Source organism: Flavobacterium terrae, from assembly GCF_900142035.1.
GTDB lineage: Bacteria > Bacteroidota > Bacteroidia > Flavobacteriales > Flavobacteriaceae > Flavobacterium > Flavobacterium terrae.
In genome coordinates this window covers 230057-278676 of record NZ_FQZI01000004.1, presented here as the reverse complement: position 1 = coordinate 278676, position 48620 = coordinate 230057, and the positions used below count along the sequence as shown (strand labels likewise).

The window sequence follows — 48620 nt, the reverse complement described above, 5'->3', positions numbered from 1 at the left end:
CCCGCCTGCGCAGATGGTACTGCAATCCTGTGGGAGAGTATGTCGCCGCCTTTCTTTTAAAAAACCCTATCAAATCTGATAGGGTTTTTTGTTTTTATGTTAATTTGTGTGAAATGATGTACTTCTTTGGTGTTTTGTTAAATGAGTTGGTAGCGTGAGGGATGGAAGTGGTATCCTTTTGCAAATTATATGCAAAAGATATAACGTACAGCCCGACCCTTAAGGGGCACGCCATAAAAAGGAAACTCGTAAAATACTGATTTTATCATTTTGAATATTGTAAAGGTTTTTAATTTTTAAGTGTATTGAAGTAATTACAATGAGCATTAATTGGACACTGGTTACATTTAGGGTTGGTAGGTCGGCAAATTTCGCGACCTAAAAAGGAAATTGCCATACCAATTTCACCCCAGATTTCTTCGGATAGAACTTGCATAAGTTGTTTTTCGACTTTGTTTCCATCTTTTGTTTCGTTGACTAATCCTATTCTTGGTGCGACTCTTATTACATGTAAATCTGCTATAATACCTTCTGCAGGTGATTTCATTTCACGCATGATAACATTTGCTGATTTTCTTCCTATGCCTTTAAGACTCGTTAATTCTTCCATTGTAAGTGGAATATTTTTATCTTCTTTTAGTGTTTGGGCAATTTCAATAATCCAACTAGCTTTAGTTCCAAAATTTCTTACTTTTGAAATATATGGAACCAATGCATCGATGCTTGATACTGACAGAGTTTCTAAATTTGGATACATTTCAAAAAGAGCTGGAGCAACCTTATTTATATTGGCATCTGAATCTTGTGCGGAAAGAATTACCATTATCATTAATTGATAAAGATTTTGATAATCTAATGGATGCTTTTTGTGTTTATATTTTAATAAGAGAGGTGCAAGTTTTTCTTCCCAAGTGTTGCTTGTGTTCATTATTAACTTATTTTAAATAAATTTAATAAAAAAATCCAGCATTAGCTGGATTCGTATTATAGTAAATCTAATGTTTTTTCTAGTGCCATTCCTCTTGATCCTTTAATCAGGATTGTTTTATTCTCAATTTTATCTTTCTTTAAATAGTTTTCAAAATCTGAAAAATTTTTCATGAAATGAATATGATTTGACTCAATTTTAGTGCTATAAAAGTCTTTGCCAATGAAATATGTTCTTATATGAGGCTGTTTTTCTAGTATTTCCACTATTTTTTTATGTTCTGCAATACTTTCTTTGCCAAGTTCAAACATATCACCTAAAATCGCTATTTTTTCTTTTGAATCTAGTTGAATAAAATTTGTTATTGCGGCCTGCATACTACTCGGATTTGCATTATAAGCATCCAATATTATTTTGTTTTTATTTTTTTCAATCAGTTGTGAGCGATTATTATTTGGTAGATAATTTTCAATTGCTTTTTTAATCTCAATATCTGTGATGTTAAAATATTTACCAATTGTAATTGCTGCATTTATATTATTAGCATTGTATATGCCAATCAAGTTAGAATTGATTTGTTCTTCGTTAAAATCAATTTTTACCATTGGATTAGCTTCAATTGATTTTATATTGATATCTCCAATGTTGTTTATTCCAAAAGTAAAAGAATTAATTTTAGTACTCTTTTCCACTTGTATTGGATCATCATTATTTACAAAAGCAATTTTATTGTTGTTTCTTAAATAATTATACAGTTCGCTTTTCCCCTTTATAACTCCTTCTACACCTCCAAAACCCTCTAAATGTGCTTTCCCAAAGTTTGTTATATAACCATAATCAGGTTGAGCAATTTCGCAAAGCATTTCAATTTCTTTTTGGTGATTTGCCCCCATTTCTACTATTCCAATATCTGTATCTTCATTGAAAGAAAGTAATGTTAATGGGACACCAATATGATTGTTAAGATTTCCTATGGTTGCTTTTGTGTTGTATTTTGTTGAAAGTACCGAATTAATTAACTCTTTAGTGGTTGTTTTTCCGTTACTGCCAGTTAATGCTATAATTGGTAATCCTAACTGATTTCTATGATAATTTGCTAATTCTTGTAAAGTTTTTAAACTATCCTTTACAAGAATCATTTTATTCTCATCAGTAAATACTTTTTTATCGTCTATAATAACAAATAAAGCGCCTTTCTTCAAGGCTTCTTCTGCAAATGTGTTAGCATCAAAATTTTCTCCTTTTAAAGCTATAAAAAGAGAATTAGCTTCAATTTTACGTGTATCAGTTGAGACTGAGTCACATTGTAAAAAACACTGGTAGATATCTTCTATTCTCATAATGCGAATGTAAGAAAAAAATAAAAGCCCCAAAAAGGGGCTTTTAATATATGTAAACAAAATTTTTAGTTTCTTGCTCTCTTCTTGAAGTCTGATTTAGGACCTACTCTAGACATCGCACATCTAAATCCGATGTAGTCTGAAGCAATTTCTTGTTGGCAGTATCTTCTTTGAGCTGGATCTAACCAGTAAGCTCTGTCTCTCCAAGAACCTCCTTTGTAAACTCTTACATCGTCTCCAATTAAAGTTGTTCTTTTACCAGTTTTGTCAAACTTACGGCTTAGTTTAGCAGTACTATCAATTTTTCCTGTACTATCTCTAACAACTTCTACTTTGTGTATAGGAGAATCATACATTCTCTTTTTCTCGCTGATTTTTTCACCTTCTTCAGAACTTCCAAAGTCAAAATAACGAGTTGATTGTTTGTCACCATCTCTATATCCTATATTGTCACTTGTTGAGAAGTTTTGTCTTAAATAAGTTTCGTTTTCATCAACAGGAACTTGAGCAATTTCTCCTGGTTTGTTTCTTGCAACAACTTTACCATTACTTAATGTATCGTATTTAATTGTTTCAGAAGTAACAAATACTAATTTTCCGTCTTTATCTATTTTATTTTTAGTATAAACGTTTCCACGGAAATAGTTGAAATCATTTGCTTCATCATCAACCATTGGTCTATAAACGTCTTGTACCCATTCTGCAACGTTACCAGCCATGTCATAAAGACCAAAGTCGTTAGGTTTGTAAGATTTTACAGGAGCTGTAATATCTGCACCGTCATCTGACCATCCAGCAATTCCTCCGTAATCACCTTTACCTTGTTTGAAGTTAGCCAATTGATCACCTCTTGTTTGTCTTTTACCAGATCTAGTGTATTGACCTTTCCAAGGGTATTTCTTTTGACCTCTATAAATATTGTATTCTCTTTGTCCTACGTCTGCAGCTGCTGCATACTCCCATTCAGCCTCAGTTGGTAGTCTATATTCTGGTAATAAAACACCAGAAGTTTTTTGAGCGTATACATTAGTTGGTCCATCTGCTCCAGCTGAAGCATCATCATCACCTTTAGATTTCTTAACTTTTTTGCCTCCGCGACCTGTTTTTTGTAAAATAATTTCCTCATTACCGCCAAATGAAGTAGAAGGAGAAACTAAATATGCTTCAGTATCAAAAGTATTGTTAGCGTCAACGTCAACAACCTTCGCTCCTTTTTTCATATAACCTTCTCTTTCAAGAATTGCTTCATTAACACGATTTGTTCTCCATTTAGCAAATTCAGTTGCTTGTAACCAGTTAACACCTACTACAGGATAATCTTTATAAGCTGGATGTCTTAAATAGTTATTAGTCATAGTTTCATTATAACCTAATCTATTTCTCCAAACTAAAGTATCTGGTAAAGCACCTTCATATATATGTTTGTAATTTTCATCTGCTGGAGGGAACACTCTCTTAACCCAGTCAAGATATTCCATATACATCATGTTTGTAACTTCAGTTTCATCCATGTAGAATGATTGAACGTGTTGTTGTGATGGAGTGTTATTCCAATCATGCATTGGGTCGTCTTGAACTTTACCCATTGTAAACGTACCACCTTCAACTAATACTAAACCAGGGGCAGTTTCTTGTTTAGTAAAGCTTGAATTGTACTGGAAACCTCCATTTGGATCATTAATTTTCCATCCAGTAGCTGCCGAAGTGTTTTTCGAGCTTGACTTTTTGCTACAGCTAGCAAAACCAAGCAATACTATCATTGAGAATAGTATTCTTACAGTCATAATTTTGTTTACTTTCATACTTTCAGTAGGTAATTATTTTGTGGCGCAATATAATAATTAACCATTAAACTGCAACACCTTTTTGATAAATATTTAAAAAAATCTTAAAATTTGATTTTTCCCCCAACTTTCTTAACGAATATTCTTTTTTATTATTGTGTTAAATAGCATATTTTTACAAGCTAAAATAAAATTTAGTTTTAGGCGTTATTACTCTAATATATATGAAAAAATACTTTTTAATAACAGCAATTTTTTTTTGTTTGTTTTCCTATGCGCAAGAGAGGAAAACTATATCTATTGATTGGGTGACTGATGGGGTTTATAAGCACAATCAAGCTTTTGAGTTTAGAATTCCAAATTTTAAATCTGAATTTTTTAATTTCTCAGATCAAAATAAAACGATTTTATTCTCACAAAAATTCAAGTCAGATAATGAAATTGATGAAAATAGTTTAGCAGTTTCAAATATTGTTTTTGAGAGTATTTCATCAGAATCGCTAGGTGAGCTTGATAAAAAACTAATCAAATCAAGTATATCTCCCATAATCTACAATAGTAAAGCAAGAGATGATAATTATGTTGTTTTTAGTTTTCAGCCAATAATTAAGCAAAATGGAATTTATAAAAGAGTTAAAAGTCTAGAGTATTCTTTTCAGTATTCAAGTAGCTCTAATTTTGCTTCAAAGAACATTGCTGCATTGTCAAGTTCTGTTTTTAAGACTGGTGAATGGAAACGTTTTTTTGTAGAAAAATCAGGAGTTTATAAAATAACGAAGTCTTTTTTGGCGAGCCTCGGTTTTAATGTAAATGTCGATCCTAGAACTATAAAGATTTATGGGAATGGTGGTAGGATGGTGCCGCTTTTAAATTCTGAACCCTATCCTATTGATATAGCAGAAAACGCTATACAGTTTATTGGGGAAGAAGATGGCTCTTTTAATGATGGCGATTATATACTCTTTTATGCAGAAGGAATTGATAATTGGAATAATGATAGTCAAACTCATGTGAATTTATACGGTGATAAATCTTATTATTATGTTACTTCATCATCTGGAAATGGAAAAAGAATACAAAGCATAAATGAACCTACTCAGGCGCCAAATGCAACTTACAATTCATATGATGAATATCAGTTTCATGAAGTTGACAAAGTTAATGTTGCTCGATTAGGAAGAACTTGGTATGGGGAGCAATTTAATTTTGAATCTCAGCAAACTTTTCAGTTTAATTTTCCGAATTTACAAATTTCTAATCCTATTTCTTTAAAAGTAAGGGCGGCAGGAGCATCTGCATCAAACACAAGCATGGATGTTTCTGTTAACGGTCAGCCTGCTGGAACAATTTTATTTGCTGCAATCAATCCTCAAGGTCCTGTGTACGGTTCGCCTAACTTGCTAACAGCTACAGTAACTACAAATTCTCAAAATATATCTGTAGGGTTGAAGTATAATAATAATGGAGTTCCAAGTAGTAATGCTTTTCTTGATTACATTTCGATAACAACAAAATCCGATCTTAAAGGTTTTGGTAAACAATTTCGTTTTAAAGTTGATGAAGTAGATTCGCAAGTTGGAGTTTGTGAATATCAAATAAATAATGCTTCAAGTGTTAGTCAGGTATGGGATATCACAGATATTTACAATGTTACCTCTAAAGTGAATTCTGGACAAGCTTTGTTTACTCTTAAATCAAATATGGGACAAGCTAAAAGGTACATTGCTTTGGATAATAATGACTTTTATGCACCAGGCAAGGAAGCAGATTCTTCTGTGTCAAATCAAGATTTAAAGGGTACTATTTTTTATGATAATCAAGGACAACTAAAGGATGTTGATTATGTTATTGTTACTCCTTCTTTTTTAGCTAGTCAAGCAGAAAGATTGGCAAATTTTCACAGAACTTATTCTTCTTTAAATGTTAAAGTCGTTACTCTTGATATGTTGTATAAAGAATTCTCTTCGGGGAAACAAGATATAGGGGCGATTAGAAATTTTGTAAAATATATTTATGATAATGATCCTTTTGTTCCGGGTGATCGAATAAAATATGTCTGTTTATTTGGAGACGCTTCCTTTGATTTTAAGGATAGGATAAAAAACAATACTAATATTGTTCCAATATTTCATTCTTTAGAGAGTTTTTCACTCGTTTCGTCTTTTGTCTCGGATGATTATTTTGGGTTAATGAATTCTAATGAAGGAAATATGTTAAGTAATCAAAGTCTTGATGTAGCTGTAGGGAGAATTTTAGCAAGTAATCTTTCACAAGCAGAACAAATGGTGACTAAAATTATTGACTATCATGACCTTAAATCATATGGAAGATGGAGAAATAATATCGTATTTATTTCTGATGATGTGGATAAAGTTAGTGATGCAACTTTAGAACATAACATGGATGATTTAGGTGACGCAATAGTTAGTCAGAAGAAGTTCATAAATCTAAAAAAAATACATATGGATGCTTATGTACAAGAGACTACATCAGGTGGGCAAAAGTATCCAAAAGCAAGAGAGGAAATGTTTAATGCGTTTGGTCAAGGTGCCTTAGTGTTTAATTATCTTGGACACGGAGGCGAAGATGGGCTCTCAGGAGAAAGAATTTTTGAGATATCAGATGCAAAAACTTTAGCTAATAAGTATAAATATCCTTTGTTTATTACTGTTACTTGTGAGTTTACTCGATTCGATAATCCTTTAAGGCCTACTGGAGGAAAGTTGGTGTATCAAAACCCTTCAGGGGGTTCTGTGGCAATGGTTACTACTACTAGACAAATTGGTCAGGGTACTGGCGAGACATTTAATACTTCCTTTGGAAATTATTTGTTTCCTGTTGGAGATGTTTATACTTCAATTGCCGAAGCTGTTAGACTTACTAAGGTGGCTTCCTCGAATATGGGTAATAATGTTATTTCTTATATAGGTGATCCAGCTTTGATGTTAGCTATTCCTAAACCAAAAGTTAGACTTACAAAAATAAATGATATTCCAGTAGTATCTTCAACTGAAAGCCTTCAGGCGTTAAGTTACGTCAAGTTGTCAGGAGAAGTGACGGATGAATTTAATAACATTTTGACTTCTTATAATGGAGATGTTGCAGTTCAAATTTTTGATAAAGATATAAATCGTACAACATTGGTTAATGATGGAATTGGTTCTCCAATGAATTTTGTGACCTTAGGGGAAACAATTTTTAGAGGTAATGCTTCGGTTGCAAATGGTTTGTTTGAATTTGGTTTTGTAGTGCCGCGAGATATAAAAATACCTGTTGGTAACGGGAAAGTAAGTTTTTACGCCAGACGTAGTTCGGTTTTACAAGATAAAACAGGATATGATACAGACATAAGAATAGGTGGCATAAACACAAATGCTGAAGTAGATATTACGGGGCCTCGTGTTAGAATCTATATGAATGATGAGTCTTTTGTTTCGGGAGGAATTACTGATCAATCACCTCTTTTCTTGGCTTTTCTTGAGGATGAGCACGGTATAAATACTGCTAGTGGTATTGGTCATGACATTATAGCATACCTTGATGGTGATGAGACTAAACCTTATATTCTTAATGATTATTATGAAACAGAACTTAATGATTATACTAAAGGTAAATTAAAATATCCTTTTAGAAATTTAACACCAGGATTACATACTTTAACATTTAAGGCATGGGATGTCTACAATAATTTAATAACTGCAGAGTTACAATTTATAGTTGTTGGTGATGAAACTTTAACAATAACAAATGTTTTGAACTATCCAAACCCTTTTGTGAATCATACAGAATTTTGGTTTACACATAATAAACCATCAGAACCGCTTGAGGTACAAGTTCAAGTCATGACTATAACAGGAAAAATAGTTTGGTCAAAAAACGAGGTAGTAACCACAGAAGGTTTTACTTCAAGAAATATAACTTGGGATGGGCGAGATGATTTTGGTGATAAAATTGGTAAAGGGGTTTATGTGTATAAATTAACAGTTAAGTCAACTTTAACTAATAAAAAAACTGAAAAGTTCGAGAAACTAGTAATACTTTAATAAAAGATATATATTTGTCAAATTATTTATAAAAGCTGAAATGAAAAAAATTGGTTTTCTAATTACCGGATTATTATTTGCCCTTAATATAAAAGCCCAAAACGAAAGACCTATTACTACCGGAGTACCGTTCTTGTTAATTGCTGCTGATGCACGTTCTGCAGGTATGGGAGATAATGGAGTTGCAACATCTCCAGATGCGTTTTCTCAACAATTTAATCCTGCAAAATATGCGTTTTCATTAAAAAAACAAGGATTTACAGCGAGTTATACTCCGTATTTGACTGATTTAGTAAATGATATTTCATTAGGTCAAATCAATTATTTTAATAGATATAATGAAAGAAGTGCTTTTGCTGCTAGTTTGCGTTATTTTAGTTTAGGTGAAATTGAGCTAACAGATAGAGAAAGTAATTCGTTAGGAAATGTAAAACCAAATGAATTAGCTTTTGATTTGTCTTATGCACTTCAGTTAAGTGATAGATTTTCTATGGCTGTAGCAGGTAGATATATTCGATCAAACCTTAGATTTGCTACTACAAATACTGATGCTTCATCAGCAAATACTTTTGCAGTTGATGTGGCTGGGTTTTATCAATCTGAAGAAATTGCATTCAATGATTTTAATGGAAGATATCGTTTAGGTTTTAATATTCAAAACTTAGGTCCTAAGATTTCATACGAAGGTGATATTGAAAGAAGTTCTAACTTTTTGCCAGCAAATTTAAGATTAGGAGGAGGATTTGATTTTATATTTGATGAATATAATAAAGTAGCAGCTAATTTAGAATTTACTAAATTATTAGTTCCAACGCCAAAAGTCGTAACAGATAAAGATGGTAATGGAATAGTTGATGGTAGTGAGTATCAAGCTGCTGCAGATGAATATAATAATATAAGCTGGGCTTCTGGAGTTTTTAAATCTTTTGGAGATGCTCCAGATGGTTTTAAAGAAGAAGTAAAAGAGATTACTTATTCGGCAGGATTAGAGTATTGGTATCAAGATTCATTTGCTTTAAGAGCAGGTTATTTTAATGAAAGTAAAGACAAAGGAGCTAGAAAGTTTGCAACAATAGGGGCTGGTTTTAGATATACTGCTATAACATTAGATGTTTCTTATTTGTTTTCAGCATCAAAAGTCAAAAATCCTCTAGAAAATACTTTACGTTTTTCATTAACGTTTAATTTTGGCGATGACTATGATCAATATTAGAAAAAGAAAATAATTAATAAATAATCCAAATTTCATTTTTTTGAAGTTTGGATTTTTTTTCCCTTATAAAGTATGAAAGAAATTAAAATTGACACAAAAATCTTAGTCTTTAATTCGGTTCAAGAACTTTTTAAAGAAGATCAAGATTTAATGATGAGAGCGGTCGAAGTAAGGAAAAATGCTTATGCGCCCTATTCTAAGTTTAAAGTGGGTGCTGCATTGTTGCTGGACAATGGAGAGATTGTGGTTGGGTCAAATCAAGAAAATGCTGCTTATCCTTCGGGATTGTGTGCTGAGCGTGTTGCAATTTTTCACGCAGGAGCGATTTTTCCTAATGCTAAAATTATTAAGATGGCAATTACTGCTGGAGCAACCGAAAATGTAACCACTAAGCCTATTCCACCATGTGGTGCTTGTCGTCAATCTATATTTGAATATGAATTTAGACAAGACCTTCCTATAGAGATATTTTTCATGGGAGAAACTGGTGAAGTGTATAAATCAGATTCAATTCAAAATCTATTACCATTAACATTTGATAAAAACTATTTATAATTATCAAAAATTATGCTGTAAATTTTATCAATTATTAGGAATGTCTTACTTTTGCTCTTCGCAAATTTGTGTGAGGTCAATTTTTTGCGATTTATAAAATAATTACACACAATACTTTACAAAATCACATGAAAGAAGTAACAAAAGAAGTTTTATTAAAGTGGTACGAAGACATGCTTTTCTGGAGAAAATTCGAAGACAAGCTTGCAGCACTTTATATTCAACAAAAGGTTAGAGGTTTTTTACATTTATATAATGGGCAGGAAGCTGTTTTAGCTGGTGCATTGCATGCGATGGACTTGTCTAAAGACAAAATGATTACAGCTTATCGTAATCACGTGCAGCCTATTGGTATGGGAACAGATCCAAAACGTGTAATGGCAGAGTTGCTTGGAAAAGTAACAGGAACGTCTAAAGGTATGGGTGGTTCTATGCATATTTTTGACAAAGAGCATGGTTTTTATGGAGGTCACGGTATTGTGGGAGCTCAAATTCCAGTAGGAGCAGGTATTGCTTTTGCAGACAAATACTTTGGAAGAGACGGTGTTACTTTAACTTATTTTGGTGACGGTGCTGCTCGTCAAGGTTCATTACATGAAGCTTTTAACATGGCAATGAATTGGAAGTTGCCAGTTGTATTTATTGTTGAAAATAATGGTTATGCGATGGGAACTTCAGTAGAGAGAACAGCTAACCATACAGATATCTGGAAATTAGGTTTAGGGTATGAAATGCCATGTGGACCTGTAGACGGTATGAATCCTATTAAAGTTGCTGAAGCTATGCATGAAGCAATTGATAGAGCTCGTCGTGGTGATGGACCTACTTTCCTTGAAATGAAAACGTATCGTTACAGAGGACATTCAATGTCTGATGCGCAATTATATAGAACTAAAGAAGAAGTGGAAGAGTATAAAAAAATCGACCCAATTACTCAGGTTCTAGATATGATTAAAGAAAATAAGTATGCTACTGATGCTGAAGTTGAAACTATCGATCAAAGAGTTACAGATTTAGTTGCAGAATGTGAAAAATTCGCAGATGAATCTCCTTTCCCTACAGTAGAACAATTATACGATGTAGTATACGAACAAGAAAACTATCCATTTATTCCTCATAAATTATAATCAGTATGGCAACAGTAATTACAATGCCGCGTTTGAGCGATACTATGACGGAAGGAACCGTGGCAACATGGCTTAAAAAAGTGGGTGACAAAATTAAAGAAGGAGATATCCTTGCAGAGATTGAAACTGATAAAGCTACTATGGAGTTTGAGTCTTTCAATGCAGGTACTTTACTTCATATTGGGATTGAAGCAGGTCAATCAGCGCCTGTAGATTCTTTATTAGCAATCATTGGTAATGAAGGAGAAGATATTTCTTCTTTGTTGGCAGGAGGTTCATCTCCTAAAGCTGAAACTACTTCGCCAGTGGCTGAAGAAAAACCAGCTGTAGTAACTACACCAACTGCAGATTTGCCTGCAGGAGTAAAAGTGGTTACAATGCCTCGTTTAAGTGATACTATGACTACAGGTACTGTGGCTACATGGTTAAAAAAAGTAGGTGACGTTGTTAAAGAAGGAGACATTCTTGCTGAAATAGAGACAGATAAAGCAACTATGGAATTCGAATCATTCAATGCAGGTACTTTATTGTACATTGGTATTGAAGAAGGTGGTTCGGCTCCAGTTGATAGTATATTAGCAATTTTAGGTCCTGCAGGAACAGATGTTTCAGGCGTTGTGGCTAATTTTAAAGTTGGAAGTGCTGTTGAAGCACCTAAAACAGAAGAAGTAAAAGCTGAAGTTTCTACTCCAGCAGCAACAACTCCTGTTGCAAATGCATCAGGTAGAATTTTTGCTTCTCCTTTAGCTAAAAAAATTGCGCAAGAAAAAGGAATAAACCTTTCTCAAGTTGCTGGTTCAGGTGAAAATGGAAGAATTACTAAAGCAGATGTTGAGAACTTTGTGCCAGGAACAGCTTCTGTAAGTGAAGTTGCTCAAGCTGTAACTCAAGCGACTGCTGCAGTAGCTGCGGTGAAACCATTTGTTCCGGCTGGAGAAGTATTCCAAGAAGAAATCAAAAATTCGCAAATGCGTAAAGTTATTGCTAAGCGTTTGTCGGAATCTAAATTCACAGCACCGCATTACTATTTAACTATTGAGTTAGATATGGACAATGCAATTGCTTCACGCAATATGATTAATGGTTTGCCAGAAACTAAAGTTTCTTTTAATGACATGGTGATCAAAGCATCAGCGATGGCATTGAAAAAACATCCTCAGGTAAATTCTCAATGGAAAGATGAAGCTACTATCATTAATCATCATGTAAATATTGGTGTTGCAGTAGCTGTTGAAGACGGATTAGTAGTTCCTGTTTTGAAATTTACTGACCAAATGAGTTTAACTCAAATTGGAGCTTCAGTAAAAGATATGGCTGGACGAGCAAAATCTAAAAAAATACAACCAGCAGAGATGGAAGGAAGTACATTCACAATTTCTAATTTAGGAATGTTTGGAATCCAATCATTTACATCTATCATTAATCAACCAAATTCAGCTATTTTATCTGTTGGAGCTATTGTAGAAAAACCAGTAGTTAAAAATGGTCAAATAGTTGTAGGTAATACAATGACAGTAACTTTGGCATGTGATCATAGAACTGTTGACGGTGCTACTGGAGCACAATTCCTTCAAACGTTCAAAGCGTTTATGGAGAATCCCGTGACTATGTTAGCCTAGACTTCGACAGGTTCAGCCTGACAATATAGAAAAGTCCCGATTTTTATACTGAGCTTGTCGAAGTATAGTCGGGATTTTTTATTTTTACAAAAAACAATATTTTGAAGAATATAATTATTACAGGAACTTCTAGAGGAATTGGTTACGAGTTAGCATTGCAGTTTGCAAATGCAGGTCATCAAGTATTAGCGATTTCTAGAAAAACACCTCAAGAATTAATCGATAATAAAAATATCACGTGTCTATCAATTGATTTGTCTGTAGAAGAAGATTTACAACAAGTTGAAAAATTCATTGAAACTACATGGAAAAAAGTAGATATAATTATTCATAATGCAGGAAGCTTGCTTCATAAACCTTTTGAATTTATTTCTACGAAAGAATTTGAAGATATTTATAAAGTGAATGTTTTTGGAGTTGCAGCTCTAACTCGCATTTGTATTCCGCATCTGCATAATGGAAGTCATGTAGTAACTATAAGTTCGATGGGTGGAATTCAAGGCAGCATGAAATTTGCAGGACTAGCAGCTTATAGTTCGAGTAAAGGTGCAGTAATTACTTTATCAGAATTATTGGCAGAAGAATATAAGGAGAGAGGGATTGCTTTTAATGTTTTGGCTCTTGGTGCTGTGAATACCGAAATGCTACAAGAAGCTTTTCCGGGTTATCAAGCGCCTATTTCGGCTAAGGAAATGGCCGATTATATTTTTAATTTTGCTTTGACAGGAAATAAATACTACAACGGAAAAGTACTTCAGGTTTCTTCAACGACACCTTAGTTAATTATGAATTATGAATGTTTAATTATGAATGAATAATTAAAAAAAATGAGTAATATAGTTAAAGATAAAAGTTTTTTATTAGCGATTAAAGGAGTGAAAATCTATAAAAAAATCACTGAATCTAAACATGAATATATTTTGTCTAAGCAATTTGTTCGTTCTATTACATCTGTTGGTGCAAATATACGTGAAGCAGTAAATGGTCAAACAAAGCCTGATTTTATATATAAACTATCCATTGCTCAGAAGGAATGTGATGAATCAATGTATTGGTTAGAGCTTTTACAAGCTACAGATTATATTTCAAAAGATGAATTTTTAGAAATTTATAATGATTGTGAGGAAGTTTTGAAAATCACTAAAAGTATTATCATTACTTCAAAAAACAATATTAAAAATTCATAATTATGAATTCATAATTAAATGGACGTTTTATACAAATATATTCCTGAACACGCTGTTCCCTTGTGCTTTGAATTAATCAAAGCGAATCGTGTGCATCTTAAAATTGTGAATGAAAGAATCACAAGGCATGGTGATTATCGCAGAGATACCGATGGTTCTCATATTATTACGGTAAATTTTTCCCAAAATCAATATCGTTTTTTGATTACATTAATTCATGAAATTGCACACTTGGTTGCCTTTGAAAAGTACGGGAGAAGAATTAAACCTCATGGAGATGAGTGGAAAATGACTTTTCAGCGGTTGATGGTGCCTTTTATTAGACCCGAAATTTTCCCTAGTAATTTGTTACCTCTTGTAGCTAGGCATTTTAGAAATCCAAAAGCAAGCAGCGATACAGATACAACTTTGGCTTTGGCACTAAAACAATTTGATCCAGTAAATGATAAGAATTATGTTTTTGAAATTCCTTATGGAAGCACATTTAGAATTCACAATGGGAAAATTTTCAAGAAAGTAGCCCTGCGAACTAAACGCATAGAATGTTTGGAACTTGCTACAGGAAAAGTATATTTGTTTAATCCAAATGCAGAGGTTGAGCTGTTGAGTTAATATTTATCTTTGTAACTTTGCAAGCTTGTTACTTTGTAACTCAAATATTATGAATAAAAATTATTATGCAATATTAATGGCCGGTGGAGTTGGTTCTCGTTTCTGGCCAGTGAGTACTACAGAATTTCCTAAACAGTTCCATGATATGTTGGGATCTGGGGAAACACTTATTCAAAAAACATTTTCTAGATTATCTAAGCTTATTCCAGTTGAAAATATTTTAATATTAACGAACGAGAAATACAATAACTTGGTTCTTGAGCAATTACCTCAGGTAAAACAAGAACAAGTTTTATTAGAGCCAGCAATGCGTAATACTGCTCCGTGTATTTTATACGCTTCGTTAAAAATTAAAAAACAAAATCCAGATGCTGTAATGGTGGTGGCGCCTAGTGATCATTGGATTGAAGATGAGAATGCTTTTACAAAAGATTTACAGCAATGTTTTGATTTTTGCCAAAGTGAAAACGCTTTGATGACATTGGGTATTCAACCCACTTTTCCTAATACAGGATTTGGATATATAGAATATGATAAAACAGATGCTAACGCAGTTAAAAAAGTAAAGCAGTTTAGGGAAAAACCTGATTATGAAACTGCAAAATCTTTTTTGGAGAGTGGTAACTTTCTTTGGAATGGAGGAATCTTTATTTGGAGTGTAAAATCAATTGTTGAGGCTTTTGAAAAATTTCAACCTCAAATGAACTCTTTGTTCTTAAACGGATGGAATGATTTCAATACAAGTTCTGAAAAACAATTTATTGAAGATAATTATTCATCTGCAGAAAATATTTCTATTGATTATGCTGTGATGGAAAACGCAAGCAATGTATATGTTCTTCCAGCAACTTTCGACTGGAACGATTTAGGAACTTGGGGTTCTTTACATGAAAAGTTAGATAAGGATCATAATAATAATGCAGTGGTTAATGCTAAAGTAGTTCTTGAAAATGCTTCTAATAACATTGTACGTTCAGATGCTGATAAACTAATTATTATTGACGGGTTACATGATTATATTATTGTGGATAGAGAAGGAGTGCTTCTAATTTATCCGAAAAGTAAGGAGCAAGATATAAAAGCTGTAGTAGCCAAATTAAATAATTAAAAGTTAGTTTATAAATAATATATCCTTAAAGCAACCAAAATCGGGTTGCTTTTTTTATAGAAATCATTTTTCAATTTAATATTTACATTTATTTGTGCTTAAATTAAATTAAGATTCAAACCTTAATATTACTTAGTCTTTTTCTTAATTTTTATCTAAACTTTTGGTAATCAAGCTAAGTTAGTTTTGCCATAAAAATTAAAAAATGAAAAAGTTATTTGCCTTATTTATCTTTATTACACTATACTCATGTAGTGAAGATTCTTTCTTTTCTTCTTCGGAAAATTTAAGTTCAAAAACAAATCGATTATCTGGCACTACAGAAACATTATCGGTTATGAGCTACAATGTTTATCAAATGCCTTCTATTGCTCCACAGTATAAAAGCAAAGAACGAGCTGCTGAATTGTATAAATACATCATTAATTTAGGGGTTAATTCTCCAGACGTGCTGGTAATTGAAGAAGGATTTAATGCTAGATTTGGAGACGAGTTTTTGGCAAAAATCAAAACACTATATCCTTATGCAACACCTTTGTTAGGTTTATATTGTTCTTCAGGCGGAGGCACTAATTTATATCCTAACAATTGGGATGGTTATTTTGGGAGTTGTGGCAATACTATCTTTCATGTGAATGGTGGTACAATTATTTTGAGTAAATACCCTATAGAGAAAAAGTATCAATTGGTTTTTCAAAATAAAATCAATTCAATAGAAGGAATGTCAAATAGAGGAGTAGCGTATGCAGTTGTAGTAAAGAATAATAAAAGGTATCATATATTTGGAACTCATACAGCATCAGAACAACCTGGATATCCTGGAAGGACAACCCGAGAAAAGCAATTTACAGAAATGCGTAACTTTAAAAATTATTTCAATATACCAGTTACAGAACCTGTTATTTATGCGGGAGATATGAATGTAGAATATACCTTAACTTCAGAATATCAAAATATGTTATCAATATTGTTTGGAGGTATTAATTATAGCTTTAATCCGATTATGCAAAGAGGAACATATTCGAACCAAAATACAGTCGTTCAATATCAAGGTTACAACAATTATAATGATACGTTAGATTATATTTTTTATAGTAAGGAACATAAACTACCAGCTTTTGAACCAGTAATGCAGCAGTTTTTAGCTAAGTACTGGGGAGGCGATGTGTCGGATCACGATCCAGTTTACATTCAGTATACCTTTAATTATTAGCATTGTGCAAAAATAAACACCCCAAAGAATTTACTTTGGGGTGTTTATTTTTTAAATCTCGAATATTTACAAACCTTCCTTCAATACCGCTTCTCTAACTTTTTTAAATAAGTCAGATGAATATACAAAATCAGTTACTGCTTCGTTATCGGTTTTGAAAATTTGAGTTTTATCTCCTTCCCAAGCTTTTAAGCCATTTTTCAAGAAAACAATTTTATCTCCAATCTCCATAACCGAGTTCATGTCGTGGGTATTGATAACTGTTGTTATATTGTATTCTTTTGTGATTTCCTGAATGAGGTTGTCTATAACAATCGCAGTTTTAGGATCAAGCCCCGAGTTAGGTTCGTCACAAAATAAATATTTCGGATTGTTCACAATTGCACGAGCAATCGCTACACGCTTTTGCATACCTCCAGAAATTTCAGAAGGCTTTTTATGATGTGCATCAATTAAGTTTACTCTTTCTATAACAAAATCAACACGTTCTTTAATTTCGCTTTTTGTTTTGTTTGAAAACATTTTTAGAGGAAATCCTATATTTTCTTCTACTGTCATAGAATCAAACAATGCACTTCCTTGAAATACCATTCCGATTTCGGTTCTCAACTCTCTTTTTTCATCGTCTGTCATTTCAGAATATACTCGACCATCAAAAGAAATAGTTCCACTATCTACTTGGTGTATACCAAGTAACGATTTTAAAAAAACCGTTTTACCTGAACCCGATTGACCAATGATCAAGTTAGTTTTTCCAGCCTCTAAACTAGTTGAGATTCCTTTAAGTACCATTTGGTCACCAAAGGATTTTTTTATGTCTTTAACTTCAATCATAATTAACTGGTTAAAAGAAGTTGGGTTAAAATATAATTGCATAAGATGATAACCACCGAAGTCCAAACGAATGAAACGGTACTGGCTTTACCAACTTCTAAAGCTCCTCCTTTCATGTAGTATCCATGAAATGAAGGAATTGTAGCTAATAAAAACGCAAAAACAATTGTTTTTATAAAGGCATAAGTAACATGGAAAGGAATAAACTCTGTTTGAATACCATTTATAAATTCTTCAGAAGAAGCAAAACCACCATACACTGCTGCTAACCATCCTCCAAGTACGCCTAAAAACATACTTAATCCAATAACAAATGGGTAAAGCATTAAAGCAACTAGTTTAGGAAAAACCAAATAGTTTAAAGAGTTAACACCCATAACTTCTAATGCATCAATTTGTTCTGTAACACGCATCGTTCCTATACTCGATGTAATAAAAGAGCCCATTTTACCTGCCATAATGATGGAGATAAATGTTGGTGCAAACTCTAAAATTACGGATTGACGTGTCGCAAATCCAATTAAATATTTAGGAATTAAAGGATTCGTTAGGTTTAGCGCCGTTTGGATAGAAACTACTCCTCCTACGAAGAATGATATAAATGACACAATTCCAAGTGAGTCAATTACTAAATCATCTATTTCTTTAAATATTAGGTTTCGCATTACCGACCATTTGGTTGGTTTTTTGAAGATTTCTTGAAGCATTAAGAAATATCTTCCTATTTGCGATAAATAACGGATTAACATCATTGGCTTAAAAATATTAGCGAAAATACGAAAATGTTATGAGTTAGGACTGACTTTACTATAAAATTGAATGGTTTATATCTTTTAAAAAGCTTTTAAAATTTTAACAATTTCAAAAGTTGTTTTTTTTGGTTTTATTATATCTTTTTGATTTATAAGTAGTTAACTTTGTGTTGTTCAATGTTTTATAATTTCCAAATCTACACTTAGCCCATTTCTTGTTTTAATAAGTAATTAAAAAATGAATGATATGGAAATTAATAAACCCACTTATATTGATCTTAAAAATAGGGTAGCAGATCTAAATCAAAAAGTAAATGATTTGTCTAAGCTTTTAGATGAGTTGCGTGTTGAAAATAACAATGTCTCAACTTCAGAGAAATTAAACGATTATAAAACTTTAGATACAGATGTTTTACATTCTGTTTTGCTTAAAATTAAGACCCCTTTAGACACTTTAGTAGGATTAGCTAAGTTGTTAAGTACATCCAAATTGGATTTTGAAGAACGAAGCAATTTTGCCGAAATCATAAATAACTGTTCTGGCGAGTTACAAGGATTTTTCTCAGAGTTCATGAGTTTTAATTCAATAGAAAAAAATGAAATTAAAGTTGAAAAAGAACAAGTTTCACTCAACGAGTTGTTTGATGATTTAAAAATAAGATTTATAGACCAAGTATTCTTTAAAGGGTTAACATTGAAGTCTGTAAAAGGTTTGTCAGATGATGACGATACTGTACTTATAGATAGAAATATAATTACCCAAATTTTTACAAGCTTGTTAAGTAATTCTTTGAAATTTACCCACAAAGGCTTTATTGAAATGGGATATCAGATAGTAGATAGTCAAATTAAGTTTTATGTTAAAGATAGCGGAGTTGGACTAGCAACTGATTTAAAAGAAAAATTGCTTTCGTCAAAAAGTGAAGAAGAACTTGGCTTAGGATTATCGACTGTAAAACAATATGTCAGTTTATTAGAAGGAGTTTTACAGGTAGAATCAAAACCTGATGCTGGAACTCTATTCTATTTTAAAGTGCCATATATTCCTTCATTAGTAGATGTTGAGGTTAAAGAAGTTAAAAAGACAATAAAAGTTTTAATTGCAGATGATGAGGAAATTAGTTTTATGCTCCTTAAAAAATTAATGGAAAAAGGAAATGTAGAAATAATAAGAGCAAAAAATGGGGAAGAAGCTTATGAGATATACAAAAACAATCCAGATATAAGTCTTGTGTTGATGGATCTTAGAATGCCTCAAGTAGATGGTTATGTAGCAGCGCAACTTATTAAAAACGAATCACCAGATGTTCCTATCATTGCTCAGTCTGCGTATACGTTTAAAGGTGAAAAAGAAAATGTGAGTCAATCATTTGATGGTTATCTTTCAAAACCAGTAAACAAAAAAGAGTTTGAAGCAGTTGTTAATAAGTATCTAGGACTTTCTACTTTAAACTAAAATAATTTCTCTTTCATTTTCTTCCAGCGGTAAGCCCTTACAAACTTTGCTTGTTCTGGAGTGACCAACATGGTTTTATTTTCTGCTTTGGCTTTCCAAAACCCTTTAATGTAGTCAATGAATAATAAGGGTTTTCCTTTACGCATGGCTAATTTTAACGATGCTATAGCGGTGATAAAAAATCCATAACCAAGAGTATAAAAAGCTTCACCTTGTTTGTAGCGTGAGGCTTTATTGTAATTGGTTCCAGTAGGTTTTAAGTGTTTTACGTGTAAGGATGCATCGGTTATGACTTTCCAATCGTAAAATTTGCAAAGCAATTCATCAACGGTGTCCCAACCCATTGCAGGTTTTAATCCACCAATTTGCTTGAAACATTCTTTTCTGTATGCTTTAAAAGCTCCACGAATATGGTCTTTATCGGTAAGATTTTCTAAAATCCATTCGCTGTTTTTTTCGATGTAGGCAAAACCACCAACCATTCCAATTGTAGCATCACTTTGAAAATGTTTAGTGATGGTTTCAAAATAGTTTGATGGGAAAATCAAATCGGAATCTCCTTTTACCATAATGTCATAATCCTCATCAAGAGTATCAAGTCCAGCTTGAAATGCTTGGATTACCTTGCTTCCAGGTAAATGAATAGCATCCGATTTTTTGTCAACCAAAGAAATCCAAGGATGTTTTTCGATATACGACAAAATGATTTCTCTTGTAGAATCGGTAGAATTGTCATTCACAATAACCGCCTTTTTAGGTAACAAAGTTTGATTGATTAACGAATCTAATGTTAACCCAATAAATTTTTCTTCGTTGTGTGCAGGAATGACAATATAATAGTTCATGTTTAGTTTGTTTTTTCGTCAGCTCGAGTGTTCTGAATTTGTTCAGAATGTATCGAGAGCCAACATTTACGATTAAAAACTAGTTCTCGATATTTTTGTTGTACAAAAACTCGAACTGACGTTTTTAATTTCAAATTAATGTGCAAATATCTTTATTTTTGTGGGATTAGAAAACGATTCACTTGAAAAAGAAACAAATAGCCTTTATCGAAATGGAAACGCATTCAGCGTTGTTAGAACAATGGTATTTGTTAGTCAAAGAAATGGATCAAATTGGTTTTCATTTTTTTGTGAGCCAAAAAGTATTTGACAAATTAACCGCAATTCCTTTAGAATACATAACTGTTATTTCTTCGGTTTCTACAACTGATTTCTCCAATTATGAGGCAGTTGTCATCAATACATTGCATCGAAATTTTGACGATTACCAAAAGCTACTAGTTCAAAAACAGGTTTTATGTTTGGTACACAATTTAAATTTCAGTCTGTTTTTTAAAGGAATCACAGTTGGTAATATTTTAAAAGAAAAAGAGCAATTGACCTATTTTCTTAAGTTGTATTTTAAAGAAAAAGTAGCTTCCAAAAGAAAATTAATTTTAGGAGCTAAGCGTTTTGGAGTGATTTCGCAATCGGCTTTACAAACGATTACTTCGGAAGGAAGATATGCTCATAAAAGCCAATTGCTTCAAATGAATTATTGTCAAAATTTTGAGTTTCCATTTGATGAAACCATTCAAATTGTAATGCCAGGCAATGTTTCTAATAAACGAAAAGATGTCGATTTGTTGTTTGCAATTCTTCCAAAATTAAACCCAAAATCTAAAATTCATTTCACCTTTTTAGGAAAACCTGAAAACGAAACTGTTTTAACACAATTGGAACAATTAAAAGATAATTGCCATGCCAATATAGCAATTACACATTATCACCAATTTATTCCTTGGCAAGAATATTCAAAAGTGATTGCGCAAGCACATTTGTTGCTATGTCCAATCAAACAAAACACTTCATTTTATTGGGTTGATGAGGTATATGGTACAACCAAAGTGAGTGGTGCAGAAGCCGACTGTGTGTATAATGGTAAAATTGGAATTTTCCCGTCATCGTACCCCAAAATGGATTGGTACAATTGGCAATATCAATCAGAAGATGATTTGATTCAATTGTTAAATACTGTTTCTATAGAAATGTTGCAAAAGGAATACGAAAAACTAAAACCTTTTGCAGAAAAATATACCTTTGAAAAAGTAAAAAATGAGTTGGAAAAACAGCTACTCAAATTAACTGAAAACTAATGCTAAAAAGTTTAATCAAACTAGCCTACAAATATTGGCCTTCATTATACAAAAAGCGCTATTATAAAACGCTTAATTCCTTGTCGAAAGGATACTATAAATGCGAACCTGAATTGTTATTGATTCATCGGTTGTTAAAAGATGATTCGGTTTTTGTCGATATAGGGACCAACAAAGGCATTTATTTATACCAAGCAGAAAAAGTAATTAAAAAAGGAACGATTTATGGGTTTGAACCCAATACCAGTTTGGTCAACTATATTAAACCGCTTTTTCCAAAAGTGAAATTATTTCCGTTGGCGGTTTCTTCAACTACAGGAACATCGGTGTTGCACATTCCTAAAAAAGGAAATGGATTACAAGATACCCGTGCTTCTTTGGAAGCAATGGGAGATGAAGTAGAGAAAATAGAAATTGAAACCATCACGTTAGATGATTGGGCAAAACAAGAAAATGTTTCCAAAATTGATTTGGTTAAAATCGACGTAGAAGGACATGAGTTGGATACCATTAAAGGTTGTAAAGCAATTCTAGAAACCATTAAACCAACATTCATCATCGAAATTGAATTGCGTCACGCAAAATACCAAATCAATGAAATTTTTGATTTTATAAATGGTTTTGGATACGAGGTATTTTATTTTGATAGAAAATCGTTGAGTTTAAAATCCTTCGAAGTATCTCAAATGGCAGATTTTCAGAAAGATGAATTTTTGAATGATTTTAATCGGTATATCAATAATTTTATTTTTTTACCTAAGTCAGATAAATAATTATGATAGAGAAAGGTGGATTTACAATTGTTGAGCCAAATATTTACGACGAATTATTTCCAAATAATGATTTGATAGTTAAGTGTCTTGAATACATAAGGTTAAATGTAAAGAATGTTTTAAAAAATAAGGAAGCAAATACTTTGGCTTATTTAATTTCAGGTAATAATTTTTTAGGACAAAATTATCCTATGTTAGGATTAAAATCTGAACTGGATTTTTTTGAAATTGATGATTTAGTTGATAAATGGATGAAAGAAATAGGTGGCGTTGAAGGAATTTTAAAAAAAATAAATGATATTAATTCGATTACTTGGGATGAATTAAAGGAATTCAAGGTTTATCCTCAAATATAACTCATAACTAAAATGAGCGTAGTAGCACGACAAAGCATAAAATACAGTATCGTAGGGTATTTCAGTACGTTGGTAGGAATTGTGTCAACGGTTTTCTTGTATCCCGAAGATTTAGATTTCGCTGGAAAGCTTCAGTTTGTGTTTCAAACGGCGATGCTTATCTTGCCAGTGGTGGCGTTAGGAATTATGCATGCTAATGTGCGTTTTTTTCCAAGAATGTCGCAAAATGATACGCAACAAGATTTGTTTAAATTTTCGGTGGTTTTTATACTGGGGAATTTCCTTTTGGGATTGGTTCTACTATCTATTGCGGTCTTAATTTTTCCTAGAATTACCGCGACAGACTTTTGGGATTTCTCGCCTTTTATTTTATCGGTTGCCTTGTTGTTGTCGTTGATTCAGTTGGCTTCCAAATACATTTCGATAAAGAAGCGTATTGTAGTTCCTAATATTTTTGAAAATCTATTTCCTAAACTGGGAATGGTTGCGGCTTTTGTGTTTTTCTTTTATGAAAAAATGACCGAGACCAATGCAATATGGATATTCGTTGTTTTTTTTGTTGTAGCAATTATCGGGATGTTTTTCTATTTGAACCGATTGGAAAAAATTACGAAGAAAGTTGATTTCAAATTTTTAAAGCAAGATAACTTTGGAAAAGAACTCATGACCTATTCGCTTTATACTTTTTTAGGTAGTATGGGCTCTGTGATTGCATTAAATATCGATACGTACATGATAGGGGAAATGCTTACTTTTCAAGAAGTATCTATTTACAACACGTCGCTCAATTTAGTGCGTATGATAACGGTACCAGCATTGGGTGTCTATACAATCTCGGCGCCAATTATTGCGGGCTATATTGCCGAAAACAATATGGTGGATCTTAAAGCGCTGCATCATAAAACCTCTTTGTATTTATTTATTATAGGAGTAGTATTGTTTGGTTTGGTTGCTGTTGGGATTGAAGATTTATTTGCGTTAATGACAAATGGGGACAAACTAATGAGAGGAATTCCGGTACTCTATATTATGGGGTTCGCTTTGCTGTTTGATTTGGCTACTGGATTTAACGGTTATATTATTTCCAATTCAAAATACTTTAAGTTCAACAATACGACTACGGTAGCCTTGGCTTTTTTAACCATTACGACCAACTTGATTTTTCTTTTTTGGTTTAAAATGGGAATTGTAGGAGTTTCTATAGCGACTGCTACTTCATTGACGACTTACAATCTCATCAAAATATATTTTAATTACAAAAAGTTTGGAGTGCATCCGTTTAGTTGGAAGTTTGTACAAGTGATAGGAGTATTATTGGTGGTTCTAGCTGTCGGGTATTTCTTGCCTAACACCTCATATAAGTTTATCAACTTATGCTATAAACCCATGGTAGCCTTTGTAATTTTTGCTTCGGCAAATTATGGGTTTAAAATTATTCCGTTAAAAGACGTATTGCCCAAATCGCTTTTCAAATAGAAGAAGAAAAAAGGAGTAGTAAACGAATAAAGACTCTTATTTAATTTTTTGTTTTATTTGTAAAATAGGTTGCAACTTTTTTCTTTTTGGGAATCTAATTTCTTGAGGTAACTCTACACATATTGCTTTATCTACAACTTTAGAACGCATCATGCCTTTTTCTGTGAAAATTTTACACAAATTATGAGTAAGTTCGGTGTAATTGTCTCCTTTGTCGTTTTTATGGTAGAAAATTTTAATCGATCTACAATTGTGATTTTCAAATATGGTGTTCAGTAAAGTTCTATCAGACAAGCCACAAGAATGGCCAAAAATAAATACTTGAAACTTACCAGATTCAATCCAGTTAATTAGTTTCTTATAATTCGAATTGTGTAAGTATTGAAACGACTTTATATGATCAATGTAATAATCATCAGGAGTGTTTTCAATTTTAGAATAATCTTCATCCATTTCGTCCCCATAACCAATTTGTATAGGATTTTCTTCAGAATCTATTTCGCCATGAATTTTAATAATCGAAGCTGTTCCATAATGTGTCTCATTTCGCGAATTAATTTGCTTGACATAATTAGCAGCAGTTGGCGTGTAATTAAAATCTAAAAATAGACTATGAGGTCGTAGCCCAATTTTTGAGGTTAACTCCTTGTCGTCTTGAATCAATGCGTTGTGATCCTCTGGTGGAAACTCTAAAAACAATTCGCTATCCGGGTTAGCATTTAATTTTTGGTATTTTACATTAAAAAATTGCAGTATCTCTTCGTTTCCCAACGAAGCAGGAGAGAAGTCGTAAGTGTCTAAGACATTTCTTTTTAGATAATCCTGGAGCAATAACTTAATGTCTTCAAACTCTTGATTTAAGGTTTGTATTTCTTTAGTGTAACAGTTTTTTTCTTCGAGGGCTAGACTCTTTAGTATTTCGTAATACTTTTTTTCAATTTTAGACCAGTTGTTGAGAGACGCCTGACAAAGCATTCTAAATAAATCGTTTTCAAACTTAAAAACAATAGTATTGTTTTTGTCTTTAACGGTTAATTGTTCTGCATCAATAGACAATTGGTGGTCAACGCAATAGTTTTTTAAAAGCTGTTCAAAGTCTGCAAAGCTTTTAATTACATGCTTGTTGTGATTAAAAAGAGTATTATAATCACGATGAATGGTTACAAATTTTTTTGTATACTCTTTTTCTTGGTTTTCTTGAAGGTGTTCCCAAAAATCATTTACAAAATCATGATACGAGGTAGGAAGACCATGCGCTAAATCAAAACCATTTCCAACTATAATTAATTTGTTCATCTTATAAATAAATTAATGAGTGAAAACTTCTTAAATCTTGTTTTGATGCTGTAGCCTCTTCTTCAAAAAAAGTATAAGTTGCAATCGATACCTTAAACTTAATCATAAAAAAAATCTTACGCAATCACTAGATTTAGTGATTTTGTAATATTTAACATTTGTTCAAAGCCTAAGTCGTTTTATAGAGTAGTAAATACCTATATGATTTATCTTGTAATTCTTCCGTGAGCAAACTCATCAAATAAAAGCTGTTCCTATTATCAAACTGAAGTCATTTGAATATTTGGATAATATTCTAGCGAAGCGGACAAACTGAATAGATCAGTGCTATCGGGTTTCGACATAAAAAGGATGAGTTTTGTAATATTTAGTAAATTCGTGTTCAATAGTTAAGATGAGTTCTACTAATTTGAGCTTTGAATTACTTGAAAAATCTAATAGATAACCATCAAACTTATTGTGATAAGATATGTTGTTGAAAGATATGTCAATTTCCATTTTATCATAACCATCAGGTCTGTCTGTATGATCTTTTTTCTTTTCAAAATTGTTTAATTTCTCAGCTTTTAACTTTTGCATATTGCTTTTTAAAAGTTTGAAAATTTTAGAATTAGATATCTCAAAAGCTTTTGATGTATTGCCGTTTTTATATTCACTAACGATTACTTTATCTAATTCATTTGTGATTAAAAAAAGTTTGTAAGGATATACCCAGTCACTTTTTAGACTATCATTCAATGTTATGTGTGAAATTGTTCGAGATAGAAATACATAATTTACTTTTTCTAAAGTCTTTTGATTTATTATTTCTTTCTTTAATTCATCTAAGGGTTTTTGCTGCGCTAATCCACTCAACGTAATCAAAAGCGCTATACTTGTATTAAATATAAATTTCATTAGAAATTAAGATTTTTAATTATTTATCTCCTTATACGATTACCCACAAACTCATCAAATAAAATTTGTTCCTCTTGCTGTGCTGGAGTCATTTGATCGATTTTTAGATCAGACTTCCCTTGCGGAGATTTAAACCGCCATTTCCAAGTAGGTTTGTGTTTGATAAAATACACATCATCCCCAAATTCATCATGTTCAAAAACTCCACAAAATAATCTGATGGTTATGCAAAGCAGTAAGCCTATGACTAGTGTTAGTTTGTGTTTTTTGTTCACTTGAAAGTTGTTTTTGATATTATTTCATTTTGAGATCATAATACGTCTTTAATGATATAGAGGTTTTAAGTCTATTAATCCGCAATAAGTACAATGCTTTTTGTTCTAGTAAAATTATAGTCTCAACCTTGCTGATCTTATCAGTAGTTGAGGGGAGTGTTTTTTTCTGCTTTAGCAGTCGTGGGCTTTGTATTGTTCTATTTCTAGTTGTCTTTCGAGGGTTTCTATTTTTGATTTTGGCACTTTGACTTTGGTTAAATCTACTTTGAGTTGTTTTTTTCCGTCTGGGGAGATCCATAAACCGAATAGTTTGCCTTTGTCGCGTTTGAGTAGAAATAGTCCGGTATTGTAATGTTCTACTAAGGTGTATTGCTGTTTTTCTTCCGAGAAAGTGGTTTCTAAGAGTATCCAGTCGTTATTTTTGTTTGTCGCATATTTATAGATGGCATGTACGTAAGTTGACGGACAGCCATCTTCCGCCATTTTAAAATAGAAAAAGATTTTGGTTTTATTGTCCAACGTTCCTTCGTAGTATTCTTGAAAGAGAATGGTTTGAGAATACGTTAGGCTAGTGATGGAAAAGGTAAGGAATAAGAAAAGGTTTTTCATTGATTATTATTGATTATAGTTTGTTTTTTGGGGGATTTATACCTTTTTGAAAAATACATTTAAACAACTAAATTGTTATAACTCGTATATGTTGCTAATCTGCAATAAGTACAATGCTTCTTTGCACATTACTTCCTTTTTGTTCTAATAAAATTGTAGTCTCTCCACCATCGAATGACATTGTTATGTCGATTTTATTTTTTGTGACTTTGTAATCTATATCGATTAAACCATCTGTATTGACATCAATTCTTTCTGATTTTATGGGTAATTCTTTTTGAAGTTTTTCGGCTCTATCCACTAGCTTGTTTTTAATCAGAGAAGAATACACTTCTTTTAACGTGGTGTTTTTTAAGGAGCAAACTTCTTTAGAACCCATTTCAATTCCTTCTGTAACACAATCATTGTTATTCTCAATAGTTTCTTTTGTTTTACTTGGATTTACATTGCAAGTCTTAAAGAGTTTTTCATCAATTAATTTTTTGTCAAATTTTAATTCGACAGGATCATCTGGATCTATAGTAATATTGTATAATTTTGATTCACTTGGAATGAATTCTAACCATGCAATTGTACTTTCAACTAGCTGTGGAGTCTTTGAGTCGTCCGAAAGATTATTTTCAAAATAAACCTGAATGATAATCTTATTCCCATCGTTTTTCTCTATTCTGGTGAAAAAATCTTTATATCCTTTAGTTACATCAGTTGAAACTACTAAGTCATAGATAAGTTGGTCGCAATCGACTATTTTTTCTTTTTTATTATTATCGCTTGCTATTTCTGTTGAATCTTTTGCCTGTGAACCAGAAGTTAAATTGTTGTTGGTTTCATTTTTGCAGGAGAAAAATGCTATAAAAAGTATGATTATAATGTAGTTTTTCATTTGGTAATAGTTTTCAATTGTAGTGAAAGTTTAAAATATTGCTACCGACTTAGGATGAGCAAACTTAATTACATTATCATCAAATATCTTCAAGTTTAGTATAAATTACTTTCCATTTTTCTTTTGGTAGAATTTTGACTATAAAAGTGTTTATTTGACAACAACCTGAAGGATGACCAAATTCTAAGGTTTTTTCTTTTTGGTTCATTTCTAATGGAAAAAATCGTATTTCATTTGTAAAACTTTCGTCTAATTCAAATTGCTTTTTTGAATTTTGTTTGAAGTAAGCAAATTGAGGTCCGCCATTGCTTCCTTCATAATTTATTATTGCAAAATCTTCTAAACCATCAAAATTATAATCAAGAACTATTAAGTCATGGTACCTTTCTATTCCTTCGGATGCTTTTATTAAGCTTTGGTTGGGATTAAAATAAGAATGGCTTGAAGTGTTTAAATTAAGATTTTTGTTATATAGGTTTTCAGGGGTGAAATCTATTTTTTGAATCTTATTTGTTTCTTTATCTCTTAAATTTATTTTTATTAAATACTTTGTATCTTCTTCCGTTTCGACTTCAGTAACAGTATATTTAAATTCAAATTTTTTGAATAGTGAATTACTTATTAAACCTTTTGGAAATAATTCAATTCCGATTTCAGTAAATTTTTCTTTCCAAATAAAACTATCATCATTCAAAAGGTTTATTTGATTATTAATCAAATGAATGCTTTTTAGATATCCTTTTTCATCACTTTCAAAAATATATGTTTTAAAAGATTCATTTTCTGCATTATCATTAATATATTGTGTAACTGTATATTTAATTTCTATTGAATTCTCCTTTCTTTTTCTAGACATTTCATCATATACTATAGCGCAACCAGTGCCACAACTAAAAACAAAAGACTCTTTTTCATCTTTAGAGCTTTCTTCTTTTAACTTAACACTATTATTTGATTGGTGTTTGCTTAATGTTTCTGTTTTTGGTACAACAATTTTAGATTTAACATTGGTTTTCTCTTTTTTGCAGTTGGATACAAGTAATCCAATGATAATTGATAAAAATATTTTTTTCATTTATTGTTGTTAATCTTTACTTTGGACATAGCTTTAATACTATTTCTTTGTTTGGCGTTTCTTGATTGAAATTATTTTCTTCAAATTCTCTCTTTTTTGTCTTTTTGTTGTAAAAACCGTACCAGTAAAATTTAATGGTTTTATCGTTAATAAATTTTATATAGGCTATTGGTTCATCATTTAGATACTCTTTCCAATTTAGATCTCTTCCTATATTTCCTATGTCTTCAGGTATTTCTTTTAGTTTGTATGCAATTCCTTTTTCGGCATCATTTCTTTTAAGTTCTATCATATCTATGTAAATTTGATTGTAAAGAACAATCAAAGAAGCTTCTTTGTCTTTAATAGTTAACTTACCAACTCCGTTTTCACAATCGATTAACCAACGCCCGTTTGCTGAATAGTTTTTAGTAGGGTTATTAGCTTGTTTGTTTTGAGACGAAAGAGATGTAATATATTTTTTAGAATTATGATTTATCTCATCTTCTGGTTTTAAAATTTTCTTTTCAAAAAGAAAAACCCATTTATCATTTTCTTTTTTATAATACTTTTGAGTAAAGGGAAAGTTGACAGAATATTCGTTATCACTCTCAATGGTAATAAATTCTTTGGGGATATATGTCCCTATTATAGCGAAATCATTTTCCTTTTTTGTTTTTTCTTTTAAAATTGCTTCGATTTTTTTATTATCTGAAGGAGAATAATAATTTGTAGAATTTAATTCATCATGCAAAAGTGTTATGTCGTTATTCTTTTCAAAATTATTATAATAGTTATTGTTTTGTTCTGAAAATGGAATATAATAAATAGTGAACTTACCTTTGTTTTTTATTAATTCAGATGAGAAAATTAGCTTTTCATCTGAATTAAAGCACAATTTTTTTAACTTATAAAAATTATCTGTCAACGAGGACTCATCAGTTTTTTCCTTAGATGGTATTGTTTTTGGTTTTTCCTGTCCGTTACAACTTACTATAAATAGTACAGTTAACAAATTAAGTAATAAGAGTTTTAATTTCATTCTGGGTTTCCTTTTGTGGTTTCGTCAAATTTTGTTTTCATGTATTTTTCTGGATCAACACGAGTACTGCCAAAACTGGCACTAGTTGCTGCCTCTATGTGTATGTGCCTGTATACTGGATCTATTCCATGAATTAGTTTCCCTTTTTCATAAACTGAAGCTGCATTGCCTGTGCTACCTGATTTACCTATTGAGTCACCATGTTTCACTTTTTGATTCTTTGTAACAGTTATTTCGTCTAAATGACAATATTTAATATAAACATCCTCTCCGTCTTTATCTTTTGATTTTATAACAATATAATTACCTAAACTATTTTCTTGATATTCATTTGCTGTAAAACTATCTTTTAAATCATAGACAGTTCCACATAACATTGATTTTACTGTTGTGCCTGAAGAAGCCAAAATATCAGTTCCAGTATGATAATAACCTTCTGGATGACTATTATTATATCTTTTGGTACGATGCCATCTGTTTTTGTTTACATTATCACTTTGATTATTCAATCTTGGATTTGTTACCACATCAGCATATTCGAAACATTGTGTTCTGTCATCTGAACATGTACCAATAGATCCATTTCCACTACAACAAGTAATATCAAAGTCTTTTAAAAAGCCTTTTTTAAGATGCAACTTGCTATTTCCTTCTAATTCTTCTTCCAAAAATTGATTGTAATGTTCCATACATGTTTTCAGTGGAGTAGCAGGTTGTTTCTTAGTCTTATCTTTAGGCATCGTATAATGACTTTCGTTTTCTGTTTCAGGCAAGCTTGCCCAAATAAAACAGGCTTCTTTCTGTATTGCTTCTTCAATCTTATTTGCGATAATTTTAGTGATAAGATTTGGTCTTTGCTTTTTCATAAGAGCAACGCATATTTTGTCTTGAGATTCTGCTGAATAATCTAAGATTTTATACTTCTTTAAAAGATCACGTTCTTCGAAATACTTGCCTGTTTTCTTTTTATCTTCAACTTCAAAACCAGCTAGTTCCCACCAAGTATACCTCATAACCTGATAAGCTCCTGCTGCAGAAGATCCACCTTCATAGATTGTCTGTGGATGTGTACTCAAATCAGTAATTTTAACACCTCCATATCCTGTTGTATAACCAATTTCAAAGTCATGAGCAATATAAACAGTTTCTTTATTTTTATTGAGAGATTTAATCATTTCTCCAGTTCCTTCTCCTACTCTCACCATTCTTATAAATGCTCTGATTCTCGCTTCACACTCACATTTCTTCCCAACCATGAAATAAGCACCCTCACGCTTCAAAAATTCCCCTTCATGTTTTTTAACGTCTCCAGTACATTCTGCTTTTAGCCAAAGATACTCAGTTGTTTCTTTATAAACATCAAAAGTGATTTGCTCCCCTTTGTTGTAAACTTCATTGGTTAAAGCTTTTACAATATCCTCAAGTTTAGCAAATTTCTTTTGTGATGAAAGAGATTCGTTGACCTTTTTGAGAATAATTCCTGCTATCTTCTTTTTCTCATCGTCAGTTTTAGTTTTGTTGCCATCTCCTCCAAAAGTATAAGTGTGAGTGCCATCCTTAATACCTTTAAGTTTTTCCTTCCATGTTTTTAAATCTTCGTCTGATTTTGGACGAAGTTTTATCTTGACTTTAGCAATTCCATTCTCGGCTTTAGCTTTTAATTCTGTTATTTCATTGCCGTTTTCTTTGGCTTCAAGCACTTTTAAATCGGCATCTTTAGCCACTAAGATTTCTTCTTTTTCTCTAATCTTGATGATTACTTCTTTACCATCTAAATGTACTGTTTTTGCCACTACATACACTTCTTCTTCCAGAGGGGCATTGTTTATTTTTACATATTCAGGACCAAGCTTGTATAAATTAAAAGTGATACTGGTTCCTTTAGCATACGATTTTTGAGTCAATGCATTTTTTATGTCATCAAGTTTAGCATATTTTTTGTCTTTTTTGACCTTTTCATCAACTCGTTTTTTAATGATAGCGGCGATTTCATCCTTGTTAATATCCTTATTATTCTTTTGGAAGGTATATTTATGTTGTCCATCTGTTTCAGAAGTTTCTTTTTTGAATTCTTCTTTTGCAAAATATGCATCTACAAGAGCTTCGACTCCAGCGACTATAGGTTTAGAATCGGCTACTTTAGCCACTGTAGTACTCTCGGCTACTTCAATTTTTACTGCATCTGGTTTAACCTTTATGGTTTCACTCGCAATTGGCGTAGTTGAAGTAGATTCTTTTTTAGTGGTTTGTTCCGTTCCTTTTAAGTGCTCTTGCGTTTCTGATTTTCTTTTTTCTTGATAATCAGGGTTTATTACATTAATATTTTTGCTGACTTTGCTTTCGCCCGATGCGTAGGCGGTCACATAGTATTCGTGAGTACTTCCTTCGTCGGAATCTCCTTTAGATAAATATGCATTGGCTATTTTCTTAAAATCAGCTTTTAAAACAAATTGCTTGTGAGCCACTCCTTTGTTTCCAACTAAAACTTTTCCTTCGGCAACCAGATTGAGTTTGTTAGACTCATTGTGACCTTCTCCTTTTGCATCATCTTCCCAGAGTGAAAGATATACGTATTCATCTTTCATCCCTGTGGTCTCGACATGTACGTTTATCGTTTGACCATAAGAGATTGCTTCTTTGATAGGTTTGTTGTTTATGTCACTAATTTTTACACCTAAAATCTCTCTTTTTTCAGCGGGTTTTACATCTACTAGAATAGCGCTAGTGCTGTTTAGTTCTGGCTCATGAAGATAACCAACCACTTTATATTTGTTACCAGCAGCTTTTTCCTGAAAACGAATTTTACCTTCCTTTTTTTGTAGTACAAGTTCAGGTTTTGTACCGTTTCTCATTAAGTACAAATCCCAATTTACTTTTGATGGATCCCTGTCTTCTTGTGGTGTGCCTTCGTGCCATTCCACTACTTCGTAGTTTTCCCAAACGCCAACTTTTGCAATTTTGTTTCCTTGGATGGTTTTTACCCCTTTTTTATCCTTGTCTTTATTGTAAAATGGAATGTTTAGTTTATCTCCTTGTTTAATGTCTAAACGGAAAATTTGTGCGCTAAAAAAGCCTCCTCCAAAAACAGCTAATTTAATATGTGGGTTTGCTTTTACTAAGTCGCTTTCTTGAATTCCATAGCGAAAACAAATGTCTTGTGTGGTTTCTCCTCTAGTAACAATGTGGCTTTTATAATCATTAAATCGTTTTGTCATGGCTTGTATATAGGCAATTGGCTAAAGTTCAAAAGTAATCTTTTTCTTTCAAATTTAAAAAATCTGAAAAAATTTTTCGCCAACAAACTCATCAAACAAAAGTTGTTTCTATTATCAAACTGAAGTCATTTGTATGCACACATTTCACCCGAGCAAAGCGAATGGTCAAAAAAAACCTAGCAAATTAACAATAACCGATACTCTCCTTCATTTTCTTTTGGTGCTCTATGAATGCAAGGTAATACTTGTTGGTTGGGATGGTCTACAGCCAGTCTCCAAATGTGCCCTATGCCCAAGTTAATAGGTTCTGCGTCCTCATGTGCTTGATAATGTAAATCGAAGTAATGTTCTTTCAAAAAGTCTTCAAATTCTTCAGCAGGGCCATCGTGTAGTTCTTGTAGCTTTGCTCTAATTTCTGGAATTAGAACCTTTTGCATGGCGTGTGCATTAGCAATGATATCACTTGAAGCTCCATGATAAGTACACAAAAAAGTATCTGTTGCAATGGGTGAACGATCGACATGAAACGAATACACATCAGTAGATATGAAATCAAATTCATCATCGCGCTCGTAACACTTCAATAAATTAAGCGTTGGCGAAGCGCCAAAATCAGTGAGTAGTTGTAAATCATTTAAAATTATTTCACGAGCCTTATTCCCTTTTTCGGTTAGATGGAGTGCGGTTAGATCGTCGGGAGAAACTACGGTTATATTTTCTTTTAGGCGTAAGTGGGAAACAATCTCTTTAAAATCGCCATCTAAATTTCTGTGCCAACAGAGCGCATTGGTTTCTCCCTGAAAGGCAGTACCTACAAGCGCAGAGAAAGTAGCTACTATCCCAATTTGGTTGCTGTCTGAAAAGGAAGGGTTCATAGTAGTAAAAGGCAATTTTTTTGTGCTACAAAAATATACGATACAAGTTAGTAATAGCAAAAGCAGCAGGATAAACTTTTAAAACAAGATTCTAGTTTTTGCAAAGGTTGTAAATCAGGGCTAGCAGGACTGGTTGATAAATAATTGAAATTCACGTACAAATACTTGTTGTAGGAAAATTCAGATGTTTGTATATTGGTTGACTAAACAACTAAAAACGAAAAAACTGTTATGTCACAAACATCCTTTGAAGATTCATTCGCGCAAATACTCCGTGAAAGGATCAATAATTATTTTAAAGAAAATAATATTTCGGTAAAAGCGAACCGGAGCATGAAAATAAAAATGGTTACTGGTTTGTTATGGTGGTCACTTTCGTACCTGTTCATTTATTTATTTTCTTTTGACAAATTATCTTTTTTCTTGTTGTATGTTTTTCACGGATGGGGACATATTTTCTTTTCTTTTAATGTGGGCCATGATGCCTTACATAACGCAATTTCCAAAAAAAGCTACATAAATAAATTGTGGGCCTACAGCTATGATCTTTTAGGGGTGAATACCTATATGTGGCGTTTCATGCACCATCAGGGGCATCATTCTTGCTTAAATGTTACAGATGAAGATATGTCACTCGAAACGGCTGGCTTTTTCAGGCTTTCAGACAAACAGAAATTAAAACCTTATCATAGGTATCAACATTATTATGCTTTCATTATTTACGGTTTGTATTTGTTGTATTATGTTTTCTATAAAGATTTCAAATATTTTTTTATGAAAGAAAACATACACTTAAAGGGTGTCAAACATCCCGTATCTGAATGGATTATCCTCTTTATTGGCAAAGCATTTTATCTTTTGTATATGCTTATACTACCATTAGTGTTGCTGCCTTTTGGATGGTCTTTTATTGTTTTTACTTTTGTTTTTACTTTATTCATGATTGGATTGGTGATGTCGTTTACTTTCCAGACAACCCATATTATCGATTCCACTTATTTTCCAAATCACAATGACGAATATGAAAATTATGTTTACCATGTATTTGCAACTACTGCCGATTATTCAGTTGACAACAAGCTGTCGAATTGGTTTTTTGGCGGATTGAATATTCATATTATTCATCACCTTCGTTCTGATATTTGTCATATCCATTATCAGAAACTCACCCACATACTTAAAGAAGTTGCAGCTCAGTATGGTGTAACCTACAGAGAAAACAAAACGGTTTACAGTGCGTTCAAGTCGCATATGACGGCTTTGAAATTATTGGGCAACGGTAGTTTGGATAGAGAAATAAGCACAAATCTTAATTATGCACGGTTTATTAAGAACTGATTTGTCTGCGGAGGCGGAGGCTCTCGAGGTCACCGCTTTTGAGATGAAAAACCAATAGCGGGGAAATGTTTTCCGTGCTTATAATCTAATTTTAAAAAGCTACAAAATTACTTTTGTAGCTTTTGTTTTTATCGCTCTTAGTTTGGAAACTTTTGCACGGATTCCTTAGGCTGTCGTTGCACTCGAGTGTAAATCTGTGTTGATATGAGGACTTTCAATATTGTTATTTCAATTTGTATATACAAAAAAAGAGCATCATTTCTGACACCCTTTTTTTGATTTACAATGTGGCCTTATGAGCAGTAATTCCAGTAATAAATAAATCTACTTCGGCAAGTTCCTTATTGATACGTTCAAGATCCAGTTCTTTTTCCAGTAAAGCTACAGAACCGTAGCTGTCTTTTCTGTTTTCTAACAAAAATTTCTTGTACTCCAGTCTTATTTTTCGCTTGATTTCGTTTTCCTTAGTTGGTCCTTCTGGTAATACATCAATAACGGTTTGTACAGCTGAAATTTCGGCTAATACACCTTGCAATACTGCTTCAATTTCTACCGAAGTACTGCTGTAATTTGCTGTGATACGTTCCTCTGAGAATTTTTTAAAAGCTAAATCTGCTTTTTCTTTCTCTGCCCATGCTAATAACACATCGCAATCTGATGCTAGTGTAATCTTGTTAAATGAATACATATTTTTTAGTTTTAAAATTATATGTAAGAAATATCAAACAAGATGCCGATTTGTTTAAGCCAAAATGAATTTAGCAGAAGATTAACTATTTGTAAGAAAAAACATAAATTATAGTTAAAAATTATACCAAATCATTGGGCTTGTCGTTATTTATGGTTTTGATCTTTTGTTTCAATGTTTTAGACTGGAGTTCTAATATCATTTTTTTAATGCCAAGTCTTTCTAACTGGTAGTCACTGTTCTTTTTTAATTGAAGCAAAGCTTTGTTTTTAATATGTTGATGTAAAATATTGTTTTTTTTTGGTATTTTAGTCTCCAAATAGTCAAGTAATTGTAGAGCATTAAGATTTTCGTTTCTAATTTTTTGCACAACATTCATGCGTTTTTCAAGTAGTAGTTGTAAGTAAACTGTTTCTTGTAACTCTTTTTCCAGTTGTTTCAAGGTAAGTTGTTTTTCGTTTTCCTGATATTCCTTGAATAATTTATCGTTCCTTTTTGATTTCTCCATATAGGTTAACATGCTAGTCAGTTCAATCATAGCTGTCAAAGGTAATCCCCTCTTGCCAGATTCATACATAGATATTTGTGATCGAGTTACACCAAGCAAAGCTGCTAATTCTTCTTGCGGTATACCTAATGTTTCTTTTAATGATTTTTTGTGTTTCATAAACTACTTGTGTTTCAAAATACTTGAAACAAATATTTTGCCACAAAAATGGTTTCAAATTATTTTATAGAAATATTATGAAACAAAAAAAAATTAAATGATGTTAACGGAAATCATTTAAAAATTGATATAGTCTTATTTAATAAAGGTTCTGTTTATAAATTATATTTATTAATAATATATTCAGTAATGGGTTTTAATGTTTTATTGGTGACCGGATGATATCCAGGTGTGTTAAACAGTTCAATATTTCCATCATTATCTTTACAATACCAAATTGTTGCTTTACCATTTTTGAAATAAGAAGTTGTATCAGTGGGATTTATTTTTCTTATTTTGAGAAGATTTTCATCAAAACCGATTTTTGTATTAGTGTTAATAAATCCATTAGATCCAGCATTACAATCAACCTCGACGTAACGATCATTTTTCCATTCTAGGCAGTCTTTATGATTTAAATAGGCATAAAGAAAAGCGGCAATAAAAAAACTTATTATCAATATTCCTAAACCAATTGTTACTTTTTTTATTGAGAATTTTGGGTTTTCAGGATTTTTCTGATTTGATAAATGTTTTGCAAGTGGTTTTTGAGGTAGATTATCGGAATTATTTGATAATCCTTCTTCAATGTTATCTACTTTAATCTCTATTTTCTGTTTAATGTCTAGATTGTCTTCTTCTTTTACTGGTTCAATTTTTGAAAATATATGATGAGGTCTTTGTTCGAAAGATATTAAAATGGCAGCTAATTCTACTCTTATTTTTTTATCAGGATTTTTTGTTTTCCCTGTTAAAAAAGATATTACTGGTTTGAACTTATCGGTATTTGAATTATTTACAGACTTTTTTAATGATTCGTTTTCTTTTGTTTCAAAAAACAACTTCATTATTTCTTCATCTGCTTTCGATAAGCCTTTATCAATAAGATGTACATAATAGTCTCTGACCATTGCTGGGGATAAGTCTGAAAAAAATCCTGTGACATCATTTTTTTTAATGATTTCGAATTCTCTCCATATAGCAATTTTATAATCTTCAAAAGTAGTTTTACTCATAAGCACTTCAAAATTTATCGGAATAATTGGAATAATCGGAAAACTGTCTTTGTAATCTCCGAAATATCGGAAATACAGGAGCAATCTATCAATAGAGCGGCAAATGTGGGGCATCTTTGCTTCAGAATTAGTTCTTGCTCTATTTCGCGATATGAACAAATGTACAAAACTAGTTCAAAACTAAGTACGGTTTTCCACATTGGTATTTTATAAGGGAAGTATAGATAACCCTTTGTGAGAGAACCTACTTTTTTCTTCCCAAAAAAATAACAGAGTACTCTAAAAGCAATTTTAGGGATGGTTTTAAAAGATCTGAAAGTGGTGTTCGGACGGCCATACCTATGTAATTTTTTAACAAGGAAAAAAATGAGAAATTTAGTTTTTGTTGCTGCTCTAGCAACTATAGGATATAATATGGTATCGTGTGATACTGACAGCGTTGATAGTGTAATAAATGAGTCTGCAAGTAAAGTGAATCTTAATCAAGTGTCTAATATGATGCTAAGAGAAACAGATACAATTTCTATCAATGATACTCTTACTACTAATCAACTTACTGAGCCAGGACCAGGAGACGATGTTGTACCTATCAAACCTCCAAAACCGTAATTAATTTTGTGAGTTTTAAAATAAGAATTAGTACATTCGGGGAAAGAATCATTATGAATCGTTCCCCGTTTTTATTTTGTGTATTTTTTTGTTTTTTATTCTTGGCTTGCAATGAGTCCGATGAGAAAATGGTTCAAAAAAGTACCGTTGTTAAGGAACACAATAAAAAAGCAACAGATTATCAAAACAAAGCAGACGCATATTATGCACAAGCAAAATACGATAGCGCTTTTTATTACTATGCTAGAGCCAAAATTTCTTTTGACTCAATAGAAAATAAGAAAAACATCGCTTATTGTTTGCTTCAAATGGCAAGAGCACAGCAAACCATGGGAGATTATTTTGGGAGTGAGGATAATTTAATAGAAGCTTTACACTTTATAAAAGAAGATAATGAATATTTACCTGCAGCCAATAATTTGCTAGGAATTTCTGCAAAAGAATTAAAAAATTATGAAGATGCTCTTCGTTATTATAATATAACTTATCAATTAGCAAGTGATAGCTTGACTAAGGCCATTGCGTTTAATAATATAGCTAACGTATATACAAAACAAGGAAATTATAAAAAATCTGTTAATCTTTTGGGTAAAGTGTTAACTTGGAAATTTCTAGATACCCTTCCAAAACGCAAAGCTATTTATATGAACAACCTTGGCTATGCTTTTACTAAACTCAAGGAAAATGAAAAAGGACTAGATTTAATGCAGCAAGCACTTTCAATCAGTAATAAGGAAGATGATTCTTATGGTCGTATAGAAAGTCATTTGTACTTGTCGGAATATTATTTGCCATACAATTTACAGAAATCGAGAAGCTTTGCACAGCAAGCCTATAAAGAGTCGACTAAACACAATAGTATTGATGAGCGACTGGAAGCTTTATTGTTATTGATAAAAACTTCAGGAAATAATAGTGCTTTTGCCTTAAAGTACGCGGTGTTAAATGATAGTATTACCCAAGTACGAAATAGTGCAAAAAGCCAATTTGCAAAAATGCGTTATGATGCTCGATTGGTCAATGAAGAAAACCTAAAGCTTAAAAATGAAAAAACAGCAAATGATTTACAACTTCAAAAAAACAAAAATGAAATTAATTTCTGGAGCTTCAGTGCGGTAGTATTAGTAATTATTATCATTTTTCTTTTCTATTACTTTAAAAATAAAAGAAAGGAAGATCGATTAAAAGCCTCATACCAAACGGAGACAAGAATTGCTAAAAAAGTACACGACGAGTTGGCTAATGATGTGTTTCATACCATGTCTTTTGTTGAGACTAAAAAAATAGAAGAACCTGAAAATAAAGAAACTTTGATTAATTTATTAGATAACCTTTACCAGCGTTCTAGAAACATATCTAAAGAAAACGAATCAATAGAAACAGGGGAGTCTTTTATTGAGAATCTGATCGAAATGATAAACGGTTACAAGTCTTCAAAACAAAATGTAATCATCAAGAAAGATGAAAACATTAATTGGAGTAGTATTTCAGAAATCAAAAAAATAACACTATTTAGAGTTTTACAAGAGCTTTTGGTGAACATGAAAAAACACAGTCAGGCTAGTATAGTAATTGTAAGTTTAACAAATACTAAAAATGATATAATTATTGATTATTCTGATAACGGAAAGGGAATGGAAATGCAGCAGGTTAAAAAAAGCGGTATAGCGAATGCGGAAAACCGTATTCAAAACATAAACGGAAGCATTACTTTTGATACCACCAGTAATGGTCTAAAAGTAAAAATTAGTATTCCCAAATAAAAGCATAAATATGTTTTCAAAAATTTTAGTGGCAGATGACATTGATTTGAATAATATCGCAACCGAAAAAGCGGTGAATGAATTGAATATCTCTTCGGCAGAATATGTAAAATACTGTGATGATGCTTTATTAAGATTGAAAAAAGCAGAAATGGAAAATGATCCATTTCAATTACTAATAACGGACTTGTCCTTTAAAGCAGATCACAGAGATGCTAAAATTACTTCAGGTGAACAATTGATTTCAGAAGTTAGGAAACAGTTTCCTTTACTCAAAATAATTGCCTTTTCAATTGACGACCGACCTCATAAAATTAAAAAGTTACTCCATGATTATGGTATCGAAGGTTATGTGGTTAAACATCGTAATACCTCTAGCGAACTTAAAAAAGCGATAGAAACAGTTTGGGGCGGCAAGGAAAAATACATTTCACCTTCTGTAGAACACGCGTTGCAAGATAAAACAACTTCAGAAATTGATGATTATGATATTCAACTGCTTACTCAATTATCATTAGGCATTCCTCAAGAAAATATGGAAGCCAAGTTCAAAGAATTAAATATTACTCCCAATAGTAAAAGTACTATCGAAAAAAGAATCGCCAAGCTTAAAGATTATTTTCATGCCAATAACACAATTCACTTAATCGCAATAGCTAAAGACATGGGACTAGTCTAGTCTTTATTGTTATAACTTATTTCAAACCTGCAATTTTTTTGCAGGTTTTTTTATGCGTTACGGTTTCCCGTAAGGGATTGGTTTTTATTGGGTTTAAGTTTGGAGTATAAACTTTAAAATAATATTTATGGAAGTAGCAAAAAAGAAAATGTCTTTAAAGAAAAAAGCATTAATTGTATTAGGAGTTATATGTTTCATTGCTTTTTTATCCAGTTTGGGTAAAAGTGGGGATGGTGTAAATAACAGTTCAATACGAATTCCAGGAGAACAAAATACTATTGAGATAGGTGATGTTTTAAAGACTAAATATTTTGATATTACTGCTAATAAAATGGAAATCGTAAAATATGTAAATACAGGAAATCAATTTTCAGATTTGAAGGAAGAACCTGGGAATTTATTTTTAATTATAAATGCCACATATAAAAATATTGATAGCGAAAGCAGAATGCTTTTTGATGGTTCAATTTGGATTAATTATAACGGAAAAGATTATGAATTTGATAAATCTGAACCAGTAATGGCAGAAGGTTGGGGGCTAATGCTTGACCAAATTAATCCATTAACTTCAAAAACAACGAATCTAGTTTATAAAATACCAGAAGAAATAAAAGGAGATGTTTATTGGCAACCAGGAAGGTCAAGTTCAGATGAAAAGATTTATCTGGGTAAATTATAACAAAGAAAGATAATCGAGTATGATGTGACTGGGAAGATATTTCTCGGAACATAATAAATAAATTAATTAATTAATTAGATAAAAGCATATGGCAACATTCGAAGAATTAGGTAATAAATTGGAAGAATTTATTAAGAGTATTTCAAATTTTAAAATTGGTAAAACGGGGCAAAGTATTGAGGATCGATTTAATGATAAGTATTATGATGATTATGCCGAATACTATGTGGTAGGATCTGCAAAAGAGTCTAAGGTAATAGATAATTTTGAAAAGTATTTGATAGATAGATTTATGAATCATGAAAATTGTGATAATGAGCAAATTGGAGGTGGTGAAATGACTGAGTCTGACAATTATATTGTTTATGTCATGTATAACAAATAATAGTTATGGAACTTCAAACACAACTCAAGCAATTAGCGGATAAAATCCATCAGCTTAAAGACAAAATTGAAACCGAAGAATCTACTAAGCATGCTTTTGTGCTTCCGTTTATAAATCTATTGGGGTATGATACTTTCAATCCAACCGAAGTTGTACCAGAATATACCGCAGATTTAGGAATTAAGAAAGGGGAGAAAGTAGATTACGCAATTGTTCAAAATGGCGAGCCCATTATGATTATTGAATGCAAGAACTGGAAAGAAAATTTATCCGTTCATGGATCTCAGCTGTTCCGATATTTTCATGTTAGTAAAACTCGTTTTGCATTGTTGACGAATGGTATACAATATCAATTTTTTACCGATTTGGACGAGCAAAACAAAATGGATGAAAAGCCATTTCTTGAATTTGATGTTGCTACTTTGAAAGATAGTGCGGTAAACGAAATTGCCAAATTCCATAAATCCAATTTTGATATCAACAAAATCCTAGATAATGCTAGTTCGCTCAAATACATCAAGGAAATTCGCAAGCAGATTGATAGTGAAATTGAAAAACCATCCAATGAGTTCGTTCGCTTATTTACTTCAAAAGTGTATAACGGTCGATTGACGGAAAAAGTCATGGAAGAATTTACCGAATTAGTACAAAAAGCTTTTGGTCAGCTGATAGGGGAAAAAATAAACGAGCGATTGCATTTTGCTCTAAACAAAGAAGTCATAATACAAGAAAAGGATCAAATTGAAGAAGCTGAAGCAAACCGTTTGAATACTACCGAAGAAGAATTGGAAGCTTATAGAATCGTGGTGGCTATTTTAAGAAGGAAACTATCTACCAGCAGAATTGTTTATAGAGACACACAATCCTACTTTGGAATACTGTTAGATGACAACAATCGTAAACCCTTATGCCGTTTGCATCTCAACGGAGGTAAAAAATACATCGGATTGTTTAATGATAATAAAGTTGAAAACAGACAGTCTATAGAAACTATCGATGATATCTACAATTATGAAAATGAGTTGTTAGAGACCGTTGGGTTGTATGAAGTGGAGTAATTAATAATTAAAAGATAAAAGTTATGGGAAATTTTACTAATGCAGATTTAGTTTACGATGATTATTCTCCAACTGTTGATGGTGGTGACAATCCAAAATACATTGGAGTTTTGGACAGAAAAAAAGTGGATAAGACAGAAGAATATGAAGTGGTTTATTTCTGTAATCAATTTTTGAATAAGCATAAGTTAACTAATAAGACATCATTTCAAAAAGTAGAAAAATTACTTCGTGATGAAGAAATTACAGATGTTGATGATCGTGAAGAATTAATAAAATGGATTGAAAAGAATTGGAACAAATAGATAAAGCCTTGAATCTTTTATAGAACACCCCATAAGGGTGTTTTTTTTATATAAAAAAGTCCCACCGAAGCAGGACTTAAGATTTTCATCTACGGCATATAGCCTTATTGTGATAAGATTAAAGATTAGAATAAAATTATCTATCACAAATATAGGCAAAACAATTTTATAAAAGTTTACGGTTTTCCACATTTTAAACAAAAGACTTTTTCTTATTTTTAGTTACAAAATAAACAAACATGGCAAGAATACTAGGTTTAGATTTAGGAACAAACTCGATTGGGTGGGCGATTAGAGATACTGAAAATGAAGGCAAGGAGCAAATTATTGATAAAGGAGTTAGGATATTTTCCGAAGGAGTAAAATCTGAAAAAGGCATTGAAAGTTCGCGTGCTGCTGAAAGAACAGGTTACAGAAGTGCAAGAAAAATAAAATACCGTAGAAAATTAAGGAAATACGAAACTTTAAAAGTTCTTTCTGTAAATGGGATGTGTCCTTTGTCGATTGAAGAAGTTGAAGAATGGAAAAAATCTGGTTTTAAAAAATATCCGCTTAATCCTGAATTTCTGAAATGGTTACGTACTGATGAAGTTGAAAATCAAAACCCTTATGTTTTTAGGGATAGAGCCAGTAAACAAAAAGTAGCTTTATTTGAACTTGGACGAGCTTTCTACCATATTGCCCAAAGAAGAGGTTTTTTGAGTAACAGACTTGACCAATCAGCAGAAGGAGTTTTCGAAGAACATAATCCACAAATCCAAGCTTTAATTGAGGATTTAGATAACATAAATTTGATTTTGGAAGAATTAAATGGTTATTATCTGAATATAGGAATCATAGAATTAACTGAAAAAGTTGTTTTTAAAAAAGATTTAGATGAAGGTGAAAAAAAACTGAAAACACTTTATAATTCTTTAGTTGCCATAACAAAGAAAAATGAAGGAGATATTGAGAAATGTAAAGAAGAACTCATTGCCAGATTAAATAAAAAAGATGATTTAGGAAAAGTAAAAGGTAAAATAAAAGATATTTCACAAGCGATGCTTGATGGAAATTTTAAGACTTTAGGGCAATATTTTTATAGTCTTTATAACAAAGGGAAAATCAGAAATCAATATACTTCAAGGGAAGAACATTATCTTGAAGAATTCATTACAATTTGTAAAGTTCAGGGAATTGAAGGAATTAACAATGCTGAAAAATTACCTGAGAAGAAGTTTACAGGCTTAGCCAAAGATTTGTATAAAGCCATTTTTTTTCAACGGCCATTAAAATCTCAAAAAGGGCTGATTGGAAAATGTTCTTTTGAAAAGAGTAAATCTCGTTGTGCTATTTCTCATCCGGATTTTGAGGAGTACAGAATGTGGACGTATTTGAACACCATAAAGATTGGAACCCAAAGCGAAAAAACATTGCGTTTTCTGACACAAGAAGAGAAATTGAAATTGATTCCGAAATTCTACAGAAAGAACGATTTTAATTTTGAAGTTTTAGCTAAAGAACTTGTTGAAAAAGGAGCAAGTTTCGGCTATTACAAATCTTCAAAAAAGAATGAGTTTTTTTATTGGTTTAACTACAAACCAACAGACAGTGTTTCGGCTTGCCAGGTTTCTGCTTCATTGAAAAATATTGTCGGGGACGATTGGAAAACAAAAACATTCACGTATCAAACACTAAATGCTAAAAAAGAAGAAGTAACCAAAACAGTTAATTACAATGATTTATGGCATTTGCTTTCTGTTTCGACTTCGGATATTTATTTATATGAATATGCAAAAGAAAAATTGGGATTAGATGATAAAAGTGCAAAAGCTTTTAGTAAAATAAAATTGAAAAAGGATTTTGCCAGTTTGAGTTTATCTGCAATCACTAAAATTTTGCCTTATCTAAAAGAAGGGCTTTTGTATTCTCACGCAGTATTTATGGCAAACATTTCAACTATTGTGGATGCCGAAATTTGGAAGGATGTTGAACAAAGAAACTATATTCAAAATAAAATCGCAGAAATTATTGAAAATTACACTTTTGAAAAAGGTTTGTTGGAAGTTGTTAATGGTTTAATAAAAGAATATAAAACTGAAAATGAAGATGGTAAAAAAGTATATTATTCAAATGAAGCAGAACCAGAATTTGCAAATGATTTGAAGAAAAAATTACTTGGTTTTTATAAATCAAATAAGATTGAGGATGAAAGAGAGCAACAAGCCATTTTCAATCATTTGTTACCAATTTTTAACGATCAATTAAAGAAATATGAGTTCATCAAAATAAAGAGATTAGATGAAAAAGTTTTAGAATTTCTGAAAGGAGAAAATGAAACTGGTCAAGTATTTTGTAGTGAAGAAAAAGGAACAGACCAGGAGAAGGAAAAGAAAGTAAATAATAGGCTAAAAAAACTATATCATCCATCAGATATCGAGGTTTTCAAAAAGAAAATCATTAAAGATGATTTTGGAAATGAAAAAGTAGTTTTAGGAAGCCCTTTGACTTCATCCATTAAAAATCCTATGGCAATGCGAGCTTTGCATCAATTGCGAAAAGTTTTGAATACGCTAATTCTTGAAGGAGAAGTTGACGAAAACACAAGAATTCACATTGAGATGGCCCGTGAATTGAATGATGCGAATCGAAGAAAGGGAATTCAGGATTATCAAAAGGAGAATAAAGTTTTCAGAGACAATGCCATAAAAGAAATCAAGAAATTGTATTTGGATGAATGTGGTAAAGAAGTAGAACCAACGGAAGACGATATTCTAAGATATCAGCTTTGGATTGAGCAAGATAAATGTGAGATATACGAACAAGGCAAAAATATACGGATATGTGATATAATAGGAAGTAATCCTGCTTATGATATAGAGCATACCATTCCAAGAAGTATTTCGCAGGATAATTCTCAAATGAATAAAACACTTTGTAGTCAGAGGTTTAACAGAGAAATAAAAAAGCAAAAAATGCCAATTGAGTTAAGTAATCATTTGGAAATTTTACCAAGAATTGCACATTGGAAAGAAAAAGCAGATAATTTATCAAGAGAAATCGAGATAATTAGCCGTTCCATAAAAGCAGCATCAACAAAAGAAATAAAAGACAAAAAAATACGAAGAAGGCATTACCTTACTTTAAAACGAGATTATCTTCAAGGAAAGTACGACCGTTTTATTTGGACAGAGCCAAGAGTTGGTTTTAAAAACAGCCAAATTCCAGATACTGGAATAATTACCAAATATGCCCAAGCTTATTTAAAATCGTATTTTAAAAGAGTAGAAAGCGTAAAAGGCGGAATGGTCGCCGAATTTAGAAAGCAATGGGGAATTCAGGAAAGTTATATTGATGAAAACGGATTCAAGCAATACAAAGAAAAAGACCGAAGTAAACATACACACCATACAATTGACGCCATAACGATTGCCTGTATGACCAAAGACAAATACGATGTTTTGGCTCACGCATGGAAATTGGAAGACGAGCAAAACAAAAAAGAGGCAAAAGCTATAATAGAACAAGCAAAACCCTGGAAGACCTTCAAAGAAGATTTGCTGAAAATTGAAGAGGAAATTTTAGTTTCGCATTTCACTCCTGACAATGTTAAAAAACAGTCCAAAAAGATTGTTAGAGTTCGTGGGAAAAAGCAATATGTCGCAGAAATAGAGCATGATGCAAAAGGAAAAGCAATTCCTAAAAAAGATGTTAACGGAAAAATAATCTATAAGGTAAATGATAAAGGAGAAAAAATGCCAAGATTGCATCAAGGTGACACAGTAAGAGGTTCTTTGCATCAGGATAGTATTTATGGAGCGATTAAAAATCCATTAAAAACTGATGAAATTCGTTATGTTATCCGTAAAGATTTAGAAAGTTTAAAAGCCAACGATATTGAAAACATTGTTGATGAAACTGTAAAAGAGAAAGTAAAAGAAGCCATTGCCAATAAAGTTTTATTACTTTCTTCGAATGCGCAACAGAAAAATAAAATTGCTGATAATAAAAAGGTTTGGATGAATGAAGAAAAGCAAGTTACGATAAAGAAAGTTAGAATTTATGCTAATTCAGTTAAAAATCCTTTAGAAATTAAGGAGCATAGTTTATTGTCAAAATCGCGCCACGAACATAAGCAAAAAGTTTATGGATTAAATGATGAAAATTATGCAATAGTAATCTATGAGGGTATTGATAAAAAAGGAAAAGTAAAAAGGTCGTTTGAGTCTATTAATACTAAAGAAGCTGGGCAATTTTATAAGTTGAGTAATAAAGAATTTGCAAAAAGCTATGATATTGTTACAAATCCACATGATAAAACGGATTTGCCATTAAAATATATACTTAAAAAGGGAATGATGGTGTTGTTTTTTAAGGAGGAAGCTTCAGAACTTTTAGAGTTGGATGTAAAGGATTTGAATAATAGGCTTTATAAATTATCAAAATTTGATGCACAAGGAAGATTGACATTTAGAACTCATTTTGAAGCGAGGCAAGCAAGTGAATTGAAAGAGATTTATAATGTTGATTTTGAAAAACCATTTGAACAAATTAGACTTCAGGTAAGTAAACTTGATATGATTGTTGAGGATTACGAATTTAAAATAGCTCCAACAGGTAAAATTATTTTTTTGTAGATTTAAAAAGTTCTTTGACATAAAACGTCAATCTTAAACATCTAAACCACAACGGAAAATCTTCTGATTTTCTGCTAACGGATTTTCCGTTTTGGTTTGATTAAAGATTAGAGAAC

42 protein-coding genes and 1 CRISPR repeat array (1 of these 43 cut by a window edge) are annotated in these 48620 nt (G+C 31.8%); of the genes, 24 read left to right on the top strand and 18 right to left on the bottom strand.

Annotated elements, in window-relative coordinates; all coding sequences use genetic code 11:
* Positions 1 to 289 precede the first annotated feature (289 nt).
* The 3 genes from BUC09_RS11860 to gldJ all read right to left on the bottom strand — a co-directional run bounded on the left by BUC09_RS11860 (position 290) and on the right by gldJ (position 4070).
* Positions 290 to 928 carry an endonuclease III domain-containing protein gene (locus BUC09_RS11860; RefSeq protein WP_073311807.1) on the bottom strand — a complete coding sequence of 213 codons (639 nt, stop codon included), beginning with the start codon at positions 926 to 928 and terminating at the stop codon, positions 290 to 292.
* Positions 929 to 984: 56 nt separating this feature from the next.
* Entirely contained in the window at positions 985 to 2268 is a 1284-nt protein-coding gene (locus BUC09_RS11855) for a UDP-N-acetylmuramoyl-tripeptide--D-alanyl-D-alanine ligase (RefSeq protein WP_073311806.1), read from the bottom strand.
* Between the two features lie 65 nt (positions 2269 to 2333).
* Positions 2334 to 4070, bottom strand: a complete 1737-nt coding sequence (gene gldJ / locus BUC09_RS11850; RefSeq protein ID WP_073311805.1) for a gliding motility lipoprotein GldJ — start codon at positions 4068 to 4070, stop codon at positions 2334 to 2336.
* Positions 4071 to 4276: 206 nt separating this feature from the next.
* Here gldJ and porU point away from each other — a divergent pair, with 206 nt between their 5' ends.
* From porU to BUC09_RS11800, 10 genes are all read left to right on the top strand, one after another.
* Positions 4277 to 8095, top strand: coding sequence for a type IX secretion system sortase PorU (gene porU, locus BUC09_RS11845; RefSeq protein ID WP_073311804.1), 3819 nt, complete (start codon positions 4277 to 4279; stop codon positions 8093 to 8095).
* A gap of 40 nt (positions 8096 to 8135) precedes the next feature.
* On the top strand, positions 8136 to 9308 hold the full coding sequence (gene porV, locus BUC09_RS11840) for a type IX secretion system outer membrane channel protein PorV (protein WP_073311803.1): 1173 nt from the start codon (positions 8136 to 8138) through the stop codon (positions 9306 to 9308).
* Between the two features lie 72 nt (positions 9309 to 9380).
* Entirely contained in the window at positions 9381 to 9863 is a 483-nt protein-coding gene (cdd, locus tag BUC09_RS11835; RefSeq protein ID WP_073311802.1) for a cytidine deaminase, read from the top strand.
* A 128-nt stretch (positions 9864 to 9991) separates the two neighbouring features.
* Entirely contained in the window at positions 9992 to 10990 is a 999-nt protein-coding gene (gene pdhA, locus BUC09_RS11830; RefSeq protein WP_073311801.1) for a pyruvate dehydrogenase (acetyl-transferring) E1 component subunit alpha, read from the top strand.
* Positions 10991 to 10995: 5 nt separating this feature from the next.
* The gene (locus BUC09_RS11825; protein ID WP_073311800.1) at positions 10996 to 12609 is read left to right on the top strand and encodes a pyruvate dehydrogenase complex dihydrolipoamide acetyltransferase; all 1614 of its coding nucleotides are present in this window, start codon (positions 10996 to 10998) and stop codon (positions 12607 to 12609) included.
* A 101-nt stretch (positions 12610 to 12710) separates the two neighbouring features.
* The gene (locus BUC09_RS11820; RefSeq protein ID WP_073311799.1) at positions 12711 to 13388 is read left to right on the top strand and encodes an SDR family NAD(P)-dependent oxidoreductase; all 678 of its coding nucleotides are present in this window, start codon (positions 12711 to 12713) and stop codon (positions 13386 to 13388) included.
* A gap of 48 nt (positions 13389 to 13436) precedes the next feature.
* Positions 13437 to 13796 (top strand): four helix bundle protein, encoded by a 360-nt coding sequence (locus BUC09_RS11815; RefSeq protein WP_073311798.1) that lies wholly within the window; start codon positions 13437 to 13439, stop codon positions 13794 to 13796.
* Between the two features lie 18 nt (positions 13797 to 13814).
* On the top strand, positions 13815 to 14408 hold the full coding sequence (locus tag BUC09_RS11810; RefSeq protein ID WP_073311797.1) for a SprT-like domain-containing protein: 594 nt from the start codon (positions 13815 to 13817) through the stop codon (positions 14406 to 14408).
* A gap of 49 nt (positions 14409 to 14457) precedes the next feature.
* Positions 14458 to 15516 carry a mannose-1-phosphate guanylyltransferase gene (locus BUC09_RS11805; protein ID WP_073311796.1) on the top strand — a complete coding sequence of 353 codons (1059 nt, stop codon included), beginning with the start codon at positions 14458 to 14460 and terminating at the stop codon, positions 15514 to 15516.
* A 205-nt stretch (positions 15517 to 15721) separates the two neighbouring features.
* Positions 15722 to 16729 carry a sphingomyelin phosphodiesterase gene (locus tag BUC09_RS11800; protein WP_073311795.1) on the top strand — a complete coding sequence of 336 codons (1008 nt, stop codon included), beginning with the start codon at positions 15722 to 15724 and terminating at the stop codon, positions 16727 to 16729.
* Positions 16730 to 16795: 66 nt separating this feature from the next.
* On the opposite strand, the gene BUC09_RS11795 is transcribed toward BUC09_RS11800, so the two are convergent.
* On the bottom strand, positions 16796 to 17563 hold the full coding sequence (locus tag BUC09_RS11795; protein WP_073311824.1) for an ABC transporter ATP-binding protein: 768 nt from the start codon (positions 17561 to 17563) through the stop codon (positions 16796 to 16798).
* A 2-nt stretch (positions 17564 to 17565) separates the two neighbouring features.
* Positions 17566 to 18315: an MlaE family ABC transporter permease gene (locus BUC09_RS11790; protein ID WP_073311794.1), complete on the bottom strand. Its 750-nt coding sequence runs from the start codon at positions 18313 to 18315 to the stop codon at positions 17566 to 17568.
* A 247-nt stretch (positions 18316 to 18562) separates the two neighbouring features.
* On the opposite strand from BUC09_RS11790, the gene BUC09_RS11785 reads away from it, so the two are divergent.
* Positions 18563 to 19771, top strand: coding sequence for a response regulator (locus BUC09_RS11785; protein WP_159432950.1), 1209 nt, complete (start codon positions 18563 to 18565; stop codon positions 19769 to 19771).
* Here BUC09_RS11785 and BUC09_RS11780 read toward each other — a convergent pair.
* Positions 19768 to 20616: a glycosyltransferase family 2 protein gene (locus BUC09_RS11780; RefSeq protein WP_073311792.1), complete on the bottom strand. Its 849-nt coding sequence runs from the start codon at positions 20614 to 20616 to the stop codon at positions 19768 to 19770. The genes BUC09_RS11785 and BUC09_RS11780 overlap by 4 nt on opposite strands.
* Before the next feature lie 182 nt (positions 20617 to 20798).
* Between BUC09_RS11780 and BUC09_RS11775 the strand changes: the two genes are divergently transcribed.
* Genes BUC09_RS11775 through BUC09_RS11760 form a run of 4 tightly spaced genes read left to right on the top strand, consistent with a single transcriptional unit; the run spans position 20799 to position 24516 of the window.
* Complete coding sequence (locus BUC09_RS11775) at positions 20799 to 21911, top strand: glycosyltransferase family protein (RefSeq protein WP_073311791.1); 1113 nt, start codon at positions 20799 to 20801, stop codon at positions 21909 to 21911.
* A complete protein-coding gene (locus BUC09_RS11770) occupies positions 21911 to 22684 on the top strand; it encodes an FkbM family methyltransferase (protein ID WP_073311790.1) in 774 nt (257 codons plus the stop codon). The genes BUC09_RS11775 and BUC09_RS11770 overlap by 1 nt, the downstream gene beginning before the upstream one ends.
* A gap of 2 nt (positions 22685 to 22686) precedes the next feature.
* Complete coding sequence (locus tag BUC09_RS11765) at positions 22687 to 23040, top strand: hypothetical protein (protein ID WP_073311789.1); 354 nt, start codon at positions 22687 to 22689, stop codon at positions 23038 to 23040.
* A 12-nt stretch (positions 23041 to 23052) separates the two neighbouring features.
* Positions 23053 to 24516 (top strand): lipopolysaccharide biosynthesis protein, encoded by a 1464-nt coding sequence (locus BUC09_RS11760; protein WP_073311788.1) that lies wholly within the window; start codon positions 23053 to 23055, stop codon positions 24514 to 24516.
* A 36-nt stretch (positions 24517 to 24552) separates the two neighbouring features.
* Here BUC09_RS11760 and BUC09_RS11755 read toward each other — a convergent pair whose 3' ends face one another.
* From BUC09_RS11755 to BUC09_RS11720, 9 genes are all read right to left on the bottom strand, one after another.
* Positions 24553 to 25812 (bottom strand): AbiH family protein, encoded by a 1260-nt coding sequence (locus BUC09_RS11755; protein WP_073311787.1) that lies wholly within the window; start codon positions 25810 to 25812, stop codon positions 24553 to 24555.
* Positions 25813 to 26139: 327 nt separating this feature from the next.
* On the bottom strand, positions 26140 to 26709 hold the full coding sequence (locus BUC09_RS11750) for a hypothetical protein (RefSeq protein ID WP_143161922.1): 570 nt from the start codon (positions 26707 to 26709) through the stop codon (positions 26140 to 26142).
* Positions 26710 to 26732: 23 nt separating this feature from the next.
* Positions 26733 to 26984 carry a hypothetical protein gene (locus BUC09_RS14705; RefSeq protein ID WP_143161921.1) on the bottom strand — a complete coding sequence of 84 codons (252 nt, stop codon included), beginning with the start codon at positions 26982 to 26984 and terminating at the stop codon, positions 26733 to 26735.
* Between the two features lie 171 nt (positions 26985 to 27155).
* Positions 27156 to 27593: a hypothetical protein gene (locus BUC09_RS11745; RefSeq protein WP_073311785.1), complete on the bottom strand. Its 438-nt coding sequence runs from the start codon at positions 27591 to 27593 to the stop codon at positions 27156 to 27158.
* Between the two features lie 94 nt (positions 27594 to 27687).
* Positions 27688 to 28476 carry a hypothetical protein gene (locus BUC09_RS11740; RefSeq protein WP_073311784.1) on the bottom strand — a complete coding sequence of 263 codons (789 nt, stop codon included), beginning with the start codon at positions 28474 to 28476 and terminating at the stop codon, positions 27688 to 27690.
* 79 nt (positions 28477 to 28555) lie between these two features.
* Positions 28556 to 29551, bottom strand: a complete 996-nt coding sequence (locus BUC09_RS11735; RefSeq protein ID WP_073311783.1) for an XAC2610-related protein — start codon at positions 29549 to 29551, stop codon at positions 28556 to 28558.
* A 16-nt stretch (positions 29552 to 29567) separates the two neighbouring features.
* Positions 29568 to 30572, bottom strand: coding sequence for a hypothetical protein (locus BUC09_RS11730; protein ID WP_073311782.1), 1005 nt, complete (start codon positions 30570 to 30572; stop codon positions 29568 to 29570).
* The gene (locus BUC09_RS11725) at positions 30569 to 33787 is read right to left on the bottom strand and encodes a peptidoglycan DD-metalloendopeptidase family protein (RefSeq protein WP_073311781.1); all 3219 of its coding nucleotides are present in this window, start codon (positions 33785 to 33787) and stop codon (positions 30569 to 30571) included. The genes BUC09_RS11730 and BUC09_RS11725 overlap by 4 nt, the downstream gene beginning before the upstream one ends.
* Before the next feature lie 176 nt (positions 33788 to 33963).
* The gene (locus BUC09_RS11720) at positions 33964 to 34662 is read right to left on the bottom strand and encodes a DUF1826 domain-containing protein (protein WP_073311780.1); all 699 of its coding nucleotides are present in this window, start codon (positions 34660 to 34662) and stop codon (positions 33964 to 33966) included.
* A 231-nt stretch (positions 34663 to 34893) separates the two neighbouring features.
* On the opposite strand from BUC09_RS11720, the gene BUC09_RS11715 reads away from it, so the two are divergent.
* Positions 34894 to 36000: a fatty acid desaturase family protein gene (locus BUC09_RS11715; protein WP_073311779.1), complete on the top strand. Its 1107-nt coding sequence runs from the start codon at positions 34894 to 34896 to the stop codon at positions 35998 to 36000.
* A gap of 280 nt (positions 36001 to 36280) precedes the next feature.
* Here the strand turns inward: BUC09_RS11715 and BUC09_RS11710 are convergent, their stop codons facing one another.
* From BUC09_RS11710 to BUC09_RS11700, 3 genes are all read right to left on the bottom strand, one after another.
* Positions 36281 to 36688, bottom strand: a complete 408-nt coding sequence (locus BUC09_RS11710; protein WP_073311778.1) for a hypothetical protein — start codon at positions 36686 to 36688, stop codon at positions 36281 to 36283.
* Between the two features lie 121 nt (positions 36689 to 36809).
* Positions 36810 to 37355, bottom strand: coding sequence for a helix-turn-helix domain-containing protein (locus tag BUC09_RS11705; RefSeq protein ID WP_073311777.1), 546 nt, complete (start codon positions 37353 to 37355; stop codon positions 36810 to 36812).
* A gap of 155 nt (positions 37356 to 37510) precedes the next feature.
* Positions 37511 to 38410: a hypothetical protein gene (locus BUC09_RS11700; RefSeq protein WP_073311776.1), complete on the bottom strand. Its 900-nt coding sequence runs from the start codon at positions 38408 to 38410 to the stop codon at positions 37511 to 37513.
* 366 nt (positions 38411 to 38776) lie between these two features.
* On the opposite strand from BUC09_RS11700, the gene BUC09_RS11695 reads away from it, so the two are divergent.
* From BUC09_RS11695 to cas9, 8 genes are all read left to right on the top strand, one after another.
* Complete coding sequence (locus BUC09_RS11695) at positions 38777 to 39019, top strand: hypothetical protein (protein ID WP_143161920.1); 243 nt, start codon at positions 38777 to 38779, stop codon at positions 39017 to 39019.
* Positions 39020 to 39147: 128 nt separating this feature from the next.
* Positions 39148 to 40782 carry a tetratricopeptide repeat-containing sensor histidine kinase gene (locus tag BUC09_RS11690; RefSeq protein ID WP_234972597.1) on the top strand — a complete coding sequence of 545 codons (1635 nt, stop codon included), beginning with the start codon at positions 39148 to 39150 and terminating at the stop codon, positions 40780 to 40782.
* 10 nt (positions 40783 to 40792) lie between these two features.
* Positions 40793 to 41461 carry a response regulator transcription factor gene (locus tag BUC09_RS11685; RefSeq protein ID WP_073311773.1) on the top strand — a complete coding sequence of 223 codons (669 nt, stop codon included), beginning with the start codon at positions 40793 to 40795 and terminating at the stop codon, positions 41459 to 41461.
* Positions 41462 to 41588: 127 nt separating this feature from the next.
* Positions 41589 to 42140 carry a DUF4352 domain-containing protein gene (locus BUC09_RS11680; protein ID WP_073311772.1) on the top strand — a complete coding sequence of 184 codons (552 nt, stop codon included), beginning with the start codon at positions 41589 to 41591 and terminating at the stop codon, positions 42138 to 42140.
* Positions 42141 to 42228: 88 nt separating this feature from the next.
* Positions 42229 to 42525 carry a hypothetical protein gene (locus BUC09_RS11675; protein WP_073311771.1) on the top strand — a complete coding sequence of 99 codons (297 nt, stop codon included), beginning with the start codon at positions 42229 to 42231 and terminating at the stop codon, positions 42523 to 42525.
* 5 nt (positions 42526 to 42530) lie between these two features.
* Positions 42531 to 43583 (top strand): type I restriction endonuclease, encoded by a 1053-nt coding sequence (locus BUC09_RS11670; protein WP_073311770.1) that lies wholly within the window; start codon positions 42531 to 42533, stop codon positions 43581 to 43583.
* Positions 43584 to 43606: 23 nt separating this feature from the next.
* Positions 43607 to 43888 carry a hypothetical protein gene (locus tag BUC09_RS11665; protein WP_073311769.1) on the top strand — a complete coding sequence of 94 codons (282 nt, stop codon included), beginning with the start codon at positions 43607 to 43609 and terminating at the stop codon, positions 43886 to 43888.
* Positions 43889 to 44127: 239 nt separating this feature from the next.
* Entirely contained in the window at positions 44128 to 48504 is a 4377-nt protein-coding gene (cas9, locus tag BUC09_RS11660) for a type II CRISPR RNA-guided endonuclease Cas9 (protein ID WP_073311768.1), read from the top strand.
* Positions 48505 to 48592: 88 nt separating this feature from the next.
* Positions 48593 to 48620: a CRISPR direct-repeat array (repeat unit 36 nt) (it continues 1589 nt past the right edge of the window).

What these genes read in the sequence shown, in the direction of transcription:
- BUC09_RS11730 (WP_073311782.1), bottom strand. Translation starts at nt 30,572, where the DNA reads ATGAAATTAAAACTCTTATTACTTAATTTGTTAACTGTACTATTTATA.
- BUC09_RS11680 (WP_073311772.1), top strand. Translation starts at nt 41,589, where the DNA reads ATGGAAGTAGCAAAAAAGAAAATGTCTTTAAAGAAAAAAGCATTAATT.
- porU (WP_073311804.1), top strand. Translation starts at nt 4,277, where the DNA reads ATGAAAAAATACTTTTTAATAACAGCAATTTTTTTTTGTTTGTTTTCC.
- BUC09_RS11805 (WP_073311796.1), top strand. Translation starts at nt 14,458, where the DNA reads ATGAATAAAAATTATTATGCAATATTAATGGCCGGTGGAGTTGGTTCT.
- BUC09_RS11860 (WP_073311807.1), bottom strand. Translation starts at nt 928, where the DNA reads ATGAACACAAGCAACACTTGGGAAGAAAAACTTGCACCTCTCTTATTA.
- BUC09_RS11765 (WP_073311789.1), top strand. Translation starts at nt 22,687, where the DNA reads ATGATAGAGAAAGGTGGATTTACAATTGTTGAGCCAAATATTTACGAC.
- BUC09_RS11685 (WP_073311773.1), top strand. Translation starts at nt 40,793, where the DNA reads ATGTTTTCAAAAATTTTAGTGGCAGATGACATTGATTTGAATAATATC.
- BUC09_RS11785 (WP_159432950.1), top strand. Translation starts at nt 18,563, where the DNA reads ATGGAAATTAATAAACCCACTTATATTGATCTTAAAAATAGGGTAGCA.
- BUC09_RS11720 (WP_073311780.1), bottom strand. Translation starts at nt 34,662, where the DNA reads ATGAACCCTTCCTTTTCAGACAGCAACCAAATTGGGATAGTAGCTACT.
- BUC09_RS11670 (WP_073311770.1), top strand. Translation starts at nt 42,531, where the DNA reads ATGGAACTTCAAACACAACTCAAGCAATTAGCGGATAAAATCCATCAG.
- BUC09_RS11825 (WP_073311800.1), top strand. Translation starts at nt 10,996, where the DNA reads ATGGCAACAGTAATTACAATGCCGCGTTTGAGCGATACTATGACGGAA.
- BUC09_RS11755 (WP_073311787.1), bottom strand. Translation starts at nt 25,812, where the DNA reads ATGAACAAATTAATTATAGTTGGAAATGGTTTTGATTTAGCGCATGGT.
- BUC09_RS11795 (WP_073311824.1), bottom strand. Translation starts at nt 17,563, where the DNA reads ATGATTGAAGTTAAAGACATAAAAAAATCCTTTGGTGACCAAATGGTA.
- BUC09_RS11790 (WP_073311794.1), bottom strand. Translation starts at nt 18,315, where the DNA reads ATGATGTTAATCCGTTATTTATCGCAAATAGGAAGATATTTCTTAATG.
- BUC09_RS11780 (WP_073311792.1), bottom strand. Translation starts at nt 20,616, where the DNA reads ATGAACTATTATATTGTCATTCCTGCACACAACGAAGAAAAATTTATT.
- BUC09_RS11690 (WP_234972597.1), top strand. Translation starts at nt 39,148, where the DNA reads ATGGTTCAAAAAAGTACCGTTGTTAAGGAACACAATAAAAAAGCAACA.
- BUC09_RS11695 (WP_143161920.1), top strand. Translation starts at nt 38,777, where the DNA reads ATGAGAAATTTAGTTTTTGTTGCTGCTCTAGCAACTATAGGATATAAT.
- BUC09_RS11675 (WP_073311771.1), top strand. Translation starts at nt 42,229, where the DNA reads ATGGCAACATTCGAAGAATTAGGTAATAAATTGGAAGAATTTATTAAG.
- BUC09_RS11770 (WP_073311790.1), top strand. Translation starts at nt 21,911, where the DNA reads ATGCTAAAAAGTTTAATCAAACTAGCCTACAAATATTGGCCTTCATTA.
- BUC09_RS11810 (WP_073311797.1), top strand. Translation starts at nt 13,815, where the DNA reads ATGGACGTTTTATACAAATATATTCCTGAACACGCTGTTCCCTTGTGC.
- BUC09_RS11710 (WP_073311778.1), bottom strand. Translation starts at nt 36,688, where the DNA reads ATGTATTCATTTAACAAGATTACACTAGCATCAGATTGCGATGTGTTA.
- BUC09_RS11750 (WP_143161922.1), bottom strand. Translation starts at nt 26,709, where the DNA reads ATGAAATTTATATTTAATACAAGTATAGCGCTTTTGATTACGTTGAGT.
- gldJ (WP_073311805.1), bottom strand. Translation starts at nt 4,070, where the DNA reads ATGAAAGTAAACAAAATTATGACTGTAAGAATACTATTCTCAATGATA.
- BUC09_RS11815 (WP_073311798.1), top strand. Translation starts at nt 13,437, where the DNA reads ATGAGTAATATAGTTAAAGATAAAAGTTTTTTATTAGCGATTAAAGGA.
- BUC09_RS11760 (WP_073311788.1), top strand. Translation starts at nt 23,053, where the DNA reads ATGAGCGTAGTAGCACGACAAAGCATAAAATACAGTATCGTAGGGTAT.
- BUC09_RS11855 (WP_073311806.1), bottom strand. Translation starts at nt 2,268, where the DNA reads ATGAGAATAGAAGATATCTACCAGTGTTTTTTACAATGTGACTCAGTC.
- BUC09_RS11745 (WP_073311785.1), bottom strand. Translation starts at nt 27,593, where the DNA reads ATGAAAAACCTTTTCTTATTCCTTACCTTTTCCATCACTAGCCTAACG.
- BUC09_RS11705 (WP_073311777.1), bottom strand. Translation starts at nt 37,355, where the DNA reads ATGAAACACAAAAAATCATTAAAAGAAACATTAGGTATACCGCAAGAA.
- BUC09_RS11700 (WP_073311776.1), bottom strand. Translation starts at nt 38,410, where the DNA reads ATGAGTAAAACTACTTTTGAAGATTATAAAATTGCTATATGGAGAGAA.
- BUC09_RS11740 (WP_073311784.1), bottom strand. Translation starts at nt 28,476, where the DNA reads ATGAAAAACTACATTATAATCATACTTTTTATAGCATTTTTCTCCTGC.
- BUC09_RS11715 (WP_073311779.1), top strand. Translation starts at nt 34,894, where the DNA reads ATGTCACAAACATCCTTTGAAGATTCATTCGCGCAAATACTCCGTGAA.
- BUC09_RS11665 (WP_073311769.1), top strand. Translation starts at nt 43,607, where the DNA reads ATGGGAAATTTTACTAATGCAGATTTAGTTTACGATGATTATTCTCCA.
- cdd (WP_073311802.1), top strand. Translation starts at nt 9,381, where the DNA reads ATGAAAGAAATTAAAATTGACACAAAAATCTTAGTCTTTAATTCGGTT.
- BUC09_RS11735 (WP_073311783.1), bottom strand. Translation starts at nt 29,551, where the DNA reads ATGAAAAAAATATTTTTATCAATTATCATTGGATTACTTGTATCCAAC.
- pdhA (WP_073311801.1), top strand. Translation starts at nt 9,992, where the DNA reads ATGAAAGAAGTAACAAAAGAAGTTTTATTAAAGTGGTACGAAGACATG.
- cas9 (WP_073311768.1), top strand. Translation starts at nt 44,128, where the DNA reads ATGGCAAGAATACTAGGTTTAGATTTAGGAACAAACTCGATTGGGTGG.
- porV (WP_073311803.1), top strand. Translation starts at nt 8,136, where the DNA reads ATGAAAAAAATTGGTTTTCTAATTACCGGATTATTATTTGCCCTTAAT.
- BUC09_RS11725 (WP_073311781.1), bottom strand. Translation starts at nt 33,787, where the DNA reads ATGACAAAACGATTTAATGATTATAAAAGCCACATTGTTACTAGAGGA.
- BUC09_RS11800 (WP_073311795.1), top strand. Translation starts at nt 15,722, where the DNA reads ATGAAAAAGTTATTTGCCTTATTTATCTTTATTACACTATACTCATGT.